Source organism: Candidatus Enterococcus leclercqii (genome assembly GCF_009933135.1).
In the GTDB taxonomy this organism is placed as follows: Bacteria; Bacillota; Bacilli; order Lactobacillales; family Enterococcaceae; genus Enterococcus_C; species Enterococcus_C leclercqii.
The window spans coordinates 346,030-403,700 of sequence record NZ_MAEH01000014.1; the positions used below are offsets into that span (position 1 = coordinate 346,030).

47 protein-coding genes (2 of these 47 only partly in view) are annotated in these 57,671 nt (G+C 43.3%); 42 read left to right on the forward strand and 5 right to left on the reverse strand.

The window, feature by feature from the left end; translation table 11 throughout:
- From rfbD to BAU14_RS08060, 5 genes are all read left to right on the forward strand, one after another.
- A protein-coding gene (gene rfbD, locus BAU14_RS08040; protein ID WP_161899571.1) for a dTDP-4-dehydrorhamnose reductase crosses the window boundary here: on the forward strand, nucleotides 1–855 show its 3' portion. It extends 6 nt beyond the left edge of the window; 855 of the gene's 861 nt are visible here — the last part of the coding sequence; its start codon lies beyond the left edge, outside the window; its stop codon occupies nucleotides 853–855.
- Between the two features lie 79 nt (nucleotides 856–934).
- On the forward strand, nucleotides 935–1,732 hold the full coding sequence (locus tag BAU14_RS08045; protein ID WP_161899572.1) for an ABC transporter permease: 798 nt from the start codon (nucleotides 935–937) through the stop codon (nucleotides 1,730–1,732).
- Nucleotides 1,732–2,940, forward strand: coding sequence for an ABC transporter ATP-binding protein (locus BAU14_RS08050; RefSeq protein ID WP_161899573.1), 1,209 nt, complete (start codon nucleotides 1,732–1,734; stop codon nucleotides 2,938–2,940). Before BAU14_RS08045 ends, BAU14_RS08050 begins: the two co-directional genes overlap by 1 nt.
- A 60-nt stretch (nucleotides 2,941–3,000) precedes the next feature.
- Nucleotides 3,001–6,015 carry a rhamnan synthesis F family protein gene (locus BAU14_RS08055; RefSeq protein ID WP_202622185.1) on the forward strand — a complete coding sequence of 1,005 codons (3,015 nt, stop codon included), beginning with the start codon at nucleotides 3,001–3,003 and terminating at the stop codon, nucleotides 6,013–6,015.
- A complete protein-coding gene (locus BAU14_RS08060; protein WP_161899574.1) occupies nucleotides 6,012–7,277 on the forward strand; it encodes a glycosyltransferase family 4 protein in 1,266 nt (421 codons plus the stop codon). Before BAU14_RS08055 ends, BAU14_RS08060 begins: the two co-directional genes overlap by 4 nt.
- A 67-nt stretch (nucleotides 7,278–7,344) precedes the next feature.
- On the opposite strand, the gene BAU14_RS08065 is transcribed toward BAU14_RS08060, so the two are convergent.
- Nucleotides 7,345–9,900 carry a L,D-transpeptidase family protein gene (locus tag BAU14_RS08065; protein ID WP_161899575.1) on the reverse strand — a complete coding sequence of 852 codons (2,556 nt, stop codon included), beginning with the start codon at nucleotides 9,898–9,900 and terminating at the stop codon, nucleotides 7,345–7,347.
- A gap of 298 nt (nucleotides 9,901–10,198) precedes the next feature.
- On the opposite strand from BAU14_RS08065, the gene BAU14_RS08070 reads away from it, so the two are divergent.
- From BAU14_RS08070 to BAU14_RS08110, 9 genes are all read left to right on the forward strand, one after another.
- A complete protein-coding gene (locus tag BAU14_RS08070; RefSeq protein ID WP_161899576.1) occupies nucleotides 10,199–12,814 on the forward strand; it encodes a GH25 family lysozyme in 2,616 nt (871 codons plus the stop codon).
- 315 nt (nucleotides 12,815–13,129) lie between these two features.
- The gene (mltG, locus tag BAU14_RS08075) at nucleotides 13,130–14,605 is read left to right on the forward strand and encodes an endolytic transglycosylase MltG (protein ID WP_237580432.1); all 1,476 of its coding nucleotides are present in this window, start codon (nucleotides 13,130–13,132) and stop codon (nucleotides 14,603–14,605) included.
- 261 nt (nucleotides 14,606–14,866) lie between these two features.
- The gene (gene greA / locus BAU14_RS08080) at nucleotides 14,867–15,346 is read left to right on the forward strand and encodes a transcription elongation factor GreA (RefSeq protein WP_161899578.1); all 480 of its coding nucleotides are present in this window, start codon (nucleotides 14,867–14,869) and stop codon (nucleotides 15,344–15,346) included.
- A gap of 353 nt (nucleotides 15,347–15,699) precedes the next feature.
- Nucleotides 15,700–16,425, forward strand: a complete 726-nt coding sequence (gene liaF / locus BAU14_RS08085) for a cell wall-active antibiotics response protein LiaF (protein ID WP_161899579.1) — start codon at nucleotides 15,700–15,702, stop codon at nucleotides 16,423–16,425.
- The gene (locus BAU14_RS08090) at nucleotides 16,422–17,507 is read left to right on the forward strand and encodes a sensor histidine kinase (RefSeq protein ID WP_161899580.1); all 1,086 of its coding nucleotides are present in this window, start codon (nucleotides 16,422–16,424) and stop codon (nucleotides 17,505–17,507) included. Before liaF ends, BAU14_RS08090 begins: the two co-directional genes overlap by 4 nt.
- 38 nt (nucleotides 17,508–17,545) lie before the next feature.
- The gene (locus BAU14_RS08095; protein ID WP_161899581.1) at nucleotides 17,546–18,175 is read left to right on the forward strand and encodes a response regulator transcription factor; all 630 of its coding nucleotides are present in this window, start codon (nucleotides 17,546–17,548) and stop codon (nucleotides 18,173–18,175) included.
- Nucleotides 18,176–18,318: 143 nt separating this feature from the next.
- Nucleotides 18,319–18,984 carry a potassium channel family protein gene (locus BAU14_RS08100; protein ID WP_161899582.1) on the forward strand — a complete coding sequence of 222 codons (666 nt, stop codon included), beginning with the start codon at nucleotides 18,319–18,321 and terminating at the stop codon, nucleotides 18,982–18,984.
- A gap of 14 nt (nucleotides 18,985–18,998) precedes the next feature.
- The gene (locus BAU14_RS08105; RefSeq protein ID WP_161899583.1) at nucleotides 18,999–19,295 is read left to right on the forward strand and encodes a HesB/YadR/YfhF family protein; all 297 of its coding nucleotides are present in this window, start codon (nucleotides 18,999–19,001) and stop codon (nucleotides 19,293–19,295) included.
- A gap of 413 nt (nucleotides 19,296–19,708) precedes the next feature.
- Nucleotides 19,709–20,662: a glycosyltransferase family 2 protein gene (locus BAU14_RS08110; protein WP_161899584.1), complete on the forward strand. Its 954-nt coding sequence runs from the start codon at nucleotides 19,709–19,711 to the stop codon at nucleotides 20,660–20,662.
- Nucleotides 20,663–20,723: 61 nt separating this feature from the next.
- Here the strand turns inward: BAU14_RS08110 and BAU14_RS08115 are convergent, their stop codons facing one another.
- Nucleotides 20,724–21,671, reverse strand: coding sequence for a phosphoglycerate dehydrogenase (locus tag BAU14_RS08115; protein WP_161899585.1), 948 nt, complete (start codon nucleotides 21,669–21,671; stop codon nucleotides 20,724–20,726).
- Nucleotides 21,672–21,797: 126 nt separating this feature from the next.
- Complete coding sequence (locus BAU14_RS08120; RefSeq protein ID WP_161899586.1) at nucleotides 21,798–22,604, reverse strand: DUF1189 domain-containing protein; 807 nt, start codon at nucleotides 22,602–22,604, stop codon at nucleotides 21,798–21,800.
- Nucleotides 22,605–22,909: 305 nt separating this feature from the next.
- Here BAU14_RS08120 and BAU14_RS08125 point away from each other — a divergent pair, with 305 nt between their 5' ends.
- The 8 genes from BAU14_RS08125 to BAU14_RS08160 all read left to right on the forward strand — a co-directional run bounded on the left by BAU14_RS08125 (nucleotide 22,910) and on the right by BAU14_RS08160 (nucleotide 32,168).
- On the forward strand, nucleotides 22,910–23,518 hold the full coding sequence (locus BAU14_RS08125; protein WP_161899587.1) for a superoxide dismutase: 609 nt from the start codon (nucleotides 22,910–22,912) through the stop codon (nucleotides 23,516–23,518).
- A 66-nt stretch (nucleotides 23,519–23,584) separates the two neighbouring features.
- On the forward strand, nucleotides 23,585–24,070 hold the full coding sequence (locus BAU14_RS08130; RefSeq protein WP_161899588.1) for a GNAT family N-acetyltransferase: 486 nt from the start codon (nucleotides 23,585–23,587) through the stop codon (nucleotides 24,068–24,070).
- 80 nt (nucleotides 24,071–24,150) lie between these two features.
- Nucleotides 24,151–24,351, forward strand: a complete 201-nt coding sequence (locus BAU14_RS08135) for a cold-shock protein (protein WP_010753946.1) — start codon at nucleotides 24,151–24,153, stop codon at nucleotides 24,349–24,351.
- 289 nt (nucleotides 24,352–24,640) lie between these two features.
- Entirely contained in the window at nucleotides 24,641–25,852 is a 1,212-nt protein-coding gene (locus tag BAU14_RS08140; protein WP_161899589.1) for an LCP family protein, read from the forward strand.
- A 401-nt stretch (nucleotides 25,853–26,253) separates the two neighbouring features.
- Nucleotides 26,254–28,386 carry a penicillin-binding transpeptidase domain-containing protein gene (locus tag BAU14_RS08145; protein WP_161899590.1) on the forward strand — a complete coding sequence of 711 codons (2,133 nt, stop codon included), beginning with the start codon at nucleotides 26,254–26,256 and terminating at the stop codon, nucleotides 28,384–28,386.
- 275 nt (nucleotides 28,387–28,661) lie between these two features.
- Nucleotides 28,662–30,563, forward strand: a complete 1,902-nt coding sequence (locus BAU14_RS08150) for an ABC-F family ATP-binding cassette domain-containing protein (RefSeq protein WP_161899591.1) — start codon at nucleotides 28,662–28,664, stop codon at nucleotides 30,561–30,563.
- 120 nt (nucleotides 30,564–30,683) lie between these two features.
- Entirely contained in the window at nucleotides 30,684–31,631 is a 948-nt protein-coding gene (locus tag BAU14_RS08155; RefSeq protein ID WP_161899592.1) for a thymidylate synthase, read from the forward strand.
- Between the two features lie 42 nt (nucleotides 31,632–31,673).
- On the forward strand, nucleotides 31,674–32,168 hold the full coding sequence (locus BAU14_RS08160) for a dihydrofolate reductase (protein WP_161899593.1): 495 nt from the start codon (nucleotides 31,674–31,676) through the stop codon (nucleotides 32,166–32,168).
- Nucleotides 32,169–32,225: 57 nt separating this feature from the next.
- On the opposite strand, the gene trhA is transcribed toward BAU14_RS08160, so the two are convergent.
- Entirely contained in the window at nucleotides 32,226–32,879 is a 654-nt protein-coding gene (trhA, locus tag BAU14_RS08165; protein WP_161899594.1) for a PAQR family membrane homeostasis protein TrhA, read from the reverse strand.
- A gap of 124 nt (nucleotides 32,880–33,003) precedes the next feature.
- Here trhA and BAU14_RS08170 point away from each other — a divergent pair, with 124 nt between their 5' ends.
- The 17 genes from BAU14_RS08170 to BAU14_RS08250 all read left to right on the forward strand — a co-directional run bounded on the left by BAU14_RS08170 (nucleotide 33,004) and on the right by BAU14_RS08250 (nucleotide 50,358).
- Nucleotides 33,004–33,846: a DegV family protein gene (locus tag BAU14_RS08170; protein ID WP_161899595.1), complete on the forward strand. Its 843-nt coding sequence runs from the start codon at nucleotides 33,004–33,006 to the stop codon at nucleotides 33,844–33,846.
- Nucleotides 33,847–34,062: 216 nt separating this feature from the next.
- Nucleotides 34,063–34,989 carry an SGNH/GDSL hydrolase family protein gene (locus BAU14_RS08175; RefSeq protein ID WP_420022083.1) on the forward strand — a complete coding sequence of 309 codons (927 nt, stop codon included), beginning with the start codon at nucleotides 34,063–34,065 and terminating at the stop codon, nucleotides 34,987–34,989.
- 29 nt (nucleotides 34,990–35,018) lie between these two features.
- Nucleotides 35,019–35,684 carry a YpmS family protein gene (locus BAU14_RS08180; RefSeq protein WP_420022088.1) on the forward strand — a complete coding sequence of 222 codons (666 nt, stop codon included), beginning with the start codon at nucleotides 35,019–35,021 and terminating at the stop codon, nucleotides 35,682–35,684.
- 84 nt (nucleotides 35,685–35,768) lie between these two features.
- Entirely contained in the window at nucleotides 35,769–36,284 is a 516-nt protein-coding gene (gene msrA / locus BAU14_RS08185) for a peptide-methionine (S)-S-oxide reductase MsrA (RefSeq protein ID WP_161899597.1), read from the forward strand.
- Nucleotides 36,284–36,505, forward strand: a complete 222-nt coding sequence (locus BAU14_RS08190; protein ID WP_161899598.1) for a YozE family protein — start codon at nucleotides 36,284–36,286, stop codon at nucleotides 36,503–36,505. The genes msrA and BAU14_RS08190 overlap by 1 nt, the downstream gene beginning before the upstream one ends.
- Nucleotides 36,506–36,649: 144 nt before the next feature.
- The gene (locus tag BAU14_RS08195) at nucleotides 36,650–38,098 is read left to right on the forward strand and encodes a S41 family peptidase (RefSeq protein ID WP_161899599.1); all 1,449 of its coding nucleotides are present in this window, start codon (nucleotides 36,650–36,652) and stop codon (nucleotides 38,096–38,098) included.
- A gap of 47 nt (nucleotides 38,099–38,145) precedes the next feature.
- A complete protein-coding gene (gene lepB / locus BAU14_RS08200; protein WP_161899600.1) occupies nucleotides 38,146–38,691 on the forward strand; it encodes a signal peptidase I in 546 nt (181 codons plus the stop codon).
- A 391-nt stretch (nucleotides 38,692–39,082) separates the two neighbouring features.
- Nucleotides 39,083–39,952: a ribosome biogenesis GTPase YlqF gene (ylqF, locus tag BAU14_RS08205; protein WP_161899601.1), complete on the forward strand. Its 870-nt coding sequence runs from the start codon at nucleotides 39,083–39,085 to the stop codon at nucleotides 39,950–39,952.
- A complete protein-coding gene (locus BAU14_RS08210) occupies nucleotides 39,942–40,712 on the forward strand; it encodes a ribonuclease HII (protein ID WP_272927972.1) in 771 nt (256 codons plus the stop codon). The genes ylqF and BAU14_RS08210 overlap by 11 nt, the downstream gene beginning before the upstream one ends.
- Before the next feature lie 215 nt (nucleotides 40,713–40,927).
- Complete coding sequence (gene dprA / locus BAU14_RS08215; protein WP_161899603.1) at nucleotides 40,928–41,788, forward strand: DNA-processing protein DprA; 861 nt, start codon at nucleotides 40,928–40,930, stop codon at nucleotides 41,786–41,788.
- Between the two features lie 118 nt (nucleotides 41,789–41,906).
- Entirely contained in the window at nucleotides 41,907–43,985 is a 2,079-nt protein-coding gene (gene topA / locus BAU14_RS08220) for a type I DNA topoisomerase (protein ID WP_161899604.1), read from the forward strand.
- Nucleotides 43,986–44,092: 107 nt separating this feature from the next.
- A complete protein-coding gene (gene trmFO, locus BAU14_RS08225) occupies nucleotides 44,093–45,388 on the forward strand; it encodes an FADH(2)-oxidizing methylenetetrahydrofolate--tRNA-(uracil(54)-C(5))-methyltransferase TrmFO (RefSeq protein WP_161899605.1) in 1,296 nt (431 codons plus the stop codon).
- 244 nt (nucleotides 45,389–45,632) lie between these two features.
- Nucleotides 45,633–46,523 carry a tyrosine recombinase XerC gene (xerC, locus tag BAU14_RS08230; protein ID WP_161899606.1) on the forward strand — a complete coding sequence of 297 codons (891 nt, stop codon included), beginning with the start codon at nucleotides 45,633–45,635 and terminating at the stop codon, nucleotides 46,521–46,523.
- A 119-nt stretch (nucleotides 46,524–46,642) separates the two neighbouring features.
- Nucleotides 46,643–47,185: an ATP-dependent protease subunit HslV gene (hslV, locus tag BAU14_RS08235; protein WP_161899607.1), complete on the forward strand. Its 543-nt coding sequence runs from the start codon at nucleotides 46,643–46,645 to the stop codon at nucleotides 47,183–47,185.
- 10 nt (nucleotides 47,186–47,195) lie between these two features.
- Complete coding sequence (hslU, locus tag BAU14_RS08240; RefSeq protein WP_161899608.1) at nucleotides 47,196–48,593, forward strand: ATP-dependent protease ATPase subunit HslU; 1,398 nt, start codon at nucleotides 47,196–47,198, stop codon at nucleotides 48,591–48,593.
- Nucleotides 48,594–48,611: 18 nt separating this feature from the next.
- Nucleotides 48,612–49,403: a GTP-sensing pleiotropic transcriptional regulator CodY gene (gene codY, locus BAU14_RS08245; protein WP_161899609.1), complete on the forward strand. Its 792-nt coding sequence runs from the start codon at nucleotides 48,612–48,614 to the stop codon at nucleotides 49,401–49,403.
- A gap of 79 nt (nucleotides 49,404–49,482) precedes the next feature.
- Nucleotides 49,483–50,358, forward strand: coding sequence for an aldose 1-epimerase family protein (locus BAU14_RS08250; RefSeq protein WP_161899610.1), 876 nt, complete (start codon nucleotides 49,483–49,485; stop codon nucleotides 50,356–50,358).
- Between the two features lie 177 nt (nucleotides 50,359–50,535).
- On the opposite strand, the gene plsY is transcribed toward BAU14_RS08250, so the two are convergent.
- Nucleotides 50,536–51,165 carry a glycerol-3-phosphate 1-O-acyltransferase PlsY gene (gene plsY / locus BAU14_RS08255; protein ID WP_161899611.1) on the reverse strand — a complete coding sequence of 210 codons (630 nt, stop codon included), beginning with the start codon at nucleotides 51,163–51,165 and terminating at the stop codon, nucleotides 50,536–50,538.
- 238 nt (nucleotides 51,166–51,403) lie between these two features.
- Between plsY and parE the strand changes: the two genes are divergently transcribed.
- From parE to pflB, 3 genes are all read left to right on the forward strand, one after another.
- Complete coding sequence (gene parE / locus BAU14_RS08260) at nucleotides 51,404–53,476, forward strand: DNA topoisomerase IV subunit B (RefSeq protein ID WP_161899612.1); 2,073 nt, start codon at nucleotides 51,404–51,406, stop codon at nucleotides 53,474–53,476.
- 132 nt (nucleotides 53,477–53,608) lie between these two features.
- A complete protein-coding gene (gene parC, locus BAU14_RS08265; protein WP_161899613.1) occupies nucleotides 53,609–56,080 on the forward strand; it encodes a DNA topoisomerase IV subunit A in 2,472 nt (823 codons plus the stop codon).
- Between the two features lie 272 nt (nucleotides 56,081–56,352).
- On the forward strand, nucleotides 56,353–57,671 hold the 5' portion of the coding sequence (pflB, locus tag BAU14_RS08270; RefSeq protein ID WP_161899614.1) for a formate C-acetyltransferase. The gene runs 961 nt beyond the window's last position; the window shows 1,319 of its 2,280 coding nt (coding positions 1–1,319); the start codon lies at nucleotides 56,353–56,355; its stop codon lies beyond the right edge, outside the window.

The window sequence follows — 57,671 nt, forward strand, 5'->3', positions numbered from 1 at the left end:
TTGATTACCGGCGGAAATGGCCAATTGGGGACTGAACTAAGAAAGCTGTTGGATGAACAGCAAGTGACCTATGTGTCCACTGATTCTTCAGAAATGGATATCACGGATGCCAAACAGACGCGCCAGGTTATTGAAGAGCTTAAGCCTGAAGTGATCTATCACTGTGCTGCGTATACCGCAGTTGATAAAGCGGAAGAGGAAAGTAAGGCGTTGGATGAATTGATCAACGTTGACGGCACTCGCAATGTCGCTGAAGCCGCAAAAGCAGTAGGCGCGACCTTGGTTTATATCAGCACTGATTATGTTTTTGACGGAGCCAAAAAAGAGCATACGTATAAAGAATCTGATACTCCGGCACCGCTGAACGAATATGGCCGCACCAAACTGCTGGGAGAACAAGCAGTGGCAGCTATCATGGATAATTATTATATTATTCGAACATCCTGGGTTTTCGGAAATTATGGCAATAATTTCGTCTTTACCATGCAGCGCTTGGCAAAAAGCCACTCCAAGCTGACTGTTGTCAATGATCAATTTGGCCGTCCTACTTGGACCCGGACATTGGCAGAATTCATGACATTCGTTGTTCAAGAGCAAGCGCCCTTTGGAATTTACCATTTGTCCAACGAAGGTTCCTGCAGCTGGTATGAATTTGCTAAGGAAATCTTGAAAGATACCACAGTGGAAGTAGCTCCGGTGACTTCTGCGGAATATCCGCAAAAAGCGCGCCGCCCTCAGTATTCAGTGATGGACTTAAGCAAGGCGGAGGCACTGGGATTTGTGATTCCAACTTGGCAGACAGCTTTATCTGAAATGTTATCTGAAAGTAAAGCTGACGTTACAAAGGTTGAGTAAGAGCCGGTTGTCCGGTATAATCTTTCCATAATAATCTGGCGGCTGGTGGACAGTCTGCCGGATCCAACAGGAGAAAAGCATGTTTGAACGAAAAAATCTGATCCTACTGAAAGAATTAGTTAAAACTGACTTTAAGCTGCGTTACCAGGGAAGTGCCATCGGTTATATCTGGTCGGTGTTGAAACCTTTGATGCTGTTTGCGGTCATGTATGTCGTCTTCATTAAATTTTTGCGTTTCGGCGCGGACGTCCCGCACTTTGCCATTGCGTTGTTGTTGGGGATGGTCTTATGGAATTTCTTTGTGGAGACTACCAATATGGGAATGATGGCGATTGTAAATCGAGGAGATCTGATCCGCAAGCTTAGTTTCCCAACAGAGATTATCGTCTTGTCGGTCTCACTGAATGCACTGATTAACCTTTTGATTAGTCTGGTGATCGTTTTTATTTTCGGTTTGATTAATGGAGTTACAATTTCTCCGTTAGCTATCGTGTCACCGTTGTTGCTGATAGAACTCTACGCGTTGGCGTTAGGTGTGGCTTTTATTCTAGCCACCATCTATGTACGTTTTCGTGATATTGGTCCAATCTGGGAAGTCATCTTGCAGATTGGCATGTATGCCACGCCTTTGATTTATCCGGTAACAATGGTGCTTAATCAAAGTCGTTTGATTGGACAGCTTCTTTTGTTCAATCCAATGGCGCAGATTATTCAGGATATGCGTCATTTATTGACCAGTCCAGCCAATTTGACGATTTGGCAGCTGGTGGATCAAAAGTGGCTGGCGATTATTCCTTATCTGCTGCCGTTTGTGATCTTACTTATCGGCTATCGTTACTTTAAGAAAAATGCCAAAAAATTTGCGGAGATTATCTAATGAAAGAAACAGCAGTAAGTATCAAAAATGTCAGCAAGGCCTTTAAATTGCCTACTGAGAGCACCAATAGTCTCAAACGCCTGGTCATCAACACAGTAAAAGGGATCAAGGGCTATAAAGAGCAGCAAGTGTTGAAAGATATTTCCTTTGATGTCTACAAAGGCGATTTTTTCGGGGTTGTTGGCCGTAACGGCAGCGGGAAATCTACGCTATTGAAGATTATCAGTCAAATCTATTGGCCGGAAAATGGGACTGTTGAAATTGACGGCCGTTTGGTTTCATTTATCGAGCTGGGGGTGGGTTTTAATCCTGAGCTGACTGGACGGGAAAACGTCTATCTAAATGGTGCCATGTTGGGCTTTTCTGAAAAAGAAATCGATGGAATGTATGAGGATATTGTCAGTTTCGCCGAGCTTTCAGAATTTATGAATCAGAAGCTGAAAAACTACTCAAGTGGGATGCAGGTCCGTTTGGCATTCTCTGTTGCTATTCAGGCCAAGAGTGATATTTTGGTATTGGATGAAGTCTTAGCGGTGGGAGATGAAGCGTTTCAGCGGAAATGTAACGATTATTTCATGCAAGCTCGAGCCGAGAAAAAGACCATTATTCTGGTAACTCATTCGATGGAAGCCGTGCGTAAGTATTGCAACCGAGCGGTGATGATCGACAAGGGAAAAGTCAAGGTATTGGGAACGCCGGATGAAGTGGCCAACCAGTATTCATTGGATAACGTTGTTCAAGCCGGAGCTGAGGTATTGGATGCTGCAAAAAACGAGTCGGATCGCCAATTGTCCAGCGTAGAAAATGTCAACGTGCGGCTGTTGTCCTCGGAAATACTGACTGGTGAAAATCGTACCGTTGATTTTGAAGTGAGCTACGATGTCATGCAGGATATCACAACCTATCTGGCCTTTTCACTGACAGACATCGACCGCAGCTTCTGGATGTATAACGACAATTCTCAGGAACAAATGCTTAAAGGTACGGGGCATAAAACGATGCGTTATCGTTGTGAGTTGAAGGGTATCAATTCATGTAAACTGGCTTTGACGGTCTCTGTCAGAGACGATGCACAGCGACCATTAGCTTTTAATCGTCCGGACAATTCACCGGTAATTATTGTTTCGCCAGATGAAACTCTGAATGCCAGCCGACGAGACGCCGCCAGTGGTGTCCTTACCGCTAACGGAATTTGGGAAGTCGGATAATTTGGCAAATCTGTCCTACTAAAGAAGTACTAAAAAATCGAAACAGATAAGAGGGAAATTATGAAGCAGGTTTCTGTTATTGTGACTTGTTACAATCATGAAAAATATATCAGACAATGCCTGACTAGCATTTTCAAACAAACTTATCCGGCCATTCGATTGGCTGTCATCGATGACGGTTCAACTGACGGTTCTAGGGCGATCATCCAAGAGGTTCTTGGCCGGTCGCCTTTTTCCAATACAGTCTTTTTACAGCAGGAGAATGCCGGTGTTTGTGCGGTTCGCAATCGGGGTTTAGCAGAGACAACCGGGGACTTTGTGCTCTTTATCGACAGCGACGATTACTTACCACAAGATTACGTGCAGCGCTTAGTAGAAAAAGCCGAAGCGACGGCTGCTGACATCGTTTACGGAAATCTATGGGATTTCAATGAGGATAAATTTTACGTTGAAAGTCACGCGTTTGAACTGATTTCTTTTTTACAGAGCAATTACATCAATAATTCCTCCTTGTTGAGAAGAAGCGTGATCAAAGAAACCCGTTACGATATGGCATTGAACCGCCAGTTTTTGGAAGACTGGGACTTTTTGATGACGCTGATTTTGGAAAACGGCGCAAAACCAGTCTATGCCCCAGAAGTCAAACTCAATTATCGTATCTTGCCGGATTCGATTTCCAGAAGAGACGGACATACCCAACGCAAAAGCTTTTACGATGTCTATTTTTATCTGTTAAAAAAACATGTGCCTAAATGGAAAGATGAGATTTTTACGGCGCTGGAAAACAATACCATGTTGTTGGAAGATCGTTTGGTTGAGTTGACAGACCACCTTGAAGAAGTCACCGACTATGTCAAATCCCTTGAAGGAAAATTGACTGGGGATCCGGCTAATCAATCACCAGAAGCTGAAGTTAAGCGCCTCAACACGGAAATCCAGCGACTCCAAGGAGAACAGGTCGCACTGCTGCATTCCCGGTCTTATCGCATGGGCAATGCGATCATTCGTCCGGCAAAATATGCCTTGAAGGTTGTCCGAAATCCTCGTGCTGCAAAACCCCTCGTCAAAAGAGTTCTATCACGAATGAAACGGACGGCACGAAAAATTCCTTCGCCGATGCGCTATCTCTATCGACCTTATCGCAGTTTAGCTAGAAGTAAAAACAACTATACTGATCCTAAGCGTCAGTTAATCTATGTGATTTATGAAGAGCAACCGCAATTGCAAACATACAAGCTGCTTTTTCTTGAAGGTTTGGCCGACTTTTGCGCGGATATTTTAATTGTCGTCAATGGCGAGCTTCCCCAAAGAGATATAGATAAATTGGCAACCTATGGCCAGGTGCGTTGTCGGGAAAACAGTGGTTATGACACAGCTGCATTTCGTGAGGGAATTCTCTTTTTAGGAAAAGAACAGTTGGCCACGTATGATCAGCTGCTGCTGGTCAATGACACCAATGTTGGTCCTTTTGGAAATCTTCAGCAAGTTTTTTCCAAGATGGCTGCCCGCCGTTTAGATTTTTGGGGAATCTCCTATGGGGAAGAGCAATCAGATATTACCGGTTACAACAAATATGGCTATATTCCGTTACACTTGCAGTCTTATTTTTTAGCAATTGAACATTCATTGCTGGATAGTCCAGCCTTTTGGACTTACTGGGAACAGCTGACAGATACCAATTCACGGGAAAAAGCGATTGGTCGCCACGAGACAGTCTTTACCCGTCACTTTACTGATCTAGGCTTTAAAGCCGATGCTCTTTTGACTCACAACGCCGACAGTGCAATGTATATTCATCCTTTAACCATGTTAAAAAAAGGCATTCCACTAGTAAAATACAGTGCGTTTGCGAATTATTCGAATGAAAAGTTTTTGTGGCAAGGCCTTAAGCGCCAGACAGAAGTACCAGATTTAATCGCCTATCTTGACCAACAGACAAACTATCCGATGGCAGTGATTCACCAAATTCAGGAAGATATCCGTAAGAAAGATCAAGAGCAGTACATTTTAATCATCGATGGCGTTGAAAATCAAATTCCACAATGCACCCGCTATCGTGTTTTAAACAAAGCCGAGCAGCTGCGTTCATTAGGCTATCCAGTAAAAGTAGTGGACAATTCTAAATTCCGATTAGCCGATGCTGAAAGGGCGTTTTTGATTATTGTTTATCGCTGTGGGTATCGAGAAGTCTTAGGCCAAATGGTCACTTTAGCAAAGCAATTTGGAAAAGGCGTCCTGTATGACATCGATGATTTGGTAATCGCTACGAAATATACCGACCAGCTGGCATATACTCAAGGTCTGTCAGTCGGAGCGAAAGGCGATTATGATGCTGGAGTTATGAGCTATGGTAAAATGCTGGAACTCTGTGATGGAGCGGTGACCACTACGGCGCGTTTAAAAACAGAGCTTTCCAATTATCGTCCCTTTGTATTGATGAATCGTAATCTGGCTTCGAAAGAGCTGGTAGACATCAGTCGTCAGTTTATGAAGGACTATTCGACACCAGAAGAAAGCACGGTGAAGATTGGCTATTTTTCAGGTTCTATCACCCATAATGAAAATTTTGAGTTGGTCAAAGAGGCGCTGATTCGTTTAATGAACCGCTATTTGCATGTAGAGCTCCATATTGTGGGATACCTGGAGCTGCCCCAGGATCTGCAGCCCTTTAAAAAACGGATCATCATTCATGACTATGTAGAGTGGCATCAGTTGCCCGAATTGATCAGCCGCGTAGATATTAACTTAGCCCCACTAACTGATACCATCTTCAATCAAGCAAAATCAGAGATTAAGTGGTTGGAAGCAGCATTGGTAAAAGTTCCGACAGTCGCCAGTCGTTTGGGTTCCTTTGAAGAAATGATCAAAGACGGTCAGACTGGTTTACTGGCAAGTGATGACGAATGGGAAGAATCATTGGAGCTGCTAATCGGTAGTCGAGAATTACGGCAGCGTTTGGCAGAGGCGGCAGCTGAGGAAGTTGAAAGACAGTGTGTCACAAGCCGGCATCACGATGAGTTAACGGCGTATGTCAAGAAATGGCTTGCATCTGATGAGAAGGGGGCAGTTCAATGACACGAATATTATTTGTTTCACCTAGTGGGACCTTTGACAACGGTGCGGAGATCTCAATCTATCATCTCATGAAGCTGTTAAAAGACAATGGGCATGTCGTTTACAATGTTGCGCCAGCTTCTTTTCCTAATTTTGAAGAAGATTATCGTGCTCATTTTAAAGAAATCGACGTTCCTGTAACATTTATTCCCCGAAACAAGTGGTGGTGGGAAGAAGCGCCAGGATTGAAATACGGGACTGCTGGCGAGCGAGCAGTGGCCTACCGGGACAATATCAGTGCTTTGCGACAGCTGATCAAAGAAAAAGAAATACAAGTAGTGATTACCAATACGGTGAATATGTTTCAAGGAGCTGTCGCAGCCGCTTGTGAGGAAGTGAGTCATTTTTGGTTAATCCATGAGTTTCCGGAAAACGAGTTTGCCTATTATTTGGACAAGCTAGATTTCGTAGCTGAAAACAGCGATGCGCTGTTTGCTGTTCAAGGGGAACTGCAAAAAAAACTCCAGACACTCTTGCCATCAAAAAAGACGATTGGCAGTTTTGTGCCTTTCACCGAGGTCACGACAAAGTCATTAAAAAGTGGCAAACAACAGCGAATTGTTTCCATTGGACGTTTGACACCAGGAAAAAATCAGCTGGAGTTGTTACAGGCTTATACGAGGTTAAAAGAACCGCGGCCGGAGCTAGTTTTTATTGGCGCTTGGGATGACGATTACAAGCGAAAAGTTGACCGCTTCGTCAAAGAACAGCGCCTATCGACTGTCACCTTTACCGGGAAAAAGACAGATCCTTGGGGGGAAGTAACAGAGAGGGATCTCTGTGTTTTGCCTTCTGAGATGGAGACATTTGGTTTGGTCTACGCTGAAGCTCTGCTAAAAGGCGTACCGGTGATTTTGTCGGACAATCCCGGTCATCGCTCGGCTTTTGACTATTTTGGTGGTGGAGAGCTGTATTCTTCCGGTGATGTGGCAGAATTGACAGTGCGGATAGAAAAAAGCTTGCGGGATTTCCCATTGCTTCATCAAGAGGCGGCAAGCTTTGCGACTGTCGCCTTTGAAAAGTATCAACCCCAGCGAGTCTATCAAGAACTGTTGGAAGCTTTGGCCGTGGAACAGCTGCCACAAAAAAAAGCATTGCGTCATCTGGCAGAGGTTCTGACTTTAAATGAAGAAAAAAGCCGCTTGACCAGAACTGAAAAGCGTATGCGTCAGTTTGTTAATCGAGGATCTGCATGGCTGAAACGCCGCTTCAATAACGACTAACGCACTCAAAAAAGCGCCTGACCAATTGATTTTCATCATTGGCAGGCGCTTTTTTTGAGGGTAATGATTAGTTGACGATGCTGACTGGGGTATTGTTAGGGATATTATTGTAAAACCAAATCGAATCGGGAACGGCCATGCGGATACAGCCGTGAGAGGCGCGTTTCCCCAATTTCATCGCCTCTGGATGATAGTAGGAACCGACGCGACCAGGCCCAGTAATCGTTACGGAATGGAAAAGATAAATACCATGTCCGTGGAATGAACGGTAATAGGCCGCGCCGCCATTTGCACCCCAGAACCAAGGGCCGCGTTCTGCTTGAATCTTGAAATTGCCAAGGGGTGTAGGTGTACCCGGTAAGCCAGTGGAGCACATCATGGTGTAAATTGTGCTAGAACCAGAACGAATGTAAATTCGCTGCTTGCTAATCGAAACTTTGATATTCAGATTTTTGACATTCAAGGAAGGAAAAGGCCCCCCAGTTTGATACATGTAGAAGCTGTCTTGTACACTGTAGGTTTGGTTTGCTTTGATCCAACCTAAATCCGTGCCTGAGCCGGCCAATTCAACAAGATAGTAAGTGCCATCACTGGTGCTGGCTTCTTTGATGGCCCGAACCATGTATTTGTAGTAGTTAGATTTAGCTGCTTTTTTACTACTGCTTGGATCGGCTTTGCTGTAAAAATTACCACTCTTATTGTTGATAACCTGGTAGCGACTGATTGTTTTTGTAGAGTAAATCGTGAAAGGTGAGCCGGTAGCAGTGGCGTTGACATACCCAACCCACTTGTTGCCAGAATACAACGAGTAGTACAAGGAGCCATTAAAATGGCGATATTTTCCTTTTACAGTATACTGCTTGCCATAGTGATTATTCGTGTTGCTGCGTTTGGTTTTGAAAGCAAGGTCTTGCCAAATCGTATAATTCTTTTTGACAATTTTTCGCTGCAAGTTTTCTTTTTGCCAAGTACCGCCGCCATTTTGAGCAACAGAGGAGGACGTTGTATTGATATAGCCCACCCATTTGTTGTTTTTATCATACAGACTGTAATAGCTACTGCCGTTATAATGGTAATAGACGCCTTTTGCTTTGTAGGTCCATTGATAAGTAGCCGGTTTTTTTGCTTTCCCTTTAAAGGCAAAACTCGACCAGGTAGCATAATTTTTATTGGTAACGGTGACATACTTGTTGAAGTTTTGATAGGTTCCTTGTTTATTTTTTGAAGTGCTGACGCCACTAGCATTGATATAGCCTAACCAGTTTCCTTTATTGTCATACAAAGAATAGTAAGTGCTACCATTATAATGGTAATATTTCCCGCTGATTTTGACTGTTTTTTTAGCAAAGGAAGTGCTGGAGCCTCTTTTTTTGGAAAAATTCAGATCTTGCCAGAGGGTGTAGGTGCCTCCTTTTTTATTGGCATAAAGATTTTCTTTGTACCAAATTCCCCCCTGATTATTCGCTAATTTGGTCGCACTCGAGTTGATGATACCAGCAAAAGAACCATTTGGGCGATAGAGTTCGTAATAGATTGCGCCGTTGGAGTGGGCATATTTATATTTGGCATATAGCGTTTGTTGATAGATTTTTTTTGAAGGAGTCAGCTCTTGCCACTTGAAATTTTTCCAAACCGAATAATTCTGACTTGAAATTGAGACATATTTATTAAAGGTTAAGCGTGCTCCTTGGGCTTCGTTTGTTGTTTGCAAGGCGTTTTGACTGACAAATCCTTGACCGGAGAGCTTGTAATACACGGTTCCGTCCACATGACTTAGTTTGCCGGTGACCTTAAAAGTTCGTTGGAAAATATCTGTTGTTGTACTAGCTTTTGCGTTCAGCTCAATATTTTTCCAGACGGCAATACCTTTTGTAGTAACGGTAGCGTAGCCAGAAGCACCCAGCTCACTACCGGCTGGAAAGTTAGTGGTTTTCCCGTCTTCATCACGAATGAAGACGACAATATCACCAACTTGTAGTCGGTAGTATCTGGCACCAGCTGAAGAGGTGAGTTGACCGAGAATATTGAAAGTCTTTTGGTAAAGATCAGCGGAGTTCTCAAAAGGTAGATCCAAGTTTTCATTTTGATAGACAACTGGTTTTTGGGTAGTGACAGTAAAGTACTTGTACTCAGAAGCGACGGTCTGTTCCACGCTTTGCTGGCCAATTAGTGACTCGTCAGAAGACGCAGACGTATTTTTTGAACCTTGCTCGTTTGGAAGCGTTTGTGATGACCCGTCAGTTTCACTTTCATTGGACTTGTCAGTGTTGCTAGGATTAGTTTCATTAGGAAGTCCAGAATCAGATGGCAAACTTTCATCAGTGGAAACTTCACTGGAGCCAGAGAGTTCATTGTTTGTTTCGGTGCTGCTTTGACTGCCGGAATTCGTTCCGTCTGTTTGCGCATTTGATGCAGGTAGCGACTCGTCGGTATCCTGTTCAATATCGCCGTTAGTTTCAGCGGAATAACCAGTTCCGTTGAAAAGTGTGGTACTTTGAGAGTTTGTGAGGTCAGTTAACGAATCCTCATCACTGATTGCCGCAGCGGGCAACGGGATTGCTGTTGACAGCAATAAGATCGTCGCCGACAAAGTGGTGATTTTTTTCCAAGACAACTTTTTCATAGTATTCTCCTTTTTATCTTTATTTCCTCATAAGAATTATAGCATTTCAGCTGTGATTTTGACGACTGATATGTAGAAATGCATTTTTAGAAAAAATTCACTTGTTTTAGCGAAACTATTTAAATAAGTATGTGGCAGTTTATACTATTTAGGGTGAAAATTCTCTCTTTTTTATTTCTAAAAGCATATGATTAGAAAATGATCATTATTTATAAAAATATAACAGGAATTATGCTTTTTATAAAATGTCGAAGTTCGGTATAATAAAAGCGAAGATTGAAAAAAGTGAGGTTGAATCATGAAAAAAATCAAGAAAATCATAGTGTTGGTATCAACAGTGATTCTAAGCTCGGTGGGACCGATTACGGGCTTGGCTGAAACAACGGCAAAAACTCAGTCGCCAACGGTAACAGAAGAATTGCCATTAAGCGGCAGTCCTGTCACCAATGATGTGACGAGTACTTCAGCGGTAGAAGACAGCTTTTCATCAGAAGAATCTGAAAAAAAGGTGTCTTCTGAAAACAGCTCAGAAATTTCCGCAAGTGAAAGCTCGTTAACATCTGCTACTGATGTGACGCAAAACTCTTCAGAAAAGAACACTCCCGCTGAAACGGATGAATCAGACAATAGTTTGGCAGATGCAGAACAAACCAACGAGGATCTTTCCCAAGCGGCAGTGGAAAAAGCGATAGCAGAAATGGAAATTTTAAATGATGTTTTTCCATATCTAAAAGATCGTTCTGATCTAGCAGAATCACCCATTGATTCGGACACCCCCAGACCCAAAGCTCGGGCTGCGGCATTGACTGTTGAACCACAGGAACAAATCGCTGCTGCCGCGGCTGCTCGGTTGGAAAATATTTATGCGGATTCTGACAAAGACACACCAACAATGGATTTTGTCGACGTTTCCTCTCATAATGGCGAAATCAGTGTGGATCAATATAAGACGCTAAAAAAATACGGCGTCAAAGCGGTTATCGTTAAGTTGACAGAGTACACGACCTATCGTAATCCCTATGCTAAAAGTCAGATTAATAATGCCAAAGCGGCTGGATTGGTGGTCCACGGATACCATTACAGCTGGTTTACTTCCAAAAGTACCGCTGAAAAGGAAGCCGAATATTTTGCGAAGTATGCCGATGAATTGAAATTGGGCAACAATGCCATCATGTTCAATGATATTGAAGACCCACAACTTTATGCCAAAAATATCAATCATACACAGAACTCGATTTATTTTACAGATGCACTGAAAAAACTGGGCTATAACAACGGTCAGCATTACATTGGTCAATGGTGGGTACGAGCAGGAAAATTGGATCCTGCTAAGTTGGGCTATAATAAATGCTGGATTGCTGAATACCCAATTCCGACTGTAAAAGAACAGCGGAATACTCAGTACGGCGCTTGGCAATGGACCTCCCAAGTGTATATTCCCGGGAAAAACTTTCCTTTTGATATGTCTTCAGATTATAGTAAAACAATCACTTTGCCCTATGGTGAACAGGGACCATACATCAGTTTGGGTAAATATTTCACAATAACTGCCAAAAATAATGCCATCTGGAGTAGTTTTAAATGGGCGCAAAAAGATCGAACCGATAACCATCTTAACAAGACCTATTATGCCAAGGGAATGTATAAACACGTCAATGGGGGCACCTATCTTAGTTTATATGACAACAAAGACAAATGGATTGGTTATGTGAACGCAGCTTTTGGCACCTTAACTGACGGCCCCGGTGGTAAATGGGCAAGCTATAAAAAATATGTCACTTTGAATCAGACAAAGGATCTGTACAGCGACTTTACTTCTAAAATCAAGAATAAAGCGTCATCCTACAAAAACAAGCAATTGTTGGTCACTGGTAAGTATGAGCATTTCAATGGTAAAACCTATTATTCAGTGTACACAGCCGATAGCAAGACTTGGCTGGGATACGTCGAAAAGAGTGGTGTCACTCTAGCTGGTGATCAAGGCCCGTATCTTGCGCTTGGAAAATACTTTACGATAACTGGGAAAAATCATACAATTTGGTCAAATTTCAATTGGACAAAGCGCAGTGATGCAAAGAGCCACCTTGGAAAAACTTACTTGGCAAAAGGACAATACAAGCACTTAAATGGCAGTACCTATCTGACCTTGTACGATAATCAGGATAAGTGGGTAGGTTATATCAATGTTTCTGGTGGGAAGTTGACGACTAGTGCTGGAGGAAGTTGGAGTAGCTATAAAAAGTATCTGACTGTCACTGGTAGTAAGCATTTGTATGCCGGCGATTTTACTAAAACTATCAAAAACAAAGGCTCAGTATATAAGGGAAAGACATTGTTAGCCACCGGCAAGTATGAACACTTTAATGGTAAAACTTATTACTCTGTCTATGAGAACAACACCTGGTTAGGCTATGTGGAAGAAGCTGGTGTCAAAGTTGCTGGCGACCAAGGCCCCTATGTAAAACTGGGAAAATATTTTACCATTACGGGGAAGAATCATAAGATTTGGAGTAATTTTGATTGGAAACTACGAAAAAATGCCTCTGAGTTATTGGGAAAAACTTACTTGGCAAAAGGACAATACAAGCACTTAAATGGCAGTACGTATCTGACACTTTATGACAACAAAGGGAAATGGGTTGGCTACATCAATGCCAATGGTGGAAAACAAGGGACGAATCCCGGTGGTGCCTGGAGTAGTTATAAAATAACGGTTACTTTAAATGGAACCAAAAATCTGTACGGCGGTGACTTCACCAAAACAGTCAAAAACAAAGCCTCGGCTTTCAAAAATCAAAAGCTCTCAGTCACTGGTAAATACGAACATTATAACGGTAAAACCTACTATTCTGTATACAACAGCAAAAAACAATGGCTCGGATATATTGAAAGCAGTGGTGTCAAAAAAGTCTGATTCGAATCAATAAAGTAGCTGGAAAAAAAGCGGGCATCACCTCTATCAATGGTATAAAAAAAGCAGAAGCTCTTTGGAACGTTTTGGTAGCCTTAATTGGTATCTAGCAAAACTTCTGGATAAAAAGTGTTGTACTGAAAGAAACCAAAGGACAGTCCCGTATTTTGCCATAACAAGCAAGAAATTGTGGCGATGCGCTACGTGGAATGCAATGACTGGGCTTGCATCATTTTACAATTACAAATCATTCTTTTACTCCTCCTGACTTTCGTGTATAATGGTACAAGCCAGTATACGAAGTTAGGAGGAGTTGTTTTGTCTAAACAACATCCGGAAGAGGAATCCTTCAAGGATAAAATTCTGAATTCCCTCAATAATACCGGGGAAACAGCGGGAGTTTCACCCGATAAAAAAACCGAATCATCAGCTTCTCAGAAACGAATGCAAGGCCCTCAAGAGGCTGTGGGCTCCCGTCGCAGTCAGACTAGTGGTAAGAAAACCAAGCCAGCCGATGACAAAAAGGCGACTGACAGTAAAGTTAAAAATAGGGCAGCTAAAAAGGACAGTCCCGCTGTGAAACAAACTGCTGGGCCGAAAAAGGGCGCAAGCAGCTCTAAAAAAGCGAATGCCCCAGTTAAAAAAGAACTTTCAGGAAAGAAGCAGGAAGAATATTTGCGAAAATCTTCGAGAGATAAAGAAAATCGTGTAGTGAACAAAATTGTGACCATCGTTGTTATTACCTTGCTGTTTGTTGGCGGTATCCTAGGATTTTCAGTCTATCGCTATATTTCTGCAGGATTGAAGCCGCTGAATTCTGCTAAAACAGAGAAAGTCACTGTGGAGATTCCTCGAGGCTCCTCAAATAAGGCGATTGGTGAGATTTTAGAGAATGAGAAGATCATCAAAAGTGGTATGGTATTTAACTATTACACGAAGTTTAATAATTTGACCGGTTTTCAAGCGGGTAAATACAGTTTTTCTCCTAATATGACATTGGATGAAATCAGCAAAGAACTGATGGGGGGGACCGGTACCGGAACAGCTGACCTGAAGTTGACCATACCTGAGGGCTACACTATCGATCAGATTGGGGATGCGGTAGAGAAAAACCTGAAGCTCAAGAAGCAGGATTTCATTGATTTGATGAAAGATGAAGACTTCTTTAATGAGCTGCATAAAAAATATCCGGAATTGCTGGACTCTGCTGCGAAGGCTGAAGGGGTTCGTTATCGTTTGGAGGGCTATTTGTTCCCAGCTACCTATGATTATTACAATGGGACCAATCTGAAAGACTTTGTTACCCAGATGGTGGAAAAAACCAACAGTGTAATGAGTCAGTATTATCAAACCATCAAGGACAAGCAATTAAATGTTCAAGAAGTATTGACGTTGGCTTCCTTGGTGGAAAAAGAAGGAAATAACGAAAACGATCGCCGCAAGATCGCACAAGTTTTCTTCAATCGTCTGGCCAGCGACATGCCGTTGCAGTCAGATATCTCAATCTTGTATGCTTTGGGTGAGCACAAGGAATTAGTGACAATTGCTGATACTCAGGTTGATTCTCCTTATAACCTTTATGTGAATCACGGATACGGACCAGGGCCATTTGATAATCCAAGTGAGCAATCGATTAAAGCGGTATTGAATCCACAGCAAAATGATTACTATTATTTTGTCGCTGATATTAAGACAGGACAGGTTTACTATGCCCGTACCTTTGAAGAACACAACGCGTTGGTAGAGCAATACGTCAACAATACCAACTCGGAAGATAGCGAAGCTAATCAATAAAAGTATTGAAAGAGATTTACATTTTGAACAAAGCATGGTAATCTTTTCAGTGTTATTCCCCGATAGAGCTAGAAAACACTTTCATTTGCTGATATACTCAGCATCTGGCGGTGATGAACCGTTCGGGGAACACGGAAAGATTGCCTTTTGTTATACTATCGAAAGAAACAGAGGAGCGGACGATAGGCGCCGAACTCTTGAAAATCAGAGTCCGTCCCTCAAGTTCAGCTCACTGATAATTGTTGAAGGAGATATGAGATTATGGTAGAAAAAGTTTATCCCATGACAGCTGAAGGAAAAGAAAAGCTAGAGCAGGAATTGGAAGAATTAAAGACCGTCAAACGTGGCGAAATTATTGAACGGATTAAAATTGCCCGCGGGTTTGGCGATCTATCTGAAAACTCGGAATATGAATCTGCTAAAGATGAACAAGCTTTTGTTGAAGGGCGAATCACAACTTTGGAAAACATGATTCGTTTCGCACAGATTATTGATAATGATGGTGTTGATTCTGATGAAGTGTCCATTGGTAAGACAGTAACCTTCATTGAATTACCAGATGGCGATGAAGAAAAATATACGATTGTAGGCAGTGCTGAGTCTGATCCGTTTTCCGGTAAAATCTCAAATGATTCACCCATCGCACAAGCGCTAATCGGTAAAGTTGTGGGAGACCAAGTAGCAATCGCGACTCCTGGCGGCGATATGCAAGTGAAAATCACAAAAGTTGAACAAAACTAATTCGGAAATTTCGAGGGGTTTTGAATCAGTAAATCAAAAATAGTATCCGAACGACATATGCTGTGAGCGGATTGTTTTTCTCAAGGGCTAAAGGATGAGCCTACATAGAAAAATCGCTTTTTTCTTCAGCTAAGGCGTTCGGATATTTCGTTGTTTTCTCACACCTTTCTGACACACCTGCTAAACGAGTAAGCAGATGCTTATTAAAATCTTGCAGAACTCATGCTTAAGACGGATACGTTTTGGAATCTTTCAGGGTATGATAGTCTTAGGAAATTGTGATGCGTCGTTCAAAATCGCTATTGTGAGGACGGCTTCATCGTTTTATTATCAATCCAATGGAGGTGGCCTTTATGAAAAGTCCGTGGCGCTTCTTCTTTATCGTAGAGGCTTTATTACTGTTGTTTGCTGTCTGGCAGATTATCAGTAGTCCGCAGCTTTTGATCTTATTGATCTGCGGTGTGTTATGTATTTCTTTTGGCTTAAAACGCAGCCGAAAAAAAAGCAGTTTTTGGTATGTAGTCGGTGGAGTCTGCATCTTTATCAGCTTGGTATCCAGTCCGGCACTATGGTTGATGCTTGCGTTTGGTATCTTATTTGTCGGTCTGAAAGGTGTGGAGGTTTCTGGAATCGATCCTTCACAAAATGCTTTTTGGAAGAAAAAACAAATGGTGATGGTAGACGGTGAAAAACCGACCACTCATTCTGGGACGAAAGTGAAGCAACCCTTGTTTGGTAACGAACGCATCGGAAATCAAGTTTATGAATGGGACGATATCAACTTGAATATGATTTCCGGCGACACCATTATTGACTTAGGCAATACGATTTTACCGAAACGAGACAACGTAGTGATTGTTCGTAAAGGATTCGGACGAACGAGAATCTTGGTGCCACTTGGTGTTGGAATTGTAGTGGAACATGCTACTTTTGCTGGTGATCTGGTTTTTGAAGGTGAGCGGACAACGCTTCGCAATGAGGCCCTTAAAGTATACAGTGATGATTATGATGACAATCAGCGACGGATCAAATTGATCACCAATACCTTGTTTGGAGATGTCGAGGTGATCCGAGTATGATCGCGAAGGTCTCGAAGGGAATGGTTGCTTTTTATGTAGGAATTACGGCTTTTTTGGCGATGATCCTTGTACTGTTTTCCTTTTTACATGCCAATAATATCCATCGCTGGTGGCAAGTATTGTTTGAAAGTCAAATTTTCTTTATTCCTATGATTATCTACATCATGGTGATTTCTGTCGGGTTGGGTTTATTGGCCTATTTTCTGATTTCAGTTTTCCGGAAAAGTCTTTATGGAGAGATTGAAGAAAAGCTCCGCATTATGGCAGCTGGTAATTATGAAAACCCGTTAGTGACTGAAGCCATACCCCATTCGAAAGAAAATCATTACATTGCTGCAATTGACAAGGATATTCAGGAGATTGCCAAAAAAATGCAGGAAATTTCTGCTGAATTGCAGCAGCTGAACAGCCGACCACAATTGGTGGCAGGACAAACCAAAGAAGAAATACTGGAAATCGAGCGGCATCGTCTTGCCCGGGAACTTCACGATTCGGTTTCGCAACAATTGTTTGCAGCTATGATGATGCTATCGGCAATCAACGAGAAAGCCAAAAAAGACCACATACCAGAAGCGCAGCAAAAACAATTGGAGATGGTCACAGATATCATCAATGCTTCTCAATCGGAAATGCGGGCGTTGCTCTTGCACTTGCGACCAATAAGTTTGGAAGGAAAAAGCTTACGTCAAGGGATCGAGCAATTATTAAAAGAACTTCAATCCAAAATTAAGATTGATCTTAAATGGGATGTTGAAGATGTCTCTTTGCCTACAGGAATTGAAGACCAGCTCTTTCGTGTCGTACAGGAGCTGTTGTCTAATACATTGCGGCATGCCAAAGCACAAGAATTGGAGGTCTATCTCCATAAGATTGAGCAAAATGTTTTGCTGCGAATCATTGATGATGGCGTCGGCTTTGATACTTCACAGCAAAAGGCCGGCAGCTACGGCTTGATGAATATCCGAGAACGAATCGCAGGTATCGGTGGTACGGTCAAGATTATCAGCTTTAAAGGTCAGGGAACCAGTATTGAAATCAAAGTACCATTGGTAAGCTTGACCAGTGAAAACAGTAAAGATTGAGTCGGCGTGAGCCGCATTGAAAGAGGAGGGGGTTCACGATGATTCGTGTATTGCTTGTTGATGACCATGAGATGGTCAGGTTGGGAGTGTCGTCTTATCTCTCCATTCAGGATGATATCGAGGTTGTTGGAGAAGCTGAAAATGGTCGAATCGGCTATGAGAAGGCATTGGCTTTACGTCCGGACGTGATTTTGATGGATTTGGTAATGGAAGAGATGGACGGCATCGAATCAACCAAGCTGATTTTGCGAGATTGGCCAGAAGCTAAGATTTTAATTGTGACTAGCTTTATTGACGATGAAAAAGTCTATCCGGCAATTGAGGCAGGGGCTGCCGGCTATCTTTTGAAAACTTCTACTGCCCACGAAATTGCAGATGCGATTCGCGCGACACAACGAGGAGAACGGGTATTAGAACCGGAAGTGACCTCCAAAATGATGGACAAGATGACGGGGCGTTACCAGATTTTGCATGATGATCTCACCAATCGTGAGTTGGAGATTTTGATGTTAATCGCACAAGGCAAGAGCAACCAAGAAATCGCAGACGAATTGTTTATCACTTTGAAGACAGTCAAAACCCATGTTTCCAATATCTTATCCAAGTTGGAAGTCGAAGATCGGACCCAAGCAGCAATCTATGCCTTTAAACATGGCATGATAAAATAGTAAAAAGACCTCGTCATTAGTTTTTTGACGAGGTCTTTGTTATACTAAAGCAGACAGAGAGCAGCGTTTTAAACGCATGTTGAGAATAAGCGGTCCCTATAAGAGAATCCGCTATTTTGACAAGAAACCAAAAGGAGTTCACTATGAAACAAAACTATGCAATCATCGGTTTGGGACGTTTTGGAGGTAGTATTTGTCGTACCCTCATCGAGTCTGGTCAGGAGGTTTTGGCCATTGACAGCAACGAAGACCGGGTCAATGAATACATGAATATCGCTACACACGCAGTGGTGGGCAACGCGCAAGATGAGATGACGTTAAAGTCGTTGGGAATCAGAAATTTCGATCACGTAATCGTTGCAATTGGTGAAGATATTCAGGCATCTATTCTGGTGACATTAATGGTCAAAGAAATGGGCGTGCCCAACGTCTTGGCAAAAGCGCAAAACGAATACCATGCGCGAGTACTAGAAAAAATCGGTGCAGATCGGGTGGTCCATCCGGAGCGGGACATGGGTATTCGAATCGCTCATAATCTGGTCTCTAAGAATATTTTGGATTATGTCGAACTGTCAGATGACTATTCGTTGGCGGAGATCCGGGTCTCCAATCCTAAGTTTTTCAACAAAACACTGCTGGAATTAAATTTTAGACAACGGTTCGGATTGACTGTTGTGGGGATTCGCCGCGTAAACGGGAAAGTCGTCGTATCTCCGACAGCTGATGAGATTGTTCAACAAAACGACAATCTGCTAGTAATTGGTGAAACTGATGATGTGGATGTTTTAGATAATAAAATGAATGATTAGGGAGTGTGTGATAAATGAAAATAACTATCAAACCAGAAGCGTTGGCTTGGTTCAAAAGTGAGTTGGAGATTCCTAAAGGGCAAGGTGTGCGATTCTTCGGGAAAGTATATGGAAAAACGGATGTTCATGACGGATTTTCTATTGGCATGAACGTGGATACTCCGGAAAAACCCATTGCAGAGACGACGGAAGAGGGAATTTTATTTTTTGCAGATGAAGCGGACGAATGGTTCTTTAAAGGCTATGATCTAATTGTGGCTTATGACGAGAAGCTGAATGAGCCAAAATATGAGTTTTCCGAAGCAAAATAACTGAAGCACTGCAGCCTATTTTCTTGCTGATATAATAGAGGCTGTCATAGCAATAACGTGAAAACCAGCAACTTTGGCAAAACAATTTCAATCGATGGAAATAATTGGTAAAAAGAGAGAACAGCGGCGGCCGTACTTTGCGGTGGTCGCTTTTTTTAGGAGACAGTAGGTAACAAGTAGGTGTAACTTGCTAACAGAGCTTAATACAAGCGAATAATTATAAATAGAGTGATCCATCCAGTGGAAAGCAAATTCCAGACAAAAGCCAGTTCTTTGCGGTGCAAAGTTCAAAGATGGCTCAGCCAACTTTTCAACGGGAATTTAGTAGTCACCACAGAGAACTGTGTTGCGCTGTAGGGTCCGTACGTTTTGACCTGTGTTATAATTAAAATATCAGAGGATGGTGTGAGTTTATGTTATCGATTATCGTACCTTGCTACAACGAAGAGGCTACGCTGCCCTTATTTGTTGCTGCTGTTGAGCAAGTCAATGAGACGATGCAAGAGCCGTTGGAATACATTTTTATCAACGATGGATCAACGGATAAGACCTTGACGGTGATTAAGTCACTGTATCAGAAGTATCCTGAGAAAGTCCGCTTTTTGTCCTTTTCTCGAAATTTTGGCAAGGAGGCGGCTCTTTACGCTGGATTGAAGTCGGCACAAGGGGAGCTTGTGACGGTGATGGATGCCGATTTGCAGGATCCACCAGAGCTCTTGCCGGACATGGTTCACCTAATTCGTCAAGGAGAATACGACTGTATTGGGACGCGTCGAACAGATCGTGAAGGAGAGCCCAAAATCCGCAGCTTTTTTGCAAAGACTTTTTACCGTTTGGTGAATCGCATTGGACAGACGGAGATGGTTGATGGCGCTCGTGATTTTCGGATGATGACACGCCAAATGGTCGATGCCGTTTTGGAACTGACAGAGTACAATCGCTTTTCAAAAGGTATTTTTAGTTGGGTAGGCTTTAAGACGAAATACCTTTCCTATGAAAATCGGGAGCGGGCAGCGGGAGAAACATCTTGGTCTTTTTGGAGTCTTTTTAAATACTCGATTGATGGTATCGTTAATTTTTCGGAGGCACCGTTGAATATAGCCTCAATTATCGGTGGGATTGCTTGTGTCGGATCCGTTGTTGCGTTACTCTTCATTGTTATTCGTGCATTACTCTTTGGCGATCCCACTGCCGGTTGGCCATCGCTAGTTTCGATTCTGCTTTTTGTCAGCGGGATGCAATTGTTATGTATCGGTATCATTGGGAAATACATCGGAAAAATCTTTTTGGAGACCAAACGCCGTCCCATCTATCTAATAAAAGAAACTGAAAAAGACATAGAAGAAAGAAAAACAATCCAAAATTAAAAAAACGTCACCGGCTTTCATGAGCATCAGAAAGCCGGTGACGTTTTTTATTGTAAATAAATCAATACCCCTCAGTAAGTGAGACTTGGTTTTGAGCCAATTCACCAGTCGCTACAAAACAGGAAAGATTATTCAAAAAGATCTCCAGAAAGGCTTTTTGAAAATGTGGGGTCATGCCGGAAATATGTGGCGTGATAATGCAGTTTTCCAACTGCCACAATGGGTGACCCTGAGGTAGTGGCTCTTCTTCAAAGACATCCAAAAGAGCTTGTTGGATCTGCCCATTTTTCAGCGCAGCTACCAAAGCCGAAGTATCGACACTGGCGCCACGACCAACATTGATAAAGGTCCCGGTAGGATTCATGGTTTCAAAAAAGTCGCTATTATAAAGATGTGTGGTTTCGGGTGTCAATGGTAGGATGTTAATTACAAAATCAGCTTTTTGGCTCACTTCTTCTAGCTGATCTAAGCTGTAAGTCTTTGAAAAGTCGGCGACAGGGTGACCGGAAGTATTAATTCCAACCGGAGCTGCGCCAAGTGCTTGCAATAACTCAGCCAATTTTTGACCGATATGTCCAGTTCCTACTATTAAAATTTCTTGTTCGGTCAGGTAACGAAAGTGAATATCTTGGGCAGACCAACGTTCTAGCGATTGATTTTTTATTGTTTGCGTGAAGCCGCGAGTGGTCATCAAAATCGCTGCCAGCACATGTTCAGCAATCGCTTGTGCATGGATGCCACTGGAGTTTGACAAAAGGATATTTTTTTCACGAAATTTAGCCAGGGGCAGTGTGTCTACGCCGGCTGAAATGGATTGAACCCATTTTAGAGTGCTGTCTGCGGAAAGCAAGTGTTCTTCCCATTCTTTGGACCAGCCAATCGTAAGTGTTACTGATGACCAGTCCAACTTTTCAGTTGTTGTTGTAAAGTGGTATTCGGGTGCTTTTTTTGCTATTTCAGCAAGCCACTCTTCTTTAAACTCACGGCTGGAAAGGATGATCTTTGACATGTCCTTCACTCCTTTTTCTGTTTGCCAGTCAAAAGGTATCTAACTGACGTCACTGTCAGTGTAGCAGAAGCTGAAAAAAAAGACATTTTCTCCGCTTGGGAGTAAAATGTCTTTTCTTGTCGACGATTAAACTTGAGATTGACGCCGAGGCAGTCCCTTACTGGCTTGACTGTAGATGAATAAGGTGGCCAAGATAATGAACAGAGAGGTGTCAAAGTCTAATGTGAAGACACCGATTAAAGCAGAGAGGATCACTGGCAAGGTTCCACAAAAAATCAAAATCTTCAGGTTTTCAAAGAAAGTGACTTGAATCCCCTTGAGAGCCGCCATCAGTGAAGCACCAATACAGGCAATCAAAATCGTCATCACTAGATTGATAAATGAAGGGTAGACAGAGACGAGTAAAGTGATCAAAATCATCCACCAAGGAACACTGTTTTCAGCGAGATAGGTGCGAATATGGGCCCCATCAAGGCTGTTGAGTCCTTGGTCGTAGGGAATCTCTAATAAGTTGCTGCCTAAAATTTGATTGGTCAGTCCCGAAGAAGGAAGTGCCACGACAAGTTCATCTGGCAACAAGCCAACACTTAAAAAGTTCCCCATCATATCTCCGGAAATATCAGTAGTGCTGCGTTTTCCCTCTGGATCAAAAGTAAAAATGATGGAGTTCGTCTGGTAAATAAAGCCTTCTGTTTTTTCTGTAGGGGTCAGTACCCCATTTTGGATCGTAAAATCCGGGATTTTCTGAGCGATTTTTTGTCCATCTGCCCGGACATCATTGAAAACTTGCAAGACGTTTGTTGTTATGGGAATAGCCAAAAACAGGCTTAATGCCAACAAGTATAAGACGACTTTGCCAAAACCCAGCAAGCGGGCATTTTTCAAATCTTTAAAACGATAAAAGGACGCAAGAAATAATTCACGAACTGTCATGATGAAAACTCCTTTAAAAACGATTGTTGCTAACGATAACCGTCGGCGATATGTACAATTCTAGCGGAGAATCATGGGAAACACAAGGACATCCTCGGGCCCTGGCAAAACAGAGGGACACATTTTTTGCAGAAGCGATTATTAATGGGAGAAAAAATATTACTTGGATTTTCAGCAAAGAAAGTGGAAGCTGCTTATTTTGGTCAAGCCGCCACCAGGCTAGGCATATCTTTTGAACAACTGCGGTTTATTTGATAGTGTTTACATGTGCTATTGATTAATTACAAATAACGGAGGGACCCATTATGACTTACACTTTACCAGATCTGCCTTACGCTTATGATGCATTGGAACCATACATCGATGTGGAAACGATGCACCTGCATCACGACAAACATCACAACACTTACGTTACAAATTTGAATGCGGCCATTGAAAAACATCCTGAATTAGGTGAAAAGTCTGTTGAAGAATTAATTGCCGATATGGCAGGGATTCCCGAAGACATTCGGACAGCTGTTCGCAACAATGGTGGCGGACATGCCAACCACAGCTTTTTCTGGGAAATCATGGCACCGAATGCCGGTGGTGAACCGACGGGTGCAGTGAAGGCTGCTATCGATGACGCATTTGGTAGCTTTGACGAAATGAAAGAAGCTTTTAAAGCTGCAGCAGCCGGCCGTTTCGGTTCTGGTTGGGCTTGGGTGATCGTGGATGACGGCAAATTGGCAATCACATCGACACCAAATCAAGATTCTCCTTTGATGGATGGGAAAACACCAATCTTAGGTCTAGATGTTTGGGAACATGCCTACTATTTGAAATATAAAAATGTTCGTCCGGATTATATTGCAGCATTCTGGAATGTTGTGAATTGGGACAAAGTCAACGAACATTTTGAAAATGCAAAATAAGTAGTTTACAATAAGGTGGAGAAGAACGTTTGTTTTTCTTCATCTTTTTTTGTGGAGTGGATAACTATGTTAAAAAAGGTAGCGGTAAAAAATCAGGCCGAAGTCGAAGCCCTGTTTCCGGTAATTGAAGAAATCTGGCGGGAAGTATTTACGCCTATGATTGGCAAGGCGCAAGTGGACTATATGATGGAACACTATCAGTCAGTACCAGTCATTTTGGCAGAAATTAGGGAAGGTGCCCATTATTTTGCTCTTCGTGCAGCAAATGAAACGGTAGGCTACACAGCTTATGAGCTGAAAGATGACGAAATTTTGTTCATTAGTAAGCTTTATATACGTCAGGATTATCGTGGAAAAGGCTATATGCGAGACATTTTCGATTGGTACGAAAAATTAGCGAACTCCTTAGGTTGCAAGCAGCAATTGAAGGTCAATCAAGACAATCAGCGGGCAATAGATATCTACCAACATCGGGGATTCTCAGTCATGAGAGAACAGATTGTTGCTATCGGATCAGGCTTCGTTATGAAGGATTACATTTTGGAAAAATGATTTGTCATCGCTTCCAAGATTCGCTATAATTGACTTACCGGTGAAAATCGGTCACTAATTTTTTGGAGGCTACACAAAACATGGAACACGGAAAAGTGAAATGGTTTAACAACGAAAAAGGGTTTGGTTTCATTACGACTGACGGTGGCGACGATGTATTCGTACACTTCTCAGCAATCCAAGGAGACGGCTTCAAATCCCTTGAAGAAGGTCAAGACGTTGAATTCACGATTGTTGAAGGCGAACGGGGACCACAAGCTGCTGAAGTGACTAAATTATAATCACTGCAGTTGTCAGTACCGACAAGCCAGCGAAGAGGAGACCGCGTGTCGCCTCTTTTTTTGTTCTAAAATCAAAATCCTTTACTTAAAAAGCAACAGGTTAGATGAGGCCCATCAAAGGAATTTTTATACAAAATTTGATTTCAGATGTTTCGTAGTGTTTCAAAGGTGTTGCAAAACTGTTAAAGTTGTGTGATAAACATTTTCTGCCGTTGCTGATTGTCGGGGGTTGTGGCAGAATTTATACGTTATACTGAAAAAAATCACAAAGTTAAAGATGAGGTGTCCTATGCGTACATGGCAAAAAGTCATCGTCGGCATCGTGGGTGTGATCACAGTCATGGTGGCAGCAGCAACTACTTATGGCTTGAAAGTATACTTCGATGCCAATTCCGCCTTCGATAATATCGTTGAAAAGATCGATCGGAAGACGACAAAACGGGAAACAGTCGTAAATATCGACAATCAAGAACCCTTCTCGGTTTTACTGCTGGGGGTTGATACCGGCGCATTGGGACGGACTGAGCAAGGACGCTCAGATACGATGATGGTGGTAACTGTCAATCCCCAAAAGAAAAAGTCGACGATTGTTAGTTTGGACCGGGATATTTATACAAAAATCATTGGTCATGACACGATGGACAAATTGAATCATGCCTATGCCTTTGGTGGTGTAGAGATGGCTATGGATTCAGTGGAAAACCTGCTGGATATTCCAATCGATCATTATGTAACAATCAATATGCAGGGGATGAGTGACCTGATTGATGCCGTTGGTGGTATCGACGTGCACAACCAGTATCACTTTGAGCTGGACGGTGTTGAATTACAAGCAGATACGGACTATCACTTGGATGGAACGATGGGCTTGTCTTATGCTCGTTACCGTAAGTATGATCCAGATACCGGTATGGGAGATCCTGAAGGGGATATCGGACGTCAGAAACGACAACGAGAAGTTATCGAAAAGATTGTGCAAAAAGTTCTTTCTTTAGACAGTGTTACCAATTATCAAAAGATTTTGAATGCGGTAGAAAAGAATACCAAGACCGATTTGACCTGGGATGACATGCTGGATATCGCCAATCACTATCATCCTGCCCTCAGCTCAATCGATCCGTTGCAATTGCAAGGTGAAGGCGAACTTTATAATGGTATTTACTACCAATTTTTAAGCGCAGCGAGCCTTTTGGAAACACAAAATACGCTGAAAGAACAACTGGGCATCGCTACCAGTGAAACACTGCCGCAACAAGATCAATACACAGAAGGTTATGCGGATTATCGTTTTTACAATGATTCAGATGGAACCATGGATGCCGGCGTGCACGATTACAATGAAACGATACAGGCCAATGGCACCGGCGAAGATCAAACGAACGATGGGTATCAAGAAGCTTATGATGAGACCTACGAAGAAAATTACGACGGTACCGATAATCAGTACGATTCTAATCAAGAGTACGATTCTGGCTACCAAGAACCCGCAACCGAATATTAGTCAGACTATCGAAAAAGGACGGTGCTCTCTCAAGGATTTTGATATAGAGAGAGTACACGTTCTTTTTTATTGCCTTAAAAACTTGCATTTTTTCAGACCGTTATAAGAATTAACGAAGCGCAGCAAAAGACCAACCGCTTTTTCTAGGTGGGTTCTCCACAGAAAGTTTTCCACATTTTTACCTTTTGTCTTTTGTGTTTCACACCAGATTAAAGAAATACATTTTAAAAAGACGGTTGAATCAGGAATGGCGTATGTTGTTATTAGAATTCTCATGGAATGTGTGAAACAATTTTGACTAAAGCTTAAAGGATTTCTTTAGTTCACCATTTTTACTGCGGCAAAGGTGGTTTTTTGGTAGAATAGTACGGTACAAATAACTGTCTGGAAGGATTTGGCATATGGAAAACAAGAATGCAAAATTTTGGCAAAAAAAAGGTAAACAGAAGGAGCCCAAACCCACTGGTGGCGGGCGACGATCCCATATCCCATTTCGATTGAACTTTTTATTTTTTATTATTTTCGGATTGTTTATTGCACTGATTGTCCAATTGGGGTATTTACAGATTGTTAACGGTGAGAACATCACTAAGCAGCTAAAGGAATTTTCTGTTGTAAAAGTTTCTGGTTCTAGCCCCCGTGGTGTTATTTACGATGCCACCGGCAAACCCCTCGTAGAAAATCAAGCAGACCCTGCGATTACATTTACCCGGGGCAATAAAATGACCGGTGCAGATCTACGGTCTTTGGCAGAAAAGTTAAATGAGCTGATTGATCTGCCAATCCCTGATAAGCTAAAAGATGAGAAGTTAGGTAAACGGGACAAAATCGATTTTTGGCTAGCCGATGAAGACAATTTCCAAAAGGCCTATAAACGTCTGTCTAAAGACGACAAAGCGGAAATTGCTAAGGACAGCAGCAAAGAATACAATTTAGTGGTTGCCAAAGTCAAAGACGATGAAATCCAGTTTGATGACAAAACATTACAAGCAACTGCAATTTTTACAACGATGAATAGCGCCACAGCTTTGAACACGGTATATATCAAAAATCGCGATGTCACTGATGAAGAGTTGGCTGTCGTGGCAGAACGTTCGGCAGACTTGCCAGGTATCTCGACAGGTACAGACTGGTCTCGAAAATACACTGAAGAAAACGGCTCGATTCGCAGTATTTTAGGAACAGTCTCTACCACTGGGTTGCAAAAAGAGGACGCGGAGGCTTATTTGGCAAAAGGTTATGCACGAAATGACCGGGTAGGCACCAGCTATTTGGAAAAACAATACGAGGATGTGCTTCAAGGAACCAAGTCCCAATCAGAGATCACCTTGGATCGAAATGGAAATATTTCTTCTCAAAAACAGGTGTTTGACGGCGAAAAAGGCGATAATCTGATTTTGACTATCAACAGTGACTTTCAGAAAAAAGTTGAAGAAATCGTCAAGCGTAATTATCAAATTCTGATTGATAATGGGAAAGCGGCGGTCTCACCGGGAGTCTATGCCGTTGCAATGGATCCTAATACTGGCGGCGTATTGGCGATGGTGGGTTATGCCCATGAAAAAGATTCAAAAGATTTGCAGGAACACGCATTGGGTACGATTACTTCTTCATTTGTACCGGGATCCGTTGTAAAGGCGGGGACACTGGCAGCGGGTTGGCAAAGCGGTGCGTTGAACGGCAATGAAACAATGTATGACCAACCCCTTTATATCAAGGGTACACCGGTAAAGGCATCTATCTATAATAAACAAGGTGAGGCCAATCGTGATCTCGACGCACGTAAAGCGTTGGAAATCTCCTCCAACTCATATATGGTACAAGTGGTCTTGAAAATGATGGGGCTTAATTATTCCAAAGATATGGAAATCATGAGTGTCAACAAGCAAGGCCCATTATATAACGAGTTGCGTAATGCTATGGCAGAATTTGGGTTGGGAGCCAAAACAGGTATCGATTTGCCTAATGAAGCCAGCGGGATTCAAACGCCGGTACGCAGTCTTGATCCGGTGGAAGACGGGGGGAAGATTCTGGATATTTCCTTTGGTCAGTTTGATACCTATACGCCGATGCAACTGGCACAATACGTTTCCACCATTGCAAACGGCGGGAAAAAGATTCAGCCGCACGTTGTCAGCGGGATTTACGGCAATGATGCAGAAGGCAATTTAGGTTCACTGGTTAAAAAAATCGAACCCACTGTTACAGGTACAGTAGATCTGACACCAGATCAGATGGCGATTATTCAAGGCGGTTTTTATGATGCGGTTCACGGCAATGATGCCTTTACAACCGGGACTAAATTAAAATCAGCTAAAATGGATTTGGCGGCTAAGACCGGGACGGCGGAAACCAGCGCTTATGGCGTGACGACCATCAACAGTAATATCGTTGCTTATGGCCCGGTGGAAAACCCGCAAGTTGCCATCAGTGTTGTCCTGCCGTTTCTTTCCGGTGAAGATCAGCATATCAATTCGGATATCGCTAAAGAAATCATGGATGCCTACTATGACACATTCATGGCGGGGCAATAATTGCTTAGTGAATGAGCGCCAACTTTTTAAGAAGCTTTGTAAAACTGTCTTTTCCTCAATTAACTGACGGAAAGGGCAGTTTTTCTATGGAAAAATACCAGCTAAAGCTGAAAAACCGGCGCTGTTTCAACCGGTACTCTTGTGTTACAATAAGCCAAGTGATGCCTAGAAGTAGCCGCTGGTAAAAAGAGCGTTTGAAAGATTTCTGCCCACAAATAGCAGTAGTATTCCAGTAGGACGATCTGGCAATTCAAATATATTTAGGAGGGATCGGAATGAAGGAACTTAAAGTTTCCGGTTTGACCAAAACTTATGGTGAGAAGACACTTTTTCGGCAAATCTCATTTTTGATCCACGAAAAGGATCGCATCGGACTGATTGGTGTCAATGGAACTGGTAAATCCAGTCTTTTAGGCATTTTATCCGGTAAAGATAAAGGTGACGGGGATTTGGAGCATATCCAAAAGCCCAGTGACTATCAGATTGGCTATTTGATGCAGGAAAATGATTTTGATGAAACCTTGACTGTCTTAGAAACTGTCTTTCAAGGCGAGGCCCCGATGATTCAAACTGTACGCCGCTATGAACAAGCTTTGGTTGATCTGGCGCAAGAAGGTGGCAATCCAGAAGTTCAAAAACGCTATACCAAGGCAGAAGAGGCGATGAACGAACAAGATGCCTGGTTGGTGGATACCAATGCCAAAACAATTCTTCAAAAGTTGGGAATCACCCAAATGGATCAAAAAATCAGTGAATTATCCGGTGGGCAAAAAAAACGAGTGGGAATGGCTCAAGTCTTGATCCAAGAACCAGACTTGCTGTTGCTAGATGAGCCCACCAACCACTTGGACTATCAGGCAATTTTATGGCTGGAGAGCTATTTGCGGCAATACCGTGGCGCACTGTTGATGGTGACCCATGATCGTTATTTTTTGGATCGCGTCACGAATCGGATTTTTGAACTCTCTCATGGAGATTTGATTGAGTACAAGGGCAACTACGAAGAATACGTCCTAGCCAAAGCCGAGCGAGAGCGCCAGGCGGTTCAGCAAGAAGAAAAACGTCATCAGCTATACAAGCAAGAATTGGCCTGGATGCGGGCAGGAGCGAAAGCCCGTACGACCAAACAGCAAGCCCGTATTAACCGTTTTGAGGATCTAAAAGAAAACTTGAATCAGATGAAAAGCGATGGTCAAGTAGCTATTGAGCTTTCAAATAAGCGCTTGGGCAAACAAGTCCTTGAAATCAAAGATGGCAGCTACGCCTTTAACGACAAGGTCATCTTAAGGGACTTCGATCTTTTGATACAGTCACGGGAACGCTTGGGGATCACTGGGGAGAACGGTGCCGGAAAATCCACCTTGCTGAATATCTTAGCTGAACGTTTACCGCTGGATAAAGGGCTGCTAATCGTTGGAGAAACGGTGAGAATCGCTTATTATACACAAACAAATGAAGCGTTGGCTGAAGACAAACGGGTGATTGCTTATTTACAGGAAGTAGCTGAAGAAGCGCGCCAAAGCGACGGAACCAGTATCTCTGTGGCAGAATTATTGGAGCGTTTCTTGTTTCCCCGCAATACCCATGGCACGTTGATTGCAAAACTATCCGGTGGTGAAAAACGCCGCTTGTTTTTGCTGAAATTGCTGATTTCCCAACCAAATGTCTTGCTGTTGGACGAACCGACAAATGATTTGGACATCGCGACGTTGACTGTACTGGAAGATTATCTTCAAAGCTTTCCCGGCGCAGTGATCACGGTGTCCCATGACCGTTACTTTTTGGATAAAGTGGCTGAAAAACTTCTGATTTTCAAAGGTGACGGTCAAATCCAACGCTACTTTGGTTCAATCACAGAATATCTCGAAAAAAATGATGAACAAAAAGTAGCTAGTGGCAATGAAACGAAAGAAGCAGAAGAAATATCAGAACCCGCTATAGAAGTCACACCAAAAGAAAAGAAAAAGCTCAGCTACATGGAGCAAAAAGAGTGGGAAACAATCGAAGACGACATTGCTGCTTTGGAAGAAGAAACTGCTGTCCTTACTGAAGCGATGAATGGTCAAGGATCAGATTTCACCAAATTGCAGGAGCTGCAAAAACGCTTGGCTGAGACGGAGCTGCATCTGGAAGAAAAAATGGCCCGGTGGGAATATTTGAGTGAATTTATCGATTGAGGTATGATGTATCAAACAATATAGGCTTTACAAGTGACAACAAATTGATCGGTCAAGCGGTGTAGAGACGGATCAATCTGCTGTTGCGAACCAATAAACTACTGAACAGGATGTGGCAAAATGGAACAGGCATATCTGGATCTGGGAGCAAAACTCTTAGCAGAAGGGCATCAAAAAGGGGATCGTACCGGCACGGGAACGAGAAGTATTTTCGGGTATCAAATGCGTTTTGATCTGTCTCAGGGCTTTCCGCTACTGACGACTAAACGAGTTCCTTTCGGCTTGATTAAAAGTGAACTGTTGTGGTTTTTAAAAGGGGATACCAATATCCGCTACTTGTTGCAACACAACAACCATATTTGGGATGAATGGGCCTTTGAACGGTATATCAAGAGTTCCGATTATAAGGGGCCGGATATGACTAATTTTGGTCATCGTTCTTTAACAGATCCGGTGTTTAATGCGCAGTATCAAGAAGAGTCCGAGAAATTTTGCCGTTTGATTTTGGAAGACGCTGAGTTTGCTGAAAAATATGGAGATCTTGGCCATATTTACGGCTATCAGTGGCGCCACTGGGAGAAAAAATATGGAGGCTTTATTGACCAGATTAAGGACGTCATTGAAATGATAAAAAAAACACCAGATTCTCGTCGTCTGATTGTCTCAGCTTGGAATCCAGAAGATATCCCGTCAATGGCACTGCCGCCTTGTCATACGATGTTTCAGTTTTATGTCAACGATGGCAAACTTTCCTGTCAGTTGTATCAACGCAGCGGTGATGTCTTTTTGGGTGTACCCTTCAATATTGCCAGCTACGCGCTGTTGACCCATCTGATTGCTCACGAATGCGGACTTGAAGTTGGCGAATTTATTCACACTTTGGGGGATGCCCATCTTTATAATAACCACGTCGAACAAATGCAGGAGCAGCTGACCCGGACGCCACGTCCACTTCCAAAGCTGGTCTTGAATCAAGAAAAACAATCAGTCTTTGATTTTGAGATGGAAGATATCAAACTGGAAGGCTACGATCCTTATCCTGGGATCAAAGCCCCCATCGCTGTTTGAAAAAGCAGTAACAAAGGAGCTTTTTGAAGGAGGAAAACTGCAATGTTGATTGCTATTTGGGCACAAGCTGAAGATGGATTGATTGGCAGACAGGGGCATCTGCCTTGGCGTCTACCAGCAGACTTACAGTTTTTCAAGCAACAAACGCTGGGAAACACACTTGTGATGGGCCGCAAAACTTTTGAGGGGATGGGGAGCCGTCCACTTCCTGGGCGACAAACCATTTTATTGACCCACGATCAGACCTATCAAGTACCCCATCCTGACGTTCTGGTTATGCATACAGCAGATGAAGTAAGGCAGTTAGCTGAGCAAATGGAAGAGCCGATTTTTATTGCCGGCGGCGCTCAGATTTATCAGCTGTTTGAACCTTACTACGATCAGCTGTTGCGAACGGTCATTGAAGGAAAATTTGCCGGCGATGCTTATTTTCCACCCTTTGACTTTGGTGACTATGAGCTGATAAGTCAAAAAGAAGGTCACGTCGATGAAAAAAATCTCTACCCCCACCGTTTTGAAAAATGGGCTAGAAAATAAAGACTTGCCGGAAACAGATTGAAAATGTCTCCGGCAAGCCTTTTTGATAGAAAGAAATCAAGTGTAAAGCAGGATAGAAAAGTACATTAGGCCGGCGCCTAGCATGACAAACAGATGCCAAATGACGTGATTGAAAGGAATCTGTTTGAAACTATACACGAAAGCACCCACTGTGTAGGATACGCCACCAGCAACCAAAAGCCAAAAGCCGACAGTCCCTAAAGAATGGTAGAGACTTGGTCCAGCAACTAGGCAAAGCCAGCCCATGACGATGTAGATAGCGGTAGAAATTTTTGAGACCGTTTCTTTTTTGTGAAGGGTCAGGGATTTATAAACGATGCCGCCGATGGCCATGGCCCAGATGGCACCAAACAGAGCCCAACCTAGCCACCCTCTGACGCTTAGTAGGCAATAGGGGGTGTAGCTGCCGGCGATTAGTAGAAAGATGGAATCATGGTCAAAGACCTGAAAGACTTTTTTTGCTTTGGTGAAAATCAAACTGTGGAACAAGGTTGAGAACAAAAAGAGCAAGATCATCATGGAACCATAAACGGCGTAAGAAACGACGTGAATGGGTGAACCCAAGCGGGCGCCTTTGACTAACAAAACCACCAGTCCGGCAATGCTCAAGCCGCAGCCAATACCGTGAGTGACCGCATTTAGGACCTCATTGACGATCAGATAGCTGCGAGAGTGTTGCGTATTTTGCATGAATGGGACCTCCTTGGTCTAAAGTTGATGAAAAAACGATTTCTCTCTGTTATACTTGAAGTAATCGAATGTTATCTGTATTCTAACATGAAATCCCAATGTTTTTAAAGGAAGAGTGAATTAAATGACAACTATCAAGATCGTAACGGACTCTTCATGTACGATGGAACCGGCAGTCCGTGATCGTTTGAATATCCACGTCGTTCCGCTTTCAGTGATGATTGATGGTGTTTTATATCGAGACGATGATACGCTGACCGGAGAGAAGTTCATGTCGATGATGGCCAGTGCCAAAGAACTTCCAAAGACTAGTCAGCCCCCCATCGGAGAATTTGTCGAGTTATATGATAAGCTGGGAGAAGATGGCAGCCACGTGATTTCCATTCATATGACCCACGGACTCAGCGGGACCGTTGAAGCTGCTCGTCAAGCCAGCAATCTGAGTAAAACCGAAGTGACGATTATTGACAGTGATACGACTGACCAGGGACTCTCTTTTCAGGTGATACGTGCCGCTGAGATGGCAGCAGCCGGTGAAGACCTGGATACAATTCTCGCAAAAGTTTATGAAATTCGAGAAAACACCAAACTTTATATTGGTTTGTCAACACTGGATAATCTGGTAAAAGGTGGTCGTATCAGTCGTGCTACGGGTATTTTATCCAGTATCCTCAACATGAAAATTGTGATGGATTTTGATCATTCCGAATTGATTCCGGTGGTTAAGGGCCGCGGTGGAAAGACCTTTACAAAATGGTTTGACAGCTTCAAAGATGAATTAAAAAAACTACCCAACGTGAAACAGATTGGCATCTCCCATGCAGAAGGGCTGGCATTAGCCGAAGAGTTCAAAAAGCAGCTGCAGGCGCTGTATCCACAAATGCAAATTCCGGTTTTGCATACGACACCTATCATCGCTACTCATACGGGTAAGGGTGCCTTTGCTATCACCTATTATACAGAGTAAGATTAACCTTCTGACCAGTCCATTATGGGCTGGTTTTTTACTCTGAATTATAGAAGAGTTGTACCCTGCAAAGGGGCTATAAAAGAGGCGTGGTGCTAAGCAAAATGATTATCTAAGATTTTCTAGAAAATCACTGAAAAGTTTCAGACTTCTTTAGGATTCTGTTAAAATAGACGTTAGCATCTACCAGTAAATATTGAGTAAGGAGGCGCTGATTTGCAAGAAAAATTAAAGCGCGTACCATTTTTTAAAATTCTTTTTCAGGGATTAGTAGTCGTAATCGGTATTTTGATTGTCTATATTTCATTAAATCAGCTTTTTCCACCAGCTGAAGCGATTTTAAAACCAATTGCCGCTAGCGATGCCACTAGTGATCTCAAAGAGCGGGTCCATTATGTAGCAGTTGGTGATTCGTTGACAGAAGGAATTGGTGATCAGACGAAACGGGGAGGCTTTGTCCCGATTGTGGCTGAAGATTTGCAGACCCGCTATAAATTGTCCAACGTCGAAGTTGAAAATTACGGCATCGCAGGAGAGCGTAGTGATCAAATCCTAAAGCGTTTAAAAAAGGACAAGCCTCTGCGGGATAATCTGAAAACGGCTGACTTTGTGACTGTTACCGTTGGGGGAAACGATTTGATGAAAGTCATTCAAGACAGCTTCTTTACATTGACTATGAAAAAATTTGATAAGCCCCGTGCGGCATATCAAGAGCGGGTAACAGAGATCATTGAAGAGATTCGTACATTGAATGAGCAGGTCCCAATTTATGTACTGGGCATCTACAATCCCTTTTATTTGAATTTTCCGGAGATCACCGATATGCAGACAGTGGTGGATGATTGGAATACTGCTACGGAAAATGCGACAGCGCAATTTCCAAAATCCCACTTTATTCCTATCAATGATTTGCTTTATCAAGGATTGGATCAAAAAGTCGGGATTGCGTCAGAATCTGACAGTTCCAGCAGTGAAACTGAGGAAAAATCCTCTGGAGGCAATGACCTGGACCGGGTGGACAACAATGTCTTATATGAAGATGATAAATTTCATCCCAACAATATCGGCTACCAATTGATGGCCAATGCGGTGCGAGACCAGTTGATTAAAAGCCAAGATGAGTGGCTGAAAAAAGGGGAATGATGAATATGAGCGAGCCAACCAGTGAATCAATCAAAAAAAAAGATAAGACAACTTTTATAAAATCACCAAAACAAAATCCTTGGAAGTGGGCATTCTTGGTCCTTGTGGTACTGTTATTGGGGAGCGGCATTTTTTTGGGTACAAGAATTTTTTCTGTTCGCGAGCCTCATTACCAAAATGCGACAGAAACAACTCGGCAGGGGGACCCAATTCTCACCATCAACAGCAATAAAAAGCAGGTCAATCAGCTGATCGATTTTTATTTGCAAGAATATCTCAAGGATTCTGATATCAAGTATAATTTTGTATTGGAAAATGAAGCCATGCTCAGTGGTGAATTCAAGATTTTAAACTTCCCCGTGACGGTGTATCTGTACTTTGATCCCTATGTGATGGAAAATGGCAATGTGCAGCTGCGAGGGACTAGTCTTTCAGTGGGAACGTTGGATCTGCCCCTCAAGGAAGTTATGAAAATGGTCAAGCGTAGTTTCAAATTTCCGGAATGGATTGAAGTGGATCCTGATGATAAGAGCATTTTGATTCGCCTTGATCAATTTCAAATGCAAAATGGTTTGTTTATCAAAGCCAATCGTATCAATTTATTGGACGATGAGATCCAATTCGGTTTATACTTGCCCAAAGACAAAACCGCAGAAAGTACGAGTTCGTCTGTGAGTGAGTCCAGCAGTAAGTAGTCCAAAGCCGGTGTTCAAATCGCTTTGATAACAACGAGGATACGCGCTATTTTTAATGAAGACAATTATGGGAGATGATGAAGGATGGAACGAGCAATTTTTGCTGGTGGCTGTTTCTGGTGTATGGTGCAGCCTTTTGATGAACAACCTGGGGTCTACTCGGTGATGTCGGGCTATACCGGCGGCCATACAGAAAACCCAACCTATGAGGAAGTATGCAGTCACACGACTGGACACACTGAAGCAGTAGAGATCATTTTTGATCCCGCTCTGTTGTCTTATGAAAAGCTGTTGGAAATCTATTGGCAGCAAACGGATCCTACTGATGCATTTGGCCAATTTCAAGACCGGGGCGATAATTATCGACCTGTTATCTATTATTTCGATGAAGCGCAGCAACAGGCCGCTAAAAAAAGTCGTCAGGCTCTCCAAGATAGTGGCCGTTTTGACCGTCCGATTGTAACGACGATTGAACCCGCTCAGCCTTTTTATCCCGCGGAAGAGTATCATCAAGAGTATTACCGTAAACACCCGGGTAATTTTGCTCGCAATCATGCCAGACGCGCGGCTTTTATTAATTCACATTGGGGGAATCACTGATGCGGCGGAGTTTTTACCAGTACTTAATGGCTGTAAAGGGACCCAGTCATCTCGATGAAGAGCAGATTTTTGCGACCCATGTCAGTCATGATATTCAGTTTCCTAAACACAGTGAAGATTACCACGAAATATCTTCTTATTTGGAAATGAGTACGGACTACTTGCCATCGATGGATATTTTTGATCAAATGTGGGAGAAATATTTAGAAAACAACAAATAAACGTCGTACAAAATCGTTCTAACAGAGGACCCATTTTGGGCAAGTCTCGTCCTGACGTTTAAATCTGTTTTGTAAGGGGAAGATTGAACCTTCCCCTTTTTTTGATTACATGGTACTATTTTTCAGAGGCAAGGAGGTCTTTGAATGAAGAAAAAAATCAGCCTGCCCATCTACATTGGGACGATTATCGGTACAGCAGTTCTTTTTGGCGGCGGTGGCTTCTTGCTGGCCAAAGAAGGACCCGAAGCTTTTATCGATTTTGGCGCCAAGCAGTCTGCCATTCGAACAAACGACAATGACTTGGACCAAGTATACCAACTGTACAATACTATCAATCAGAATTATTACCAAAAAGTGGACAAGGATAAACTGGTAGCAGGGGCTCTGAAAGGAATGACCGAAGCGCTGGATGATCCTTATTCCACCTATCTGGATAAAGAAGGTGCCGCGGCTTTAAATGAATCGCTGTCAGATTCTTTTGAAGGGATTGGTGCCACACTGGGACTTGTGGAAGAGCAACCAGTAATTGCCCAGACCCCCATCAAAGGGACGCCGGCTCAAAAAGCTGGCCTCAAAGCAGAAGACGTGATTAGTCAAGTGGATGGGGAAGACACCAAGGGGCAAAAACTGGATCAAGTGGTGGCAAAAATTCGCGGTGAAAAAGGCACCAAAGTCAATTTGACAATCCAACGGGGCAAGGATACTTTCGAGGTTGCAGTTACCCGAGACACAATTCCCATTGAGACTGTTCATGGGCAATTGGATAAAAAAGAGCCAACAATTGGCTATGTTCAGATCACCACATTTGGGGCAGGAACGACAAAAGAATTACAGCGTACCATTGAAGACCTTAGAGAAGCTGGCGCTAAGAGCTTTGTTTTAGATGTGCGACAAAATCCCGGCGGGCTATTGGATCGGGTGCAGGAAATGGCCAGCATGTTTCTAGAAGACGAAAAAACCATTGTTCAATTTGAAGACGGTCAAGGAAATAAAAGTAAAACGGTTGCCAACAAAGAACTGGATGGTGGCTTTAAAGTCCGGGAACCAGTTGTGGTTTTAGTAGATGGCAACTCAGCATCGGCAGCGGAAATTTTTGCTGCGGCGTTGAAGGAATCAGCAAATGCGCCGGTGATTGGAACGACAACCTTCGGCAAAGGAACAATGCAGCAAGTCGCCGAGTTAGATTCAAAAAGTGAATTGAAACTGACAGTAGGCAAATGGCTGACCCCTGATGGCGAGTGGATTAACGAAAAAGGATTGACACCAACCATCAAAGCTGATTACCCAAGTTATGCTTACCTGCCGCCGCTGTCTCGTAATGAAGAATACCGTAAAGGAGATAGCGGCCAAAAGATTGATTATTTGAATCAATTTTTGAAGGCAATTGGCTATCAGACCAAAGGCGATTCCTTTAATCAGACAACTGAAGAGGCTGTCAAAGCAGTTCAAAAAGCCAATAAACTCAAAGAAACCGGTGTGGTGGATGGCACAACTGCAGATGCTATCGAAACAGCAGTAGCCAAGACTTTAATGGGCCAGGATTTTGCTTACCAAGAAGGAATTCAGACCTTGTCAGAGCAGTTAGAAAAATGATAAGTATCCAGCAGTGAGATAAAACAGTCGCGGAAAAGAGGGGCAGCATGTCTAAAAAAGAATACATTGATTTATTTTGGCTGACCATCAAGTATTTGGTCGTGGCTGTCGTCATTGCAGTAGTTGTCAGAGGATTTCTGCTGATTCCGGTGCCAGTTGTGGGCAACTCGATGGAAACTACTCTGGCACAAAATGATATGGTACTGATGGAACGAATTTCTGAGGTTAAGCGATTTGACGTGGTAGTGTTCCGGCTTTCCAGTGGCACAACTTACATCAAGCGAGTCATTGGCATGCCGGGAGACACGCTGCGCTATGAAGATGATCAGCTTTATATCAATGATCAGCCAGTTTCAGAACCCTTTTTAAAGGAATCGGTAAAAAAAGATAAACTGAAAAATCACTTTACCAATGATTTTTCACTGGAGGATTTGACCGGTGAAACCGAGTTGGGACCAGACAGCTATTTCGTCATGGGAGACAATCGGCGCAACTCAAAGGATAGTCGCTCATTTGGCGCTATCACCTCGTCAGACATTATCGGTAAGGCCCGTTTGGTGTATTATCCTGTGAAGCATTGGCGGATTATTTAATGATTGCCGGTAGTGCTCGATGAAAAAAGCAGAGGATTTGAAAAAGTTTACGCAAAGATTGAGGCCACTTGTGAAAGCAAGGGCCTTTTTTTGTTGGCAAAGTGTTTTTCAAGAAGTCAGATGTATAAAAAGGCAGTAATCATCGCTGCTTAGCTTAAAAAATTGTAATGAACGCCTTTGGAAAAAAGCTGTCGTTGTCAAATAAGTCAATCGTAAGTTGCTTAGCTGAACATTCCCAAGGACAAAAATTCGTGGTAAAATGCTTAGGATACTCAGTTGTCGGATCTCCTGTTAGATTAAGAGAGTATGCTTAGTACTATCCAATGCAGGATGTTTTGTGAAGGATGATCCGAATGTGACTTGAATAAGTAGTAAGAAAGGAAATTTACCCATGAGTGTACCGATACAATGGTTTCCCGGACATATGGCCAAAGCCAGACGGGAAGTTAGTGAAAAGTTAAAATTTGTTGATATCGTGTTTGAATTAGTGGATGCTCGGCTGCCCTTGTCTTCTCGTAATCCATTGTTGGATCAATTGCTGCAGCAAAAGCCGCGGCTAGTGATCTTGAATAAAGCTGATTTGGCTGATCCACAACAGACGCGTTTATGGCAAGCCTATTTTGAAAAAGCCGGCTTTGCTGCGGTGGCTGTCAGTTCCCACGATGCGGGGACTACAAAAAAAGTAATCACGGCTGCTAAAACAGCACTGAAAGAAAAAATAGCCAGGGACAAAGCAAGAGGATTGAAACCTCGAAGTATTCGGGCTATGGTTGTCGGAATCCCAAATGTTGGTAAGTCAACATTGATGAATCGTCTGGTAGGTAAAAAAATTGCTCAGACTGGTAATAAACCTGGCGTGACGAAGGGGCAACAATGGCTGCGTTCTGGCAGCGAGTTGGAACTGTTGGACACTCCGGGGATCTTGTGGCCGAAGTTTGAGGACCCAGAAGTAGGTAAGAAGCTTGCGTTGACCGGTGCTATCAAAGATCAGCTGCTTCATTTGGATGACATTGCCATCTACGGATTGGACTTTTTCGCAGGCTATTATCCAGGCCGAATTGCTGAGCGTTACAAACTGACTGCTGAACAAGAAACGTTGCCCGCAGTCGAATTATTGATGGCTATCACAGAAAAAAGAGGCTATAAAGACGATTACGATCGGGGAAGCGAGTTAGTAGTCGTAGAGATTCGCCAAAACAAGCTGGGGAGTTTTACTCTCGATCGCTATGAAGAAATGGGAGCTGGTGACAGTGAAGAATGAAGCCATCGCCACAATACGGCAAAAATTAGCGGTTTGTCAGGAACCTGGTGATCCTTATATCCAACAGTTGCGGCAAGATGAAAGAAGCGGCGTTCAAAAATTGTTGGAACAATTTGATAAGCGGATGGCTGAGAAACAAGCTTTGGTGCTGAAATACCATGAGATGAGGCAGTTTGAAAAACCGCTTTTAGAACAGGGACATCGGTTTATTGCAGGAATTGACGAAGTGGGACGAGGGCCTTTAGCCGGGCCAGTCGTGTCTTGTGCTGTAATTTTATCGCCATCCAATCCGATTTATGGATTGGACGACTCTAAAAAACTCTCCGCTAAAAAGAGAAGTCAGCTTTTCAAAGAAATTCAAGAAAAAGCCGTGGCAATCGGAGTCGGTGTTGTGGATCACACAGAGATTGATCGAGTGAATATTTACCAAGCGAGTCGGCAAGCCATGCTTATGGCAGTAGAAGATTTAGCTGTGCCACCCACCTATCTGTTATTGGATGCTATGCAAATTGATTCTCCATTACCGCAAGAAAAAATCATCAAAGGGGATGCACGGTCAATTTCCATCGCGGCGGCCAGCATCGTGGCAAAAGAGCTCAGAGATGAGTTGATGCGGGAATACCATGAATTATTTCCTCATTATGGGTTTGATAGAAATGCCGGCTATGGAACGAAAGAACACTTAGCTGGTTTGGCATCTTATGGTCCTTGTGGGATTCATCGGCGTACGTTCAAACCGGTTTCTGAATACATTCAATAGTTTTTTACAAGTTTTTTTGCAAAAGCAGTCGTAACTGAGCCGAGCATTTTGAGGGGCAGGTTGGTTTTTAAATCTTCAGTAACGGTGAAAAGCTGAGTGAAACAGTTGTGAAGACTTTAAAAAAACTGTGGCCCAAAAACAGTTCGAACTAAAAAGCGAAAACACCTTCTTTTCGGGTATCTTCTTATAGAGTAGCCGTAAAAGGAGGTTTTTTTATGTTTCAAGAAACATTTTTGATGAAGTTGGTTTTGTGCAGAGGAATGGGGATCGAAAAAAAGTGGGCATTGTTACAGTATGCCCGCAGTCAAAAGCGAGATGATTTAGCTTACAGTGAAATCACGAAAATTTTGAGGTATAGCCGCTTCTCAGAGACGGTTCGTGACAGTTGGCAGTCGTTGACAAAAGAGAAAATAGCCGAAATCTTGTTGGGTCAAAAATTCATCACGATTACCTCGCCACTTTATCCCGACTATCTAAAAGAGATTGCCTATCCACCCTTGGCTTTGTTTTATGAAGGACGCAAGGAATTGTTGCAGAAAAAAATGATCGCCTTTGTTGGTGCGCGAGAAGCTACTAATTATGGCCGGAGAGTCATACAAGATTTTGTGCCCGCAGTAGTGGGGGCAAACTTTGTGATTGTTTCCGGGCTGGCCAAGGGAATTGACAGCTGTGCCCACCAAGCAGCTATGGCAAGCGGTGGCTTTACTGTAGCCGTGTTGGGGACTGGTGTCGATATCTGTTATCCGGCTCAGAGTCGTGAATTATATGAAGTGATGAAAAAAGAGCAGCTGATTATCAGTGAATATCCCCGAGAAACCACCCCTCAAAAATATCATTTTCCTATGCGAAATCGAATCATTGCCGGTTTGTCTTTGGGGTTGTGTGTAGTGGAAGCGAAAGCTAGAAGTGGTTCCCTTATCACAGCGCAACAAGCGCTTGAAGACGGACGGGAAGTTTTTGCAGTGCCGGGAGATGTCCTTAGCGGCTATTCCAATGGCTGTCACAGCTTGATTCAAGACGGTGCCAAGTGCGTGTATACCCAGCAGGATATCCTGGATGAGTTGCCGGACTTTTAAAGTTATTTAGTGACCTTCCTTGACAAACCATTTTTGAATCGCTATAGTTGAAACCGATTCTTGTTCAACCGTTTTCGAGACAATAATATAGTAGAAACAGGAAGGAGCCGGTTCTTTTATGGCATATAAATATCTGGTTATTGTGGAATCACCGGCAAAAGCCAAGACCATTGAGAAATATTTAGGGCGCAATTACAAAGTAGTGGCCAGTGTCGGCCATATTCGTGACTTACCCAAAAGCAAGATGGGGATCGACGTGGAAAACGATTATGAACCCCATTACATATCCATCCGTGGCAAGGGGGATGTTATCAAAGGGTTGCGAAGTGCCGCCAAGAAGGCTGAAAAAGTCTATCTCGCAAGTGACCCGGACCGTGAAGGAGAGGCCATTGCTTGGCATTTGGCCCATTTACTGAATCTGGACCTAACAGATAAAAATCGTGTGGTTTTCAATGAAATCACCAAAGAAGCTGTAAAAGCGGCCTTTAAAGAACCACGAGCAATTGATGTTGACTTGGTGGACGCCCAACAAGCGCGGCGGGTTCTCGATCGCCTCGTCGGATATTCCATCAGCCCAATCCTTTGGCGTAAAGTCAAAAAAGGTTTGAGTGCTGGTCGGGTGCAATCCATTGCAGTAAAAATGATTATTGATCGTGAAAAAGAGATTCGCGCCTTTATTCCGGAAGAATATTGGACGATTGACGGAAACTTTAAGAAGCAGACGAAAAAATTCAAAGCCACTTTTTGGGGCGTAGAGGGCAAAAAGAAAAAATTGCCTCATGCAGAAAGTATCAAAGAAATCACGGATCGTCTGACTGGAAAAGATTATCAAGTCACCAAAGTTGAGAAAAAAGAACGCAAGCGTAATCCAGCCGCACCTTTCACCACTTCCAGTCTGCAACAGGAGGCTGCTCGTAAGCTGAATTTCCGGACTCGCAAGACGATGATGGTGGCGCAGCAGTTATATGAAGGAATTGCACTGGGTAAACAGGGAACTGTCGGCCTAATCACCTACATGCGTACTGACTCAAAACGGATCGCTGATTCTGCCAAAGGGGAAGCAGCGGACTTTATTACTGAGACTTACGGGAAAGAGTATTCAGCACACGGTACCGCGAAAGTCAAAAATGCACAAGGGGCACAGGATGCCCATGAAGCGGTGCGTCCAACTAGCGTACTGCGCACCCCAGACGAAATCGCCCAATATCTGGACAAAGATCAATTGAAACTCTATACCTTGATTTGGTCGCGCTTTGTTGCCAGTCAAATGACTCCTGCTGTTTTGGATACCATGAAGGTCACATTGGAACAAAATGCGGTGATTTTTATTGCCAACGGCTCCAAGATTAAGTTCAAAGGGTTCATGTCGGTTTATATAGAAGGAACCGACGATGGCAAAGAAGAAAAAGAAAATATTTTGCCGGAATTGGTTGAAGGAGATGTGGTGCAGTCGATCAATATCGAACCGAAGCAGCACTTTACCCAACCTCCTGCGCGTTTTAGTGAAGCAACTTTGATTCGAACACTGGAAGAAAAAGGGGTTGGTCGGCCTTCTACCTATGCACCGACATTGGAAACCATCCAGCGTCGTTACTATGTAAAACTACAACAAAAACGTTTTGAACCGACAGAGCTTGGTGAAATTGTCAATACACTGGTTGAAGATTTCTTCCCACAAATTGTGGATGTCAACTTCACAGCCCAGATGGAAAATGATTTGGATAGCGTGGAAGAAGGCAAAGAAAACTGGGTCAAAGTGGTGGATCGTTTTTACCGACCTTTTGAAAAAGAGCTCAATGAAGCAGAAGAAAAAATCGAAAAAATCCAGATCAAAGATGAGCCAGCTGGCTTTGACTGTGATGTTTGTGGTCATCCAATGGTCATCAAACTAGGGCGCTTCGGTAAGTTTTATGCCTGCAGTAATTTTCCTGAGTGTCGGAATACCAAGCCAATTGTCAAAGAGATTGGGGTGGTTTGCCCAGTTTGTCACGAAGGCCAGGTAATCGAACGCAAATCCAAGAAGAATCGGTTGTTTTACGGTTGTTCCCGCTATCCCGATTGTGATTTCACTTCATGGGACAAACCCGTTGGCCGAGATTGTCCGAAGTGTGGCAAGTACTTGGTGGAAAAGAAAGTCAAAGGCGGCAAACAAGTCGTTTGCATCAATGGCGATTACGAAGAAGCTGTCCAAAAATAAGTTGTATTGTTAGCGGCTCATGTCCCGGTGAAACTGTCACTGGTGCATGAGCTTTTAAATGAAAGAAAAATCGAGCTGTATTTAACAGACAGAAAAGAGGATAATCTATGCCTGAAACAGTAAATGTGATTGGTGCGGGTCTGGCGGGCAGTGAAGCTGCTTGGCAGATTGCTCAAGCCGGAGTTCCAGTACGTCTTTATGAAATGCGCCCAGTCAAGTCTACCGAAGCCCACCACACTGAAAATTTTGCCGAACTGGTTTGTTCCAATTCACTGCGAGGCAATAGCTTGGCAAATGCCGTCGGGGTATTGAAAGAAGAAATGCGTCGCTTGGACTCTGTCGTTGTAACTTCTGCAGATGAAACGGCTGTGCCAGCCGGTGGTGCATTGGCAGTAGACCGGGATAATTTTTCACAACTGATTACTAAAAAGGTGAAAGAACATCCATTAGTAACTGTTATTCATGAAGAAGTGACCGAGCTTCCAGAAGGGATTACAGTGGTTGCCTCAGGGCCGCTGACCTCAGAACCATTGGCAAAAGCGATTCAGGCTTTTAATGGCTCTGATGGCTTTTATTTCTATGATGCCGCAGCCCCTATTGTAGAGAAAAGCAGCATCGACATGGACAAAGTCTACTTAAAATCCCGCTACGACAAGGGAGAAGCTGCCTACCTAAACTGTCCCATGAACAAAGAAGAGTTCGAAGCCTTCCGGGATGCTTTGGTAACGGCTGAAGTTGCGCAACTAAAAGAATTTGAAAAGGAAAAGTACTTTGAAGGCTGTATGCCAATTGAAGTAATGGCTGGTCGCGGTCCGAAAACAATGCTGTTTGGCCCCATGAAACCAGTGGGATTGGAAGATCCAAAAACTGGCAAGCGGCCCCATGCGGTGATCCAACTACGTCAAGACAATGCGGCCGCTTCCTTGTACAATATTGTCGGCTTTCAAACTCATCTTAAATGGGGGGAGCAAAAGCGGGTCTTTCGCATGATTCCGGGCTTAGAAAACGCCGAATTCGTCCGCTATGGGGTGATGCACCGCAATAGCTTCATGAATTCACCTGAACTGCTTACGCAAACCTACGCAACAAAGAAACGTCCAAACTTATTCTTCGCAGGTCAAATGACGGGAGTCGAAGGATATGTGGAAAGTGCTGCCAGTGGCTTGGTAGCCGGCTTGAATGCGGCAAATTTGGCATTAGGCAAAGATGCCGTGATTTTTCCGCAAGAAACGGTGATTGGCAGCATGGCCTACTACATTACGCATGCAGAAGGGAAACACTTCCAACCGATGAATGCCAATTTTGGATTGCTGCCAGAGCTTCCAGAACGGATCAAAGATAAAAAACTTCGTTATGCTACATTGGCAGAGCGGGCACTGACAGCTTTGGCTACAATCGAATAACGAGAAAAAGCTGTGACAGCATAGATTGTCACAGCTTTCCTTTTGGTGCAATCAGATAGCTGGTTATTGAGGAAACAAGGGCAAGCGTAGCGTTGTAGCAGCGTTCTTTTCTTAGATTTCTTAATATAATTGTGGTAATTGTGAACGAACTTTGAAATATTACCTAAATTCTGACAATTCGATTGTCATTTCGAATGTGTTATGTTACATTTAGTCCGTGTTAAAAATGAGAGGAGCGTCACCGATGGATTGGCTTAGTGAATTTTATCGCTATCTTGAGGTTGAAAGGGGTTACTCAAAAAAGACGGTAACGGCTTATCAGCGAGATTTCAATGATTTTCAAGTGTTCTTAAATGAATCGGGAAACGGAGATTACTTGAAATTGGAGCATCGAGATGTTAGAGTGTATCTTGCTTTTCTCAATGAAAAAGACTACAGCCGCAACACGATTAGCCGTAAAATCGCTAGTTTAAGAGCTTTTTACCAGTTCTTGCTGAAAGAAGAAGTCATTGATGAAAATCCCTTTACGTATGTCCACCTGAAAAAAAAGAATGCCAAACTGCCCCGCTTTTTCTATGAAAAGGAGATGGCGGCGCTTTTTGATGCCGTAAAAGGAGATGAACCCTTGCAACAGCGCAATCGGGCCATCTTGGAAGTGCTGTATGGTTCCGGTCTGCGGGTTTCAGAATGTGCTGGTTTGAAGCTTTCTGATATCGATTGGTCCGGTGGTGTGCTGTTGGTTTTGGGGAAAGGAAACAAGGAGCGCTATGTTCCTTTCAGTGAACATGCTGCTGTGGCGATGAAAGGCTATTTAGCTGATGGACGAGAACGACTGACAGCTAAGCAGGAGACAGTTAGTCCACAGCTTTTTGTTAACAGCCGAGGCGGCGCATTAACTGCGCGGGGAATCGAGTACATCTTGGATCAGATTATCCAAAAAAGTAGTCTGGATAGCCAGATTCATCCCCATATGCTGCGGCATACCTTTGCGACTCATCTGCTGAACAACGGGGCGGATATGCGGACAGTTCAAGAGCTGTTGGGGCATGTCAATTTATCTTCCACCCAGATCTATGCACACGTCACAAAGGAAAGTCTGCAGAAAAACTACCGGCATTTTCATCCCCGGGCATGATTTTTTGTTCGTGGTAACTACTTCACGAAAGTTCAGAATCTTGGTTTTATTGACATAAATACAAATAAATTAAAGCTGTGACAGCCAAATTGTTGCAGAAGGAATAACGGAGGTTGACTATGGAATCACAATTTCATTCCACTACGATCTGTGCAGTGGAAAAAGACGGAAAATTTGCAATGGCCGGAGATGGCCAAGTAACAATGGGTGAGCAAGTTGTTATGAAAGGCACTGCTCGTAAAGTACGCCGAATCTACAACGGTGAAGTGGTTGTCGGCTTTGCCGGTAGTGTTGCCGATGCGTTTACTTTGGAAGAAAAATTCGAAGGCAAGCTAAATGAATATAACGGCAACCTGCAACGAGCTGCTGTGGAATTGGCCCAGGAATGGCGCACCCAGCAGGCGATGCAAAAATTGGAAGCCATGCTGATTGTCATGAATGACAAAGAGATGCTGCTGGTTTCCGGAACAGGAGAAGTAATCACGCCAGATGACGGTATTTTGGCTATCGGTTCCGGGGGCAACTATGCTTTAGCGGCAGCGCGAGCGATGAAGCAGCACAATGAGCAGATGTCAGCCCGTGAAATTGCTGAGAATGCGTTGAATATCGCCGCTGATATTTGTATTTTTACCAACCACAATATCATCGTTGAAGAAATGTAAGGAGAAGATTATGGCAGAAATCAACAGAACACCTAGAGAAATCGTATCCGAATTAGATCAATATATCATTGGCCAACAAGAAGCCAAAAAGGCTGTTGCAGTAGCTTTGCGTAATCGTTATCGTCGTCTGCAACTAGACGAAGAAATGCAACAAGAAGTTACCCCTAAAAATATGTTGATGATTGGTCCTACCGGTGTCGGCAAGACGGAAATTGCCCGACGACTGGCAAAAATCGTGCAGGCTCCCTTTGTCAAAGTGGAAGCGACGAAGTTTACAGAAGTCGGCTATGTCGGTCGCGACGTAGAATCTATGGTACGGGATTTGGTTGAAAACGGCATCCAGATTGTCCGTAAAGAACAATACAGCCGTGTCTACAGTCGGGCAGTAAAAAAGGCCAATCGTCGTTTGGTGAAAGTTTTGGTTCCAGGTATCAAGAAGGAACAGAAAAAAACTGGAAATCCTTACGAACAAATGATGAATATGTTTGCGATGGGGCAACAAGAAAGTGAACCAAAAGAGGAGCTCACCGAAGAAATCAAAGCCAATCGGCAAACAATCTTTGAACAGTTGGAAAAAGGACTGTTGGACGAGCGGGAAGTCACTATTGAAATCGAAGAACCAAAAGTTCAAGGACCCTCTATGAACAACGGGCTGGAACAGATGGGAATCGACTTGAATGAAACATTGGATGCTTTGAGGCCGCGTAAAAAACAAGAACGAACGGTGACTGTCAAAGAAGCCCGTGAACTTCTGATACAAGAAGAATCCTCCAAATTGGTAAATGACGCTGATATCCACAGTGAAGCCATTCGTCTAGCAGAATCCAGCGGCATCATATTTATTGATGAAATTGATAAAATTACTTCCAAATCGCAGCAATCCGGTGAAGTGTCACGAGAAGGTGTCCAACGTGATATCTTGCCAATTGTCGAAGGTTCTCAAGTCAGCACGAAATATGGTGTAATCAATACTGATCATATTTTATTCATTGCTTCAGGCGCTTTCCATCTGTCAAAACCAAGTGATTTGATCCCGGAACTGCAAGGGCGCTTCCCAATACGGGTGGAATTGGATGATCTTACAGCAGAAGACTTTGTCAAAATTTTGACTGAACCCAACAACGCTTTGATTAAACAATATATCGCTTTATTGGATACAGAAAATGTCAAAGTAACCTTCACGCGCGAGTCACTGGAGAAAATCGCTCAAATTGCTTTTGATGTGAACCGGGACACGGATAATATCGGTGCGCGTCGGTTGCATACGATTTTGGAAAAACTGTTGGAAGATTTACTCTTTGAAGCACCGGATATGCAGATGGGAGAAATCACCATCACCGAAAATTATGTAAACGAAAAATTGGCAGCGATCGTGTCTGATCAAGATCTCAGCCGTTATATTTTGTAAGAGGAGAAGTGGAGAAAAATGACATCATTATTGGAGAAAACACGACGGGTCAATGAGCTGTTGCAACAAAAAAATACTTTTGATATGAAATCAGATCTGCCTTATGACAAGATGGCGATGACTTTAGGTGATATTTTAGATGCCAACACCTATATCATCTCAAGTGAAGGGACTTTGTTGGGATTTAACGAAAAACATGACGTAAATAACGACCGTGTTAAAAATATGTTTGTGGAAAAACAATTTCCTAAAGCGTATACCGACATGGTAGACCATCTGGGAAAAACCGAAGCCAATATCGCAATTGATAGCGACATGACGGCCTTTCCAGTGGAGCGTCGCGAGCAGTATCCTCATGGCTTAACCACTGTTGTACCGATTTTTGGTGCCGGCGAACGATTAGGAACCATTATTTTGGCCCGTATGGAAGAAGCTTTCGCAGATGATGATTTGGTGTTAGCAGAATATGGAGCAACGGTTGTCGGGATGCAGTTCTTGTATCAAAAATCTCGTAATATCGAAGAAGATGTTCGCAGTGCGACGGCTGTACAAATGGCAATCAATACGCTGTCTTATAGTGAATTGAAAGCAGTGCAGGCAATCTTTGAAGCGTTGGAGGGGGATGAAGGTCGTTTGACGGCATCCAATATCGCTGATAAAATTGGTATTACCCGTTCTGTTATCGTAAATGCCTTGCGGAAACTGGAATCAGCAGGAATCATCGAATCGCGTTCCCTTGGCATGAAAGGAACTTACTTGCGGGTCTTAAATCACCGGTTCAAAGAAGAGTTGGAAAAGCATAACTATTAATCAGGTGTCGGCAGGCTTTTGCTGGATTTTGGATAATCTTTCAAAGGCAAGCCGTCCGAATTAACGGGAGGTCTGGCAAATGACAGTGACCATCGAAAACGGCCAATTGATCGCTACCATTGCTCATCACGGAGCGCAGTTGACGAGTATCAAAAGTAAAGCTACCGGTTTGGAATATTTATGGACAGCGGATCCAGCCTATTGGGGCCGCCATGCACCAATCTTGTTTCCTATTGTCGGCAGCCTGAAGGACGGTAGCTACCGTTACCAAGGAAAAACGTATCATTTGCCACAGCATGGTTTTGCTCGAGATCGGGACTTCCAGTTAGTGGAACAAAGCGGCGAAGCAGTTACGTTCTGTTTGAAAGCTGATCTTCAGAGCAAAGCAGTCTATCCCTTTGATTTTGAGCTTTACGTTCATTATGAGCTGGGAGGAGAAGGCGTACAGGTTCGTTATGAAGTGAAAAATCCTGCTTCTGAAGAGCTGCTGTTTTCCATTGGCGGCCATCCTGGATTCAATGTACCTTTAACTGAAGATTTGACTTTTGAAGACTACTATCTTGCTTTTTCACCGATGAAATCCCGCATCACGTTGCCTTTAAAAGACGGCTTTATTGACGCAGCTCAAAAAACATTGGGGGCGACAAATACAAATCTGAAGCTGACCCACGAAATGTTTGAAAATGATGCACTGATCTATGAATCAAAGGGCTTGACTAAGATCACGATTGCAAGTGACAAATCACCTCACAGCGTCAGTGTTGCTTTCAACAATATGCCTTATTTTGGCATTTGGTCTCCTTATCCCAAAGAGTCACCTTTTATCTGCATTGAACCGTGGGCGGGTATTGCGGATACGATAGACGCTACCGGCGAGCTGGCAGATAAATTGGGAATTCAGAAATTAGGCCCTGAAGAAACTTTTGTAACCAAATATGCGATAACAGTCAAATAGCTTTGATGCTTCGCTGATATTAAATAGGCTATCGCTGACCTTGTCATGGCAGGGTCAGCGATAGCCGTCTTGTTGTGATTTAAAGTTGAGTGCTAGTGCTACCCAAAGGAATGTTTCAAGAATGGGACATGAAAAAAGACCTTGTGCTTTTTAACGGCGCGAGGTCTGATATAGCAATTATTCTTTTTTATTTAGTCCAAAAGGCACCCGACTTTCTGTCCCCTTTTTGATTCGCTGGATATTTTCCCGGTGGCGATAGAAGATAAAAAGGGTCACTCCGGTGGCGATGGCCGTTAAAAGCCAGTTGTGATCTGGCAGGACTTTAGGCCAGATAAAGGGCAGAACGACGGTGGAAAGAGTAATCAAAACAGCTGCAATCATGCTGGATAGTGAAACCATACTTGTCAAATATAAGCAAACTACGAAGATTACACAAGAATACAAAAAGAAAACGGGGTTATATCCTAGAAGCATCCCTGCGCTGGTAGCCACAGCTTTGCCGCCTTTGAAGCCGGCAAAAATCGGAAACGTGTGGCCAAGAATGGCACAAACACCGAACCACAGTGGGTTGATGCCGTCAATTTGAAAGAGCAATGGCAGACAAGTAGCCAAGGTTCCTTTTAAAATATCCATTAAAAGGACAATGATCCCGGCAGGTTTACCCAGCACGCGAAAGGTATTGGTGGTCCCGGAATTGCCGCTGCCAAAGTTGCGAATGTCTTTTTTGTAGAAAATTTTGCCGATCCAGACACCGGAGGGAATTGAGCCCAGCAGATAGGCGACCAATAGTAAAACAGCGATTTTCATAGTAAGCCTCCTTTCTAATTAATTGAATCAAAACAGGCCCTCAAAAAGTGGTCCTAAAGTTTTTCTGGTAGATCATTTACCTGAATAATTGATTAACAGCTCTGTGGCAACTACGCAATTTTATCATGAAAGGCCGGAGGGAACAACCAGCTTCAGGTTTTCTCTTTTTTTCGCAGCGTTTTTGAAGTATTATAAAAACTGGCGTATCAAGCGCAAAAGAAGTGAAGGAGAGTTTTCTTTGGCGAAAAATAATAATGAATACAACGATGCTTCAATCCAGGTTTTGGAAGGTCTTGAGGCGGTACGCAAACGTCCCGGCATGTACATTGGCTCTACCGACAGCCGCGGTCTGCACCATTTAGTATATGAAATCGTCGATAATGCGGTAGATGAAGCATTGTCGGGATTTGGTGATCACATTGAAGTTACTTTGAATAAAGACAATAGCGTCACGGTTTCAGATAGTGGACGGGGGATGCCGGTGGGAATGCACGCATCTGGGATTCCTACAGTGGAGGTTATTTTTACAGTGCTCCATGCCGGAGGAAAATTTGGTCAAGGGGGTTATAAGACTTCGGGCGGACTTCACGGTGTGGGTGCCAGTGTAGTCAATGCCCTTTCCAAACAACTGACAGTGACTATCGTTCGTGATGGTGTCGAATATGAAGAGCGTTTTGAAAATGGCGGGCATGCGGTTGGAACGCTGAAAAAATTAGGGAAGACAAGAAAGCCAAATGGAACGACGGTGACTTTTTTACCAGATGAGACTATTTTTAGTACAGTCCGTTTTTCCTATGAAGTCTTGGCAGAACGATTGCGGGAGTCGGCCTTTTTGTTGCGAGGCGTCAAAATCACGTTGACAGATTTGCGAGGAGAAGAAACGACTCAAGAAGTTTTCCATTTTGAGGAAGGAATCAAGGAGTTTGTTGATTACCTGAACGAAGAAAAAGATACCTTAACACCGGTAATCTACTTCAACGGAGAACGAGACGGCATTGAAGTGGAAATCGCCTTTCAATACAATGACGGTTATTCTGAAAATATCCTGTCATTTGTCAACAATGTCCGCACCAAAGACGGGGGGACACATGAAGCTGGTCTGAAAGCCTCTATGACGAAAGCTTTCAATGAATATGCTCGAAAAGTCGGTCTCTTGAAGGAAAAAGATCGTAATCTCGAAGGCTCTGACTTTCGCGAGGGGCTGGCGGCAGTGCTTTCTATCCGAGTGCCGGAGAACTTGCTGCAATTTGAAGGACAAACAAAAGAAAAACTGGGTACGCCTATCGCAAGAAATGCGGTGGACAATGTTTTAGGAGAACAACTGGGCTTTTTCTTGCAGGAAAATAGCGAAATGAGCCAAATGCTTGTCCGCAAAGCCGTCAAAGCACGGGAAGCTAGAGAAGCAGCTCGTAAAGCGCGAGAAGAAAGCCGCAGCGGAAAAAAACGCAAAAAAGGCGAATCCTTGCTGTCAGGAAAACTGACACCGGCGCAGTCCCGCAACCCTAAACGCAATGAATTGTTTTTGGTGGAAGGAGATTCTGCCGGCGGTTCTGCTAAACAAGGCCGGGATCGGAAATTTCAAGCGATTTTACCGCTGCGAGGCAAAGTTATCAACACAGAAAAAGCCAAGATGCAGGACATCCTGAAAAATGAAGAAATCAATACGATGATTTATACGATTGGTGCCGGAGTGGGCCCTGAATTTGATATTGCCGATGCCAACTACGACAAAGTCATCATTATGACCGATGCGGATACCGATGGTGCTCACATCCAGGTATTGCTTTTAACTTTCTTTTATCGTTATATGAAACCTTTGATTGAAGCCGGCAAAGTCTATATTGCACTGCCACCATTGTACAAAGTTTCCCGTGGTGTCGGCAAAAAGGCGGTAACGGAATACGCTTGGACTGATGAAGAGCTGCAATCTGTGATTCAAAAAGTCGGTAAGGGCTACATGCTGCAACGATATAAAGGACTAGGTGAAATGAATGCGGAGCAGTTATGGGAAACAACGATGGATCCTGAAACCCGCACGCTGATTCGGGTGCGCATTGAAGATGCCGCTCAAGCAGAGCGCCGCGTGACGACACTGATGGGAGACAAGGTTGAACCCCGGCGTAAATGGATTGAAAGCCACGTCCAATTCACGTTGGAAGAAGACGGCAGTATCCTGGATAAAAAAGAAGAGAGCACTACCACTACGCCAGACTTTTACGACGAGGAACGGACTCAGGAGATTCAGCAGGTCAAAACAGCAGCAGAAGCTGAAGAAACAGATCAGGAAATCAGTCTGTTTGACTTGGACTGACCCCACAGGTATTTTTGTGCATCTTGATAGTTGATGTCAAGTTGCCACTAAAGCAGCAAGCTGTCGGAGATTCACAACTGTCGGTATTTTATGGATTCTGGCTTTTAGCAACTTATGATCGGAGGCTTTTTTTTGGAACACAAACACAATATTCAGGAATTAACATTAGAAGAGGTCATGGGTGATCGCTTCGGACGTTATTCAAAATATATCATTCAAGAGCGGGCATTGCCGGATATTCGCGACGGGTTGAAACCGGTGCAACGTCGGATTCTATTTGCCATGAACAAAGACGGCAATACTTACGAGAAAGCCTTTCGTAAATCTGCCAAATCCGTAGGGAACATCATGGGTAATTACCATCCCCATGGGGACAGCAGTATTTATGAAGCGATGGTTCGAATGAGTCAGGATTGGAAACTGCGGGAGATTCTGATTGAAATGCACGGGAACAACGGGAGCATGGACGGCGATCCACCAGCTGCTATGCGGTATACCGAAGCCCGTTTGTCTAAACTCAGTGGGGAGCTGCTAGCAGATATTGAAAAAGAAACGGTTGATCTTGTTTGGAATTTTGATGATACCGAAAAAGAACCGACTGTACTGCCGGCAAAATATCCCAATCTGCTAGTGAACGGCTCTACCGGTATTTCAGCAGGGTATGCTACTGAAATACCGACTCATAATCTAGCAGAAGTCATCGACGGCACTATTTATTTGATTGACCATCCTACTGCGAAGCTGGAAAAAATCATGGAATTCATTCCTGGCCCGGATTTTCCTACCGGTGGGATTTTGCAAGGCAAAGAAGAAATTCGCAAGGCGTACGAAACCGGCAAGGGCAAAGTAATTTTGCGTTCAGTGACAGCTATTGAAGAATTGAAAGGCGGCAAACAACAGCTGGTAATCACTGAGATTCCTTACGAAGTGAACAAAGCCAGCCTTGTAAAGAAGATGGATGAGATCCGGCTGAACAAAAAGATTGACGGGATTGCCGAAGTCCGTGACGAAACAGATCGGACCGGCTTACGCATCGTTGTCGAATTGAAAAAAGAAGTCAACGCAGAAGGAATCTTGAACTACTTGTTCAAAAACACCGAACTTCAGATCAACTACAACTTCAATATGGTGGCAATCGCTGACTTGCGCCCTGAGCAAGTGGGTCTTTTGCGGATCTTAACGAGTTATATCAGTCACCGAGAAGATGTCGTACTCCGCCGCAGCCGTTTTGAACTGACGAAAGCTCAAAAACGTCAACACATCGTAGAAGGTCTGATTAAGGCGCTTTCTATTTTGGATGAAGTCATTGCTACGATTCGTGGAAGTAAAGATAAAAAAGATGCCAAAAATAACTTGGTGATGCAACACGGCTTTACCGAGGAACAAGCAGAAGCGATTGTCAACTTGCAGCTGTATCGCCTGACCAATACCGATATCACCGCTTTACGGGCAGAAGCTGAAGAGCTGGCTATCACTATTACCGAACTCCATAAGATCCTGACTGATGAAGGGGAGCTCAAAAAAGTCATCAAGCAGGAACTGCGGGAAATTAAAAAACAATATGGAAACAAACGTTTAACTAGAATCGAAGATGAAATCACTGAGATTAAGATTGAAACAGAGGTTTTAGTGGCACAAGAAGATGTCGTTGTATCTGTGACCCACGAAGGCTACCTTAAACGCAGCAGTGTGCGCAGCTACCAAGCATCAAAACCAGAAGAGCTGGGGATGAAAGACGGCGATTTCGTCTTATACACAGGTGCAGTCAATACGTTGGATCATTTGTTGATCGTTACTGATAAAGGAAATGTCATCTATCGACCAGTGCATGAATTGCCTGATTTAAAATGGAAGGACATCGGTGAACATATCTCACAAACCATGATGAACTTCGGGATTGATGAATCGATTTTACAAGTTTTCAGTTTCAAAGAACTGGACCCGACTAAAAACTTTGTGATGATTACTAAAAATGGTTTAATCAAACAGACAAAGATGACTGAATTTGAACCGTGGCGGACCTATAAGAGTCGACCGCTAACGATGATTAAATTCAAGGATGAGACAGATGAACTGCTGGCAGTCTACCTAGTGGAAGAAGGCCGAGACGATGATGTCTTTTTAGTAAGCAATCGTGGTTTTGGACTGCGGTATCCACTGTCAGAAGTACCGGTAGTTGGACCAAAAGCAGCCGGCGTGAAGTCCATGAATTTAAAAGAAGGAGACTTTATTGTCAACGGGTTGCTAGTTTTATCTGAAGGGGATACGCCGATTGTAATCGTGACGCAACGAGGAGCAGTCAAGCGGATGCTGGCCCAAGAACTCAATCCATTAGGCCGAGCAAAACGAGGCTTGATGGTTTTGCGGGAGCTGAAGAAAAATCCTCATCGCGTCTTGTATATGGGGGCTGGCGATGATCGACGGCTACTCTTACAAAATCAAAAGGGTCAACTGACCGAGATTAATACCGAAAAATACCCGATTGGTGAACGCACCTCTAACGGCTCTTTTGCGGTTGATGAGAATGCTGGCGGCGTTTTGATCGCTGTCCACGAACTTCGAGATCCTGCCTTGCCAGAAAAAAATCCCGAAACTGTTATATAATCTGTTTAAAAAACAGCCTTCTGTATCAATACAGCGGGCTGTTTTTTGTTTCAAGCCAAACCAATAAAAAGCTTAAAAAAGTCCCAGGAAAAACAAACCTTGCACAAGTAAATAGGGCTGGTATATAGCGTTTCCTATACTTTAAGTGACAACAGATCGTGTTTTTTTGAACAAGTTTCATGAAAAAACTTGCATTGGAAAAGATATGTGTTATACTATCTTCGTAAAGCTGTTACATAAATTGACAGCGGTTAATTAAGGAGGGTTCATTGATGGGAACTGCAACAAACGTTGAAGAAATGAACAAAACAGCCTGGGACGGATTTAAAGGCAAGCTTTGGAAAGAAGGAATCGATACTCGCGATTTCATTCAAGAAAACTACACACCTTATGAAGGCAGCGCAGACTTCTTGGCAGAACCAACAGATGCGACTAACGAACTGTGGGGCAAACTACAAGGATTGCAAAAACAAGAACGCGAAAACGGTGGCGTCTTGGATATGGAAGCAGATGTTGTTACAGCAGCAAATGCTTACGGTGCCGGGTATATCGATGAAAGCTTAAAAGACGAAGAAAAAATCGTTGGTCTGCAAACAGACAAACCATTGAAGCGTGCCTTCATGCCTTATGGTGGGATTCGGATGGCTGAAGAAGCATTGGAAAGCTACGGCTATGATGTAAACCCTAAATACACTGAAATTTTCAATAAATACCACAAAACACATAACCAAGGTGTTTTCGATGTGTATACGCCAGAAATTCGTGCCGCTCGTCGTGCGAAAATTATTACTGGTTTGCCGGATACTTACGGCCGGGGCCGGATCGTTGGTGACTACCGACGGGTTGCTTTGTACGGTATCGACTACCTGATGGAACAAAAACAACATGACCATGCCAACTGTGGCCACGGTCAATTCACAGAAGAAGACATCCGTCTTCGTGAAGAAATCTCAGATCAATACAAAGCATTGAAACGCATGAAAGAGATGGCTGCAGCATATGGCTTTGACATTTCTCGTCCAGCTGAAAATGCTCGTGAAGCCGTTCAATGGACTTACTTCGGTTACTTGGCCGCTATTAAAGAACAAAATGGGGCAGCAATGTCTATCGGCCGTATCTCTACTTTCTTGGATATCTACATCCAACGGGATCTGCAACGGGGACTGTTGAATGAAGACGAAGCACAAGAATTGATCGACCACTTAGTAATGAAATTGCGTATGGTGAAATTCGCACGTATCCCTAGCTACAACGAATTGTTCTCAGGCGACCCGGTTTGGGCAACATTGTCGATCGCTGGTATGGGTATGGACGGCCGGACGTTGGTAACTAAAAACGACTTCCGCTTCTTGCGTACCTTGCAAAACATGGGTCCTTCACCAGAACCAAACATGACAGTTTTGTATTCTTCACGTTTGCCACAAGCATTCAAAGACTACGCTGCCAAGATTTCTATCGAAACTTCTTCAATCCAATACGAAAACGACGATGTGATGCGTCCAGTATGGCGTGACGACTACGCAATCTGCTGTTGTGTGTCTGCGACAGAAACCGGTAAAGAAATGCAGTTCTTTGGTGCCCGTGCTAACTT

Excerpts from the sequence above, each read along its gene's own strand:
- BAU14_RS08045 (WP_161899572.1), top strand. The coding sequence starts at position 935 with ATGTTTGAACGAAAAAATCTGATCCTACTGAAAGAATTAGTTAAAACT.
- BAU14_RS08050 (WP_161899573.1), top strand. The coding sequence starts at position 1,732 with ATGAAAGAAACAGCAGTAAGTATCAAAAATGTCAGCAAGGCCTTTAAA.
- BAU14_RS08055 (WP_202622185.1), top strand. The coding sequence starts at position 3,001 with ATGAAGCAGGTTTCTGTTATTGTGACTTGTTACAATCATGAAAAATAT.
- BAU14_RS08060 (WP_161899574.1), top strand. The coding sequence starts at position 6,012 with ATGACACGAATATTATTTGTTTCACCTAGTGGGACCTTTGACAACGGT.
- BAU14_RS08065 (WP_161899575.1), bottom strand. The coding sequence starts at position 9,900 with ATGAAAAAGTTGTCTTGGAAAAAAATCACCACTTTGTCGGCGACGATC.
- BAU14_RS08070 (WP_161899576.1), top strand. The coding sequence starts at position 10,199 with ATGAAAAAAATCAAGAAAATCATAGTGTTGGTATCAACAGTGATTCTA.
- greA (WP_161899578.1), top strand. The coding sequence starts at position 14,867 with ATGGTAGAAAAAGTTTATCCCATGACAGCTGAAGGAAAAGAAAAGCTA.
- liaF (WP_161899579.1), top strand. The coding sequence starts at position 15,700 with ATGAAAAGTCCGTGGCGCTTCTTCTTTATCGTAGAGGCTTTATTACTG.
- BAU14_RS08090 (WP_161899580.1), top strand. The coding sequence starts at position 16,422 with ATGATCGCGAAGGTCTCGAAGGGAATGGTTGCTTTTTATGTAGGAATT.
- BAU14_RS08095 (WP_161899581.1), top strand. The coding sequence starts at position 17,546 with ATGATTCGTGTATTGCTTGTTGATGACCATGAGATGGTCAGGTTGGGA.
- BAU14_RS08100 (WP_161899582.1), top strand. The coding sequence starts at position 18,319 with ATGAAACAAAACTATGCAATCATCGGTTTGGGACGTTTTGGAGGTAGT.
- BAU14_RS08105 (WP_161899583.1), top strand. The coding sequence starts at position 18,999 with ATGAAAATAACTATCAAACCAGAAGCGTTGGCTTGGTTCAAAAGTGAG.
- BAU14_RS08110 (WP_161899584.1), top strand. The coding sequence starts at position 19,709 with ATGTTATCGATTATCGTACCTTGCTACAACGAAGAGGCTACGCTGCCC.
- BAU14_RS08115 (WP_161899585.1), bottom strand. The coding sequence starts at position 21,671 with ATGTCAAAGATCATCCTTTCCAGCCGTGAGTTTAAAGAAGAGTGGCTT.
- BAU14_RS08120 (WP_161899586.1), bottom strand. The coding sequence starts at position 22,604 with ATGACAGTTCGTGAATTATTTCTTGCGTCCTTTTATCGTTTTAAAGAT.
- BAU14_RS08125 (WP_161899587.1), top strand. The coding sequence starts at position 22,910 with ATGACTTACACTTTACCAGATCTGCCTTACGCTTATGATGCATTGGAA.
- BAU14_RS08130 (WP_161899588.1), top strand. The coding sequence starts at position 23,585 with ATGTTAAAAAAGGTAGCGGTAAAAAATCAGGCCGAAGTCGAAGCCCTG.
- BAU14_RS08135 (WP_010753946.1), top strand. The coding sequence starts at position 24,151 with ATGGAACACGGAAAAGTGAAATGGTTTAACAACGAAAAAGGGTTTGGT.
- BAU14_RS08140 (WP_161899589.1), top strand. The coding sequence starts at position 24,641 with ATGCGTACATGGCAAAAAGTCATCGTCGGCATCGTGGGTGTGATCACA.
- BAU14_RS08145 (WP_161899590.1), top strand. The coding sequence starts at position 26,254 with ATGGAAAACAAGAATGCAAAATTTTGGCAAAAAAAAGGTAAACAGAAG.
- BAU14_RS08150 (WP_161899591.1), top strand. The coding sequence starts at position 28,662 with ATGAAGGAACTTAAAGTTTCCGGTTTGACCAAAACTTATGGTGAGAAG.
- BAU14_RS08155 (WP_161899592.1), top strand. The coding sequence starts at position 30,684 with ATGGAACAGGCATATCTGGATCTGGGAGCAAAACTCTTAGCAGAAGGG.
- BAU14_RS08160 (WP_161899593.1), top strand. The coding sequence starts at position 31,674 with ATGTTGATTGCTATTTGGGCACAAGCTGAAGATGGATTGATTGGCAGA.
- trhA (WP_161899594.1), bottom strand. The coding sequence starts at position 32,879 with ATGCAAAATACGCAACACTCTCGCAGCTATCTGATCGTCAATGAGGTC.
- BAU14_RS08170 (WP_161899595.1), top strand. The coding sequence starts at position 33,004 with ATGACAACTATCAAGATCGTAACGGACTCTTCATGTACGATGGAACCG.
- msrA (WP_161899597.1), top strand. The coding sequence starts at position 35,769 with ATGGAACGAGCAATTTTTGCTGGTGGCTGTTTCTGGTGTATGGTGCAG.
- BAU14_RS08190 (WP_161899598.1), top strand. The coding sequence starts at position 36,284 with ATGCGGCGGAGTTTTTACCAGTACTTAATGGCTGTAAAGGGACCCAGT.
- BAU14_RS08195 (WP_161899599.1), top strand. The coding sequence starts at position 36,650 with ATGAAGAAAAAAATCAGCCTGCCCATCTACATTGGGACGATTATCGGT.
- lepB (WP_161899600.1), top strand. The coding sequence starts at position 38,146 with ATGTCTAAAAAAGAATACATTGATTTATTTTGGCTGACCATCAAGTAT.
- ylqF (WP_161899601.1), top strand. The coding sequence starts at position 39,083 with ATGAGTGTACCGATACAATGGTTTCCCGGACATATGGCCAAAGCCAGA.
- dprA (WP_161899603.1), top strand. The coding sequence starts at position 40,928 with ATGTTTCAAGAAACATTTTTGATGAAGTTGGTTTTGTGCAGAGGAATG.
- topA (WP_161899604.1), top strand. The coding sequence starts at position 41,907 with ATGGCATATAAATATCTGGTTATTGTGGAATCACCGGCAAAAGCCAAG.
- trmFO (WP_161899605.1), top strand. The coding sequence starts at position 44,093 with ATGCCTGAAACAGTAAATGTGATTGGTGCGGGTCTGGCGGGCAGTGAA.
- xerC (WP_161899606.1), top strand. The coding sequence starts at position 45,633 with ATGGATTGGCTTAGTGAATTTTATCGCTATCTTGAGGTTGAAAGGGGT.
- hslV (WP_161899607.1), top strand. The coding sequence starts at position 46,643 with ATGGAATCACAATTTCATTCCACTACGATCTGTGCAGTGGAAAAAGAC.
- hslU (WP_161899608.1), top strand. The coding sequence starts at position 47,196 with ATGGCAGAAATCAACAGAACACCTAGAGAAATCGTATCCGAATTAGAT.
- codY (WP_161899609.1), top strand. The coding sequence starts at position 48,612 with ATGACATCATTATTGGAGAAAACACGACGGGTCAATGAGCTGTTGCAA.
- BAU14_RS08250 (WP_161899610.1), top strand. The coding sequence starts at position 49,483 with ATGACAGTGACCATCGAAAACGGCCAATTGATCGCTACCATTGCTCAT.
- plsY (WP_161899611.1), bottom strand. The coding sequence starts at position 51,165 with ATGAAAATCGCTGTTTTACTATTGGTCGCCTATCTGCTGGGCTCAATT.